Source organism: Azorhizobium sp. AG788, assembly GCF_004364705.1.
Lineage (GTDB): Bacteria > Pseudomonadota > Alphaproteobacteria > Rhizobiales > Xanthobacteraceae > Azorhizobium > Azorhizobium caulinodans.
Genome location: NZ_SOBM01000011.1, coordinates 1 through 57,493 on the forward strand (window position 1 = coordinate 1; position 57,493 = coordinate 57,493).

The window sequence follows — 57,493 nt, forward strand, 5'->3', positions numbered from 1 at the left end:
GCCGCTACGACCGGCGCCCAGAAAACTTCCTCGCAGCCCTCAAGCTCGCAGCCGTCCGCATCTGGATCAATGCGTTATGAGTCCGCTGCCTAGGCGCGGTCAGTCATTCGGCCCGTCGATAGTGCATGGCGACCACACCGCTCCGGAGCGGCGTGGCTGACATAAGCTCCAGCCGTCGCGTGCCGGGAAGCCCGCTCTGGTAGAGGGTCGGGCCGTGGCCGGCGATCCGGGGATGGACGAGGAAGACATAGGCGTCGATCAGATCGAGCCAGTCCAGCGCGGTCGCCAGCATGCCACTCCCCAGCAGCACGCCGTCTGGGGTTGCATCCTTCAGCCGCGTCACGCCCGTGCGCAGGTCATCCGCGATGTGATGACTGTTGGTCCACGGGAAGGCCGTTCGTGTCGAAGACACCACGTACTTCGGCTTGGCCTCCAGCTTGACCGCCCATTCGCGTATCGCGGGCGGTGCGTCGACGGTGCCGCGTGCGACCGCCGGCCAGTAGCTCTCCATCATTTCGTAGGTGACGCGCCCCCAGAGCATCGCCCCGGCCTCGTCCATGAGACGCGTGAAGAAGGCGTGCGTCTCGTCATCGGCAATACCCTCCCGGTGGTCGATGCAGCCGTCCAAGGTGACGTTGATGCTGAAGGTCAAGAGTCCCATCGCGCGAGTCTAAGCGATAATTGCTTGGGATCGATGCGGATCTTCAGCGACCGGTCGCGGGCCGCTGTGGTGCCGGAAACGGAGACGTCCGCTTTCGGATCACCAACCACAGGCAGCCTCTGGCGTCCCGTCCGTTCCTCCGCCTAAAGCCGCTCCGTGCCGCCGGAGACCACGTCGCGCAGGCGGCTGGTGGCCGCACGGCCCAGCACCAGGGGCTCACCGACGCCATCCAGCGTCACCCGCGAGCGGTTGCGAGAAGGGGTCTCGAAACTGCGCAGGCGGTCGCGGTTGAGGATCAGCGAGCGGCTGAGGCGCACGAAGGGTGGGGCGGGCAGCACGCTCTCGAAGTGGCTGAGGGTGCGCCAGATCAGCAAGGAGGGTTGGTCCGCCAGCACCACGCGGGTGAAATCGCCCTCCGCGCACAAAGCGGCGATCTCGGCGGCGCTGGCGAGAACCGTGCGGTTGGGGGTGCGCAGCTCCAGGATGTCGTGCGCGCCCCCGCTCTCGCCGCCGGCTGCCGGGGGCGGGCGGTTGCGGCGCAGGCGCGCGATGGCCTCCGCCAGGCGCTCGGGTATCACCGGCTTCAGCAGATAGTCGACCGCTGCGGCGGCGAACGCATCCACCGCATATTGCGGATGGGCGGTGACGAACACCACATGCGGCGCCGGATCGAGCCGAGCGATCAACTGGAAGCCGTCGCTGCTTCCGAGGTCGATGTCGAGGAAGACCGCATCCGGCTTTTCCGCCGAAATGAGCTGAACCGCCCCGGACAGGTTGTCGGCTTCACCGAGAATGGCCACGTCGCCGTGGGCGGCCAACAGCCGACGCATGGCGCGGATGGCCAGGGGCTCGTCATCGACGATCACGACCCGGAGCACGGCTCGCCCTCCAGCAGAAGTTCGGCCACGACCACGTCGCCATGGGTGCAATCGGGGGCCTGCGGGCCGGTTTTTTCCTGGCGCAGGCTGAAGGAGTGGCGGCCGGGATAATGCAGTGCCAGCCGGCGGCGCACATTCTCCAGCCCGATGCCGGTGCGGGTGAGGCTCGCCTGGGCCGGCTCCGCCAGCGTGCCGCTGTTCTGGATCCGCACCCTCAGGTCGGCGCCCTCGGCGCGGATCAGTACGCGCAAGTCCAGATGCTGTGCCCGGTCACCATATTTGACGGCGTTCTCTACCAGAGGCTGCAGCAGGAAGCTGACGATACTGCGTCCGGAGGCATCGGGATCGAGCGCAATCTGCGCGTGGAGGCGCGGCCCGAAGCGAGCCTCTTGCACGCGCAGATAGGCGGCGAGCGCCTCGGCCTCGGCGGCGACGCTGACCACAGTCTTGTCCACTCCGGCGAACGAATGGCGCAGATAGGCGGAGAGGTCGCGCAGCATGGCGAGAGCGGCGGTGGGATGTTCGGGGATTTCCTCGGCCACGCCGTTGAGGGCGTTGAACAGGAAATGCGGGTTGAGCTGGAGACGCAATTGCTGGAGCTCCGCCCGCAGCGCCTCGGCCTCGGCCACCGCCGCGCGCTGGCGGTCGGTGCGCCCGCCCAGCTCCGCCTTCACCCAGAAATAGGCAAGGCTCCATCCGACGAAGACCAGCATGTAATATGCGAAAGGCGTCAGCACTTCCTGGCGGGAATTCCAGTCCGGAATGTTCCATCCCATGGGCGCACGCACCAGGGTGATGGCCGCGACCACCGCCGCGGCGCTCGCGGCGCTGAGCAGCAGGATGCAGGCCAGCGCCATGCCGGACAACCGGCCCTCGAAACCCAGCCGCCCGAACGCCGCACGCAGTGTGGCAGCCACCAGCATCAGCAGCGGCTCGACGATGAGGGTGATGGTCAGGGCAAGGGCGAAATTCTGGTAGACGATGCTGCGGGTGGCCAGATCCACCAGGGAAAACACCCCCCAGACCACCAGCTGCACCCGCCAGAACACCGGCACGCGATACCACGAAGTGCGGAGGGGGCCCTGCGTGGTGCTGACCTCATCGGCGAATATCGACACATCCCACTCCGGCGGAACCCCATTCGTACAACTCCGCACCGAGGTAACGGCATTTGCCGGCGCTGGGCAAGGCGGGTGGCGTGCCACCTGTTCGGGCCGCTGGGGCAGGCCGCTGCGGCAGGTTCGTCGTTTTTCCGGGCTGCTTCACCGAGTAGCGCGGGTGCAGCCATGAACTTGACCCGCGCTTTGTGAGACCAAGGGGCAGAAGCACACACCAGGCGTGCAAAGGGAGCCCGATCATGGCGGACACCAGCACCTCTTCCGGCCGCATCTTCGTGGTGGACACCGCAGGCGCGGACATCATCGGCTTCGATCCGGCCAAGGACAAGCTGAACCTCGGCGACAACTCGGTTCATAATTTCATCGTTGTCGACACCCCCACCGGGGTCGGCTTCATGAATCCGTGGTCGGGGGAGACGCTGATCGTCCAGGGCGTTTCGCTGGCGCAACTGACCATCGACAGCTTCGTGCCGATCGTGAACGACCATCTGCGCCAGACCCTCTCCGGCGCGCTGGCCTGGGAACATGGCATCGTTCCGGCCCCGCACACGGTCTATGCCCGCTCGCACGAACTCGGGCAGATCGACAAGGTGGCGTTCGACCCGGCCACCGACGTGGTGGACTTCCGCTATTTCGGCACCCGCGAACAGATCTATATGAGCGACAGCTCGGAAGGCGTCATCATCTCCAATTCCGGCACCGGCCAGGCGCTGATCCTGCTGGGGGTGACCAAGGCGCAGCTCACCGTCAACAATTTCGTGTTCTACTCTGCCGAGGTGCGCGAAGACCGGGTGCATTTGCAGCTGGGCTTCACCACCGTGCCGGACAGCCAGGTCATCCCCCAGGGCGTCGAGATCGCCGGCACCAACACCTGGCCCATCGCCGCCGGCAGCGGCGAGGCGCCGAGCGGCATCACCGGCACCACCTACAAGATCGAATGGCATTACGACAGCAACACCACGCTGGCGTTCAATCCAGCCGTGGACAAGCTCGATTTCGGCTGGTTCAAGGCCTATGAGTTCGACATCTCCGAGGTGAACGGTTCGACCGTCATCTCCATCACCAACAACCACCAGACCTATACGCTCACCGGCGTGAAGATCGGTGCTCTGGCGATCAACAATATCATCGCCCTCGACACCTCCGCCCGCGCCGAATGGCAGAGCACCATCGATGCCGCGCCCAAGCCCGTGGCGCCGCCGGTCATCAATTTGTCCGACGCGCAAGTGGTGGAAGGCGATGCCGGCACGGCGCAGATGCTGTTCACCGTGTCCCTGTCCCACGCGGCGGACGGGCCGGTGAGCGTCAGCTATTCCACCCTCAACGGCACCGCCACCGCCGGCACGGATTATACGTCCGCCGTGGGCACGGTGACCTTCGCCGCCGGCGAGACGCAGAAGACCATCGCCGTCGCCGTCACCGGCGATACGCTGCACGAGCTCAACGAGGCCTTCAGCCTGCAATTGTCCGCGCCCTCCGGCGCCACCATCAATGACGGCTCGGCGGTGGGCACCATTATCGACAATGATCCCGACCCCACGCCGGGCGTGCCGCCGAAGATTTCCATCGCCGACATCTCGGTGGTGGAGGGCAATACGGACATGGCCCATTTCCGCTTCCAGGTGACGCTGGACAAGGCCTCCACTGAGACCATCACGGTGCATTACGCCTCGTCCGATCTCACCGCTACCGGCGGCACCGATTACGAGATTCTGGACGGCACGCTCACCTTCGCGCCGGGCGAGACCACCCAGACCATCCACGCCCACATGTATAGCGACACCGTGGTGGAGCCGGACGAGACCTACAAGGTCACCTTGTCCAACCCCACCAATGCCACCATCGCCGACGGCACCGCCATCGCCACCATCGTCAATGACGATCTGGCGGCGCCCCTGCCCACGATCGCCATCGCCGATGCGGCCATTTCCGAGGGAAACAGCGGCAGCAAGCTGCTGAGCTTCGTGGTCTCCCTCTCGGCCGCCAGCACCTCGGCGGTGAGCGTGAGCTATGCCACCGGCGACGGCACCGCCACCGCCGGCTCGGACTACACCGCCGGCACCGGCACGGTGACCTTCGCGCCGGGCGAGACCTCCAAGACCATCCAGGTGGCGGTGAGGGGCGACACAGTGGTGGAGGCCAACGAGACCTTCACGGTGACGCTCTCTGCCCCCTCCGGCGCCACCATCGCCGACGGCTCGGCCATCGGCACCATAACCAATGACGATGTGGCGGTGGTGGTGCCCACGGTGTCCATCGCCGACGCGTCCGTGGTGGAGGGCAATTCCGGCACCACGGCGCTGAGCTTCGTGGTGAGCCTCTCGGCCGCCAGCACGTCGGCGGTGAGCGTGAGCTATGCCACCGCCAATGGTACCGCGACCGCCGGTTCGGATTACACCGCGAAGACCGGGACGGTGACTTTCGCCCCGGGCGAGACCTCCAAGACCGTCCAGGTGGCGGTGACCGGCGACACGGCGGTAGAGGCCAACGAGACCTTCACCGTCGCGCTCTCATCCCCCTCCGGCGCCACGCTCGGCCATGGCACTGCCACTGCCACCATCACCAATGACGACGTGGCAAGCACGCCGGGCGGCGGGGCGGTGGTCGACTACAGCGTCACCAGCAACTGGGGGGCGGGCTTCACCGCCGCCATGACCGTGGAGGCCGGCGCCAGCGCGCTTTCGGGCTGGACGGTGGAATTCGACGCGGGCTTCACCATCACCAACATCTGGAATGCCACCATCGTCAGCCATGTGGGCACCCATTATGTGCTCAAGAACATGAGCTACAACGCCAGCGTGGGGGCAGGGAAGGACACGGCCTTCGGCTTCCAGGCCACCGCCGGCTCCGGCGGCACGGCGGCGAGCGGCTTCCTCATCAATGGCAAGCCCTCCGGCGGCGGCTCCACCCCGACGCTGCCCACGCTGTCGGTGTCGGATGCCACCGTTATCGAGGGCAATTCCGGCACCTCGGATCTGGCCTTCACCGTGAGCCTGTCGGCGGCCTCGGCCACGGCGGTGACCGTGGCCTATGGCACCGCCAACGGCACCGCCACGGCGGGCTCGGATTTCACCGGCGCCTCGGGCACCCTGACCTTCGCGCCGGGGGAAACCTCCAAGGTGGTGCATGTGGCCGTCACCGGCGACCGCACGGTGGAAGCCAACGAAACCCTCGCCTTGAAGCTCTCCGCGCCCACCGGGGCGACGCTGGTGCGCGCCACCGCCACCGGCACCATCACCAATGACGATGCGGCGGTGGTGGTGCCCACCGTGTCCGTCTCCGATGCCAGCGTCACCGAGGGCAATTCCGGCACCAAGGATTTGGTGTTCAATGTCACCCTGTCGCAAGCCGCCACCGGGCCGGTGACCTTGCGCTATGCCACGGCGGACGGCACCGCCACCGCCGGCTCCGACTATGGGGCCACCTCGGGCACGCTCACCTTCGCGGCGGGGGAGACCTCCAAGCAGGTGCATGTGCAGGTGAACGGCGACACGCTGGTGGAGGGCAACGAGACCCTCACCCTCACGCTCTCCTCGCCCACGGGCGCCACCATCGCCGATGGCTCCGGCGCCGGCCTCATCACCAATGACGACGTGGCCCCGGTGGTGCCCAGCGTGTCGGTGGCCGATGCCAGCGTCACCGAAGGGGCGTCGGGCATCACGGACCTGGCTTTCACCGTGTCGCTGTCCAAGGCCACCACCGCGCCAGTGTCCTTGCACTATGCCACGGCGGACGGCACCGCCACCGCCGGCTCCGATTATGTGGCGGGCTCGGGCACGATCACCTTCGCGGCGGGCGAGACATCGAAGGTGGTGCATGTGCAGGTCAACGGCGACACGGCGGTGGAAGCCAATGAGACGCTGAAGCTGATCCTCTCCCAGCCCGCCGGCGCCACCATCGCCACAGGCACGGCCACCGGCACCATCGTCAATGACGACGTGACGCCGGGCGGGGGAACGCCCGCCGTGTCCATCGGCGACGTCACCGTGACCGAAGGCAATCCGGCGGTCGCCACCGCCACCGGCTGGTTCAGCACCTCTGGCAACCAGATCATCGATGCCGATGGCAACAGCGTGCAGATCGCCGGGGTGAACTGGTTCGGGTTCGAATCCAACACCGGCTCGCCGCACGGCTTGTGGACCCGAGGCTATAAGGAGATGATGCAGCAGATGCTGGACGAAGGGTTCAACACCATTCGTCTGCCCTTCTCCAGCGACATGCTGCACTCAACCGGCCAGGCCGGCAGCATCGACTATTCCAAGAACCCCGATCTCAAGGGCCTGACCTCGCTGCAGGTGATGGACAAGATCGTCCAATATGCAGACGAGATCGGCATCAAGATCATCCTCGACCACCACCGCAGCAGCGCCGGCGACGGCACCTCGGCCAACGGCCTGTGGTACGACTCAAGCCATTCGGAAGCCTCCTGGATCGCCGACTGGCAAATGCTGGCCACCCGCTATGCCAGCGACACTTCCGTCATCGGCGCCGACCTCCACAACGAGCCCTATAACGGCACCTGGGGCGACGGCGGCGCCAATGACTGGGCCCGCGCCGCCACTGCCGCCGGCAATGCCATCGGTGCCGTTAATGACAACTGGCTCATCTTCGTCGAGGGCATCGCCACCTATAAGGGCCAGAACTATTGGTGGGGCGGCAATCTGATGGGCGTGCGCGACCATCCCATCGAGCTGAACGTGGACAACAAGCTGGTCTATTCAGCCCACGATTATCCCAACTCGGTCTATGCCCAGCCCTGGTTCCAGGGGGCGAACTTCGCCGCCGATCTGCCGGCCAAGTTCGATCAGATGTGGGGCTTCATCTACAAGGAGCAGATCGCCCCGGTCTATATCGGCGAGTTCGGCACCAAGCTCACCGACCCCAAGGACGTGGCCTGGTTCAAGGCCATCACCGCCTATCTCGGCGGCGACTTCAACAATGACGGCGTGAAAGACATCTCCGCCGGCGAGCACGGGCCGAGCTGGACCTTCTGGTCGTGGAACCCCAACTCCTCCGACACCGGCGGCATCCTCCAGAACGACTGGTCGACGGTGAACGAGAACAAGATGGTCTATCTCACGCCGATCGAGGCGCCGTTCCCGGCGCTGGACGGCAGCGGGGGAGGGGTGCCCGGCGTCCATGCGGATTTCCAGGTGACATTGTCGCAAGCCGCGTCCACCGCGGTCAGCGTCGAGTATCATACCGTGGCCGCGGACGCGGCCTCCGCGGCCGACTTCACCGCGTCGAGCGGCACGGTGGTGTTCCAGCCGGGTGAGACGACCAAGGTGATCTCCATCGCCATCACCGCCGACAAGGCGGCCGAGGCGACCGAGCATTTCGCCGTCGTGCTCAGTAATCCCGTGGGCGTTTCCGTCGTCAAGGGGACGGGGACCGGCACCATCCTCGATAATGACGGTACGCCGTCCTCCCCCACGACTCCCACAACCCCGACCACGCCGACCCACGCGGATCTGCACGGAACACTCACGGTGGTCGATGCCTGGAACAGTGGGTTCAACGCGAACATCTCCCTCCACAATGACGGAACGATCCCGACGTCCGGCTGGCAGGTGAAAGTGGAGATGCCGAACGAGATTTCCAGCATCTGGAACGCGCAGATCCTGTCCCACGACGCGGACGGCTACGTCATCGGCAACGCCGCGTGGAACGGCACCGTGGGCGCCGATGCGGAGATCAGCTTCGGCTTCACCGCTACCGGCCATCTGGATCCCACCCATGTGGGGCTGCTCTTCTGAGCAGCCAATGGCGCCGCGCCGGGCCGGGTGCCCGGCGCTGTCAGTTCGTCTGCCGACCGCCGCAAGGCGGCCAGTGTGGGCCGATCTCCTCGTCGCGACGAGGGCTTGGGAACCTTCTCGATATCAGGTGCGCCGACGTTTGAGCCCTTCGAGGTCGAGAATACTCAGCGTCCTGTAGCTTCGCTTGATGAGGCTGCAGGCCTCGAAGGAATCCAGGACACGACCGGCCGTCGAACGGGACAGGTTCGCCATGGAAGCGAGATCATCCTGACTGATTTCGACGACGGTTCCCCCCGTGCAGTTGCTGCCTTTTTCCCCGGCATCCGCGCCCATGGCCAGAACGGCGAGTATCGCAGCGAGCCGGCCCTCGGCCCCCCCAGCACGGCGCGCGACATCCTCAACCGCCTCAACGAGGTTTCCTTCAACGCTGTGCTGCTGAAGGAACTGCGGATGATCGCCATGCTCCGGCGGGTGGCAGACCCCGGCAACACCGAGCGCCCTCCTGGCATTGGCAGCAGTGATCGTCCTCTGCAGCACGATCGGCTCGTTCTGAACGGGGCGGTCTTCTATCCCGCGCGCACACTCAGTTGCCGGCGCCCCCGGTGAAGATCAGGATCGGGGCGGCAGCAACCGAGCCAACCGTCGCCCCCACCATTTGCGCGGCCTCCGCGCCGCTGGTTGGCTGGGCGCCCTCGATCTCCTGGCCGGCGCGGAGCCGGTCGCCCAGCAACTGCACCACGTCTGGGCTGGTCGCGAACTTGCTGTGATTGAGCGCGTCGCCATTCTGAAGCGCGGACAGGTCCACTGCCACGATGCCCTGCGCCACTTCCAACTGGGCGAGATTCTCTGGCAGGGTCAGGTCCACGGCGCCCACCCGCGTCACGCCGCCGGCGATGAAGCGGGAGACTTCCAACGCCTTGTCGGTACGCGAAACGAAGATGGTGATGCGCGGACGATCCTTGCCCATCTCCGTCACCTGGCGGCGGAACACGTCGAGATCGAGATCGGGCGAGGCGAGGATCACGTTCGAGATCTTGGCCGGTACCCGTCCGTCCTGCAGGGCCAGTTGGCGCAGGGATTCCACCGTGAGCCAAGCGCCCATGGAATGGGCCATCACCACGACCTCGCTCACGTAGGGGCTGCGGGCCGCCGTGCGCATCACGGAGGCCAGATCGTCGCGTGAATAATTGGTGCTCTCGCGGTCATAGACATAATCGAACACTTGGCCCCGCGAGGGCCAGGAGAACAGCACCGGCGCCATGTCCGCATGGGTGTCGTGGACGATCTGGGCGAAGCGGAACACCGCAGAGTCGAAGCGGGTGTTGAAGCCGTGGACGAAGATCAGGACGCGCCGCCGCGCCTTGCCGTCGGTCACGTTCTTGAACCAGTCCAGCACGCCGGAGCGCGGCACGGGGGTGAGGGTGGTCACGGCGAAATCCCGCCCCGGATCGGCCCGTCCCTGCTGCGGCCACTGGATGGTGCCGGGCGCGCGCTCGGGCGGGATCGACACGATGATATTGGCAAAGGAGAGGCCCGCGCCGCGCTCGCCATTGAAAATCACGCCGGGCCGGTCTGAGGGCGCGCGGGTGGTGGCAACCAGCATGTCGACCGTGTCGGTGCCGGCTGCGCCGGCCGCCACAGGCGTCAGAGCGCCGTCCGTACGGGCGCAGCCGCACACCGCCAGCATCAGGGCGCATGCCGCTGCGCGCCACGCCACAATCCAAGCCGCCACAGCCGCCCACGCCCCCGCTGCCACAGCCCCGCAGGCTCCGAGGGAGCGCGCGTCGCTTACCGTATGACCCTAATACACTTTCGCGATAAGCTGAATGTCACGCCCGCGCGCGTTCGTAATCGCGCCCGCCGCCGGGCCGGTCAACGCGAGCCCGCCCCAGGCGCTGATGTTCACGCCGGGGCCGCCCCTCAGGCGTATCATCGCGGCGTAGGTGCCCCGCGCGGGGCGGCGATCTCCGCGCCGATCCGCTCCAGCAGATAGGGCATGAAGGGGTTGGCGGTCATGCGGACCAGCACGTCCAATCCCATGATCAGCGAGCCGCGCTCCCCGCGCCCCGCGAAGGAGCCGAGATGGATGCCGAAATCCTCGGTCGGCAGGTCCGAGGGCTCCATCCCGTAGAGCCCGTCATCCATCGGGAAGGGGATGGCAATGTGGGAGAGGGAAAAGACGTCGCGGGGATAGAACAGGCCCAGTGATCGCACCTGCGGCACGACCGCCCGTGGGGCGTAGGTGCGCTCCTCCACTGCCGCATCGTTGGGGCTGGCGTTGGTGAGGATGGTCACGCGGAAATCCCGCGGCTCGGCTGGCATGAGCCGCGCCATTTCGGCACGCACCGTAGGCCGCAGCGGGGCGTCCAGCTTGGCATTGTGGTTGAGATCGAACAGCACCAGTTCGCTGCGTCCCTCGGGCAGGACGCTGTGCAGGCTGCTCAAGACAGCGGACGTGCGGACGGTCTCATCCAGCAGCGACTGGAAGGTGAGCACCGGCGGGAAGGCTTGCAGCGCTCCTCTCTGGGCGTGGTCGCGGAGGGCGCCTTGCAGCGCCTGGGTCAATTCGTAGGACTGGCGCGCGGCGTTCACCGGGAAGGAATTGTACTTGAAGGGATTATACTCGGGCAGGATGCCGAGCCAGGCCGTCTTGGCGAAGGCCGGCAGGATCGCAGGGAGCCCGGCCAACCCCGCAAACCGCGCGAATACGGTGATCCCGATCATGGGGGAGAGCAGCACGATGCGATCCGCCCGCGGCTGTGCCGGATTGTCGAGAGCGTCGAGCGCACACATCAGCGCCAGCGCCGCCCCGTTGGAATAGCCCACGAGATGGATCGGCCCGTCCGCCCCCGCGCGGCGGCGCGCCTCGCGCATGGCGAGGCGGGTCGCGGCAAGCCAGCGCTCCCATCGGGACGAGGTCAGCGCGCCGGGCACGGTGCCATGTTCGGGCAGGCGCAACCCGATGCTCACGAAGCCACGCTCCGCATAGAGTTTCGCCACGTGGCGCAGGCTATAGGGCGAGTCCGTGAGACCGTGGAGGAGGACCACTGCCCCACGGACCGGTCCGTCCGGCTCCAGCACGAAGGAGCGGTTCCAGTCCTGCTGGAAGTGGCCGGGGTAGATGGGGCTGCCCTCGAAATAGCGGTTGGTGGGAATGCGCTCCTCTGCATCGAGCTTGCCGGTTACTTCGGCGCGCACCTCCGCGAAGGCGCGCTTCTCGGCCGCGAGATAGTCGGACCAGCCCGCGCGATCCAGTTCGGCGAGGCTCAATTCATGCGGCACAAGGGTGTGCCAAGGCTCCAGCGGTGGCCCCTGCAAACTGGCATAGATGCGCACGCCGAGCAGCGTGAGGGCGATCAGCCCGGCAGTGCCCACAACACAGATGAAGGGGAAGAGGAGGCGTCTGCGCATGGCGTGGGCGACCCTGGGCCTTCCTGGCTCTGATATGTCTGCGGGCGCAGGGCGTCGATTGTCGGCAGGTGCCCGTCCGCGCTCTCTGTTTACCAGAAGAAGCCGTTGTCTCGCGCACCGACCTCGGTCGTTGCTCCTGGGGGGGCATGCGAGACCCGGCTCATATGGCTGACCGGTCACGGTGCAGCCGGGGGCCGCACCAGCGTCAGTCATCTCCCGATGTGCCCGTGGGTTGAAGGAGAAGCTTGACCAGGGGATTGGGGAACCGTCGCGACATGGTGACCGCGTGGAACGTCTCCACGATGTCTGACAACTGATCGCCTTCCACCAGCACGCCTGCGGCAATCTCGTCCTTCACGACGATGGATGGGAGAACGGCCAGCCCGATGTCCTCCCGGGCGAGAAGACGCATCATCGCCATGTCCTCGACTTCCGCCACGATCTGTGGCCGGACGCCGAGGCGATCGGCGAGCGCGTCGAACCCGATGCGCACGCTGCTGTCCGCCGTCGGCAGGATTATGGGGTGGCTTCGAAGCCGATCCGCGAAGCTCGCGGCATGGCGCAGCCGCTCGGGAGTTCCCACCAGGCTGACGGGACGCTCCGCAAGCCGATGCGTGACGAAGGGGGTCAGGGCGTCGCCGGGCGGTGCCCGGTTCAGCAGAACGACGTCGAGGTTGAGCGCCTCAAGCGCCCGCAGCAGCTCTCCGACGCTGCCCGATCGCAGAACGAGGTCGATATCCGTGCGGCCAAGCACCGGACGCAGGAACTCCATCTGGAAGTTGCGCGACAGCGTGGCGAGCGAACCGACGCGCAGCGCCTGCCGGGCCGCTCCCGTCTGCCGAAGCGTACCCAGCAACTCATCGCCCGTGGCGAAGATCGCATCGGCATGATCGAGAACGATCTTTCCAGCCTCAGTCAGATGAAGCTGCCGGCCCCGGCGTTCAAACAGTGCATGGCCCAGTCGTTCTTCGAGTTTGCGGATCTGCACCGACAGGGCCGACTGCGTGAGGTTCAGCCGCTCCGCGGTGCGGGTCAGGTTGCCGTCATGCGCCACCGCCCAGAAATAGCGCAGATGGTTGTAATTCAGCGAGGACATAACGTTCGATATTAGCGAACGATTTTGCGCCGACAATGAATTTTAATTCGCTTCCTGCGATCGATATCCAAGGCTTCCCGACTGTCACGACTACAGGGGAACCGCCTTGTCACCTTACCTGCTTCCACTTTGCGCACCGCTCCTGCTGCTGGGGGCGGCCGGGCTCGGCTTCATGCGGAAGGGGCGGCGCCCACCCCTGGTGCCCGTCTGCGCAGAAGCGGCCGCGCTCGGCGGACTGCTGGTCGCCCTGGCATCGCTGGCGGTTCTGATCCTTCGCGGTCCCGGCGCCAGCGGGCTGATCGGATGGGCGGGCATCGGCCTGTCGGTGAGGCTCGATGCGGTCAGCGTAACGATGCTCCTCCTCGTCACGTTCATCGGCTGGATCGTGGTGAGATACGCCCGCACCTATCTCGATGGCGAGGCGCGGCAGGGCTATTTCATCGGCTGGCTTTGCACGGCGCTCGCGGCGGTCCTTCTCCTCGTCCAGGCGGGCAACGTCGTCCAACTGGTCGCGGCGTGGGTCGCAACCAGTGCGGCGCTGCATCGCCTGTTGCTGTTCTATCCCGATCGTGCGGCGGCGCAGCGCGCCGCCCGCAAGAAGCGTCTGTTCTCGTCGATCAGCGCCGCTGCACTCGTCACAGCCGTCGGTCTCATCTGGGTGAGCTTCGGGACGACCGATATCGCGACGATCAATGCACAAGCCCGCACGGGCGAGGGCTCCTGGCTCATCGTAACGGCCGCCGCCATGCTCGCGCTCGCCGCCATCCTGAGATCGGCGCAGTTCCCGACCCATGGCTGGCTCACCGAGGTGATGGAGGCGCCGACGCCGGTCTCGGCCCTGCTTCATGCCGGCGTGATCAATGCCGGCGGCTTCCTGCTGATCCGTTTCGCCGATCTTGTGGTTTCAGCCCCCGGCGTGCTCGCCGTGCTGGCGATGCTCGGCGGGTTCACAGCGTTGTTCGGCGCGCTCGTGATGTTGACGCAGCCTGCGGTCAAGACCTCGCTCGCCTGGTCGACGGTCGCGCAAATGGGGTTCATGACGCTCCAGTGTGGTCTGGCTCTGTTTCCGCTGGCGCTGCTCCACATCGTCGCTCACTCGCTCTACAAGGCGCACGCGTTCCTCGCCTCGGGCGGGGCCGTGGAGCAGGTCGCGTCCATTCGCCGGCCTGGGCCTGTCGCGGTTCCGAACGGGTTGGCGGTCGTCCGCGCCTTCCTGATCGCACTCGCGATCTACGCGGGGATTGGCGCAGCCTTCGGGTTCACCTTCGGTTTCGAACATAAATCACCGCAAGCGCTCGCGCTCGGTACCATCCTGATCTTCGGTGTCGCCTACCTGTTGGCCCAGGGCCTTGCCGATGCGGCGCCCCATCCCCTGACGCGCAGGACGGCGATCTACGCCAGCGCCGCTGCGATCGGCTACTTCGCGCTCCAGACCGCCGCCGAATGGCTGACCGCAGGGGTTCTCCCCGCGACGCCGGCACCGGGACGGCTGGAGTGGACGCTGATGGCGCTGGCGGTGCTGAGCTTCGGGGCCGCCGCAGTGGCGCAGGCGCTGTTCCCGCTCTGGGCATCGCACCCCGCCGCCGCCGGGCTTCGCGTCCATCTCTCCAACGGCCTTTACGTCAACGCCACGATCGATCGCGTCCTCGGCGGCTGGTCTGTCCCCAAGGCGTCGTGAACCCACAGGAACAAGGACAAGACCCATGTTGATGACCACTCCCGGCTCGCCGCTGCCGTCTCCCGATGTGCTTCTCGAGGCGGCCAATCGGGCGGCGCGCGCCATTCCCCCCCTTTGGCCCCTAGCCTCGAGCGTCGCGGTCAATCCCTTCCTCGGCCAGACGGGCGAGCCGCTCGCGACTGCGGCGAGCCGTCTGCGGCGGGTGGCGGGCATTCCGCTGACCATGCCGCGGTCCTGGTACGCGGACCGTTTGCGGTCCGGTGAGATCGCTGAAGAAGATCTGCACGCTGCCTTTGAAAGCGCTCCCGCAGCGCTTCGGCCGAAGACGTTCGCCTCATTGAAGCGGGCCGTCCAGTCTGAACGTCCGGAACCGCACGCGATCCCGACGCTCGCCGATCTGGCACGCGATGTCGCCGGGATCGACTGGCCGGCCATCGTCAATGACCGCATCAGTCACTGGGCCTCCAGCTACTTCGATGAGGGGCAGGCGCTCTGGGCCAAAGGACAACAGGGGGCCGCTTACAGCGCATGGCGCATCATCGCGACCCACGATCTCACGCCTGAGATCGCCGGCCTGGAAGGTTTCGCACAGAGCGTTGCGGATGCGCCGGGAAATGCTGAAGACGCAATCATCGCATGCGTCGCCCGTCTTGGGCTCTGCGGGCCGGCGCTGGAAAGCTATTTCCATCGGCTTCTGACGACGCTCGGCGGCTGGAGCCAACTCGCCCGCTATCGCCTCTGGCAGGCCGAACTCACCGGCAACACCGATGCGTCCGTGACCGACCTCCTCGCCATCCGCTTGATTTGGGAGGCGGCTCTGCTGCGCAAATTCGGTCCCGTGGTCGAGGCTCAATGGAAGGCTGCCATCGCTGCCTATGCCGAACCTGTCTTTGCGACTCCTGAGGATGTCGTGGACGCGATTCTGCAGGAGGCCGCCGAGCGCGCGGCGCAACGGCGGCTCGGCGCCTGTCTCACGGGAACGTCTCCGGCCCGGGTGGCAGATGGTCGCCCCACGTTGCAGATGGCATTCTGCATCGACGTGCGCTCGGAAGTGTTTCGGCGGGCGATGGAAAGCCTCGATCCCGGCATCCAGACGCTGGGCTTCGCAGGGTTCTTCGGGCTGGGCATCGGCCATCGCCGGTTCGCCTCGGACGTCGTGGAGGCGCGTCTGCCGGTGCTGCTGAAGCCGGGCATCTTCACATGCTCGGGAGAGGCCACGGCGACAGTGGCAAGCTCGGATCTGGCCGCGCGGATCACCGCCCGCGTCGAGCGGGCATGGGGACGCTTCAAGCTGGCCGCCATCTCCTCGTTCGCCTTCGTTGAGGCCGCAGGCCCGATCTATGTCGCCAAGCTTCTGCGCGATGGGCTGGGGCTGAAGCGGCATGCCGCGCCAAACGATCCAGCCCCGCGGCCGACCAGTGCTCTCGACCTCAACACGCGGCTGACAATGGCCGTGAGCATACTCAAGGCGATGTCGCTCACGAGAGGCTTCGCAAAGCTCGTTCTGCTCGCCGGTCACGGGGCCAATGTGGTCAACAATCCCCATGCAAGCGCCCTGCATTGCGGCGCGTGCGGCGGGTATTCGGGCGAAGTGAATGCGCGGCTGCTTGCGTCTGTGCTCAACGACCGCGAGGTGCGCGCCGGTCTTGCGGAGCGGGGCATCATCGTACCCGAAGATACGCTGTTCCTGGCGGCGCTGCACGACACGACAACCGATGACGTCAACATCTACGCCAGCGACCATGCCTTTGCGGCCCATGCCGAGGATGTCGATCAGGCAGAGCGGTGGCTGAAATCGGCTGGCATTCTCGCGCGGGGGGAACGGGCGCTGCGCCTCCCTCGCGCAAAGCACGGTCAGGACATCCCGCACCGCGCGCGCGATTGGGCCGAGCTTCGTCCCGAATGGGCGCTCGCGGGCTGCCAAGCCTTCATCGCGGCGCCGCGGGCACGCACTGCGGGGCGCGATCTGGCGGGACGGGCCTTTCTCCATGACTATGACTGGCGGCGCGACGACGGCTTCGGCGTGCTGGAGTTGATCCTGACGGCGCCGGTTGTCGTCGCCAGCTGGATCAGCCTCCAATATTACGGATCGACGGTTGCGCCCGACGTCTTCGGGGCAGGCAACAAACTCCTTCACAACGTCACCGGCGGTATCGGTGTGGTCGAGGGCAATGGCGGCCTCTTGCGGGCAGGACTGCCATGGCAATCAGTGCATGACGGCGAACGGCCGACGCATGAGCCCCTTCGGCTTTCCGTGCTGATCGAGGCGCCGCGCGAGGCGATCGCAAGGGTACTCCAACGTCACCCGGAGGTCCGGGCGCTGTTCGACAATCTCTGGCTGCATCTCTTCGCCCTCGACGACAAGGGCCGCATGGCCTGGCGCTATACCGGCGATCTTCAGTGGGAGACGTGTATCGGCGATGAGCACGCAGATGAGCATTCCGTGCGGGAGGTCGCGTAAAGGGCGGTCCCGCGCATCCAGCGGCCCGCAAGCGCCCGAAGAAGGAGGTGCTTCGTGCGCATTGGCGAGGGAACGCCGGACGTCACGGCCGCAGCGCGCCTAGGCCCTTATGCCGGGCAGGCTGCGTGCTGGCGACCATGCATGGCAAGGAGACTGCGATCGCGCCGGTTCTGTTCGGCAGGCTCGGCCTCGTCGTCACCACGGCGCCGAATATCGACACCGATGCCCTTGGCACGTTTACGGGAGAGATTCCCCGCGCTGGCACCATTCGCGAGGCTGCGGTCGCCAAGGCGAGGCTTGGGATGAACGAGTCGATCACGGCTCCCAAACTGGCGGGCTCCCGATTGTTTTCCGCAGCCCTTCAATGAAGGCTTTGACCTTGGCGCTCGGCTGCGGCAGGGCCCGCAGGGCATAAACGCCCGATGGCCCTTGGTTCCAGGGCTCGTCGTCTGACAGCAGGCGGATCAATTTTCCGGCCTTCACGTCCGGTCCGACGACCCAACTCGACAGGAACGCGATTCCGAGCCCGGCCTCTGCCGCCGCGCGCTGCGCTTCGAAATCATCGGAACGGAGCGCCACAGTGCCGTTTCCGCCATAGCCGGCGGGGCAGCCAAGCACATCGCGCCATCCCAGGAGATCGGCGCCGTGAAGCTTGTCGATCAGCCGATGCGATGAGAGATCCGCCGCGCTTGTGGGCGTGCCTGCCCGTGCCAGATACGCGGGGCTGGCGACCAGCAGGCGCGCGAGCGGTGCAAGCTTGGTTGCGATCAGCGTGCTGTCGGTCAGTGCGCCCATTCGGATGACGACGTCGAGACGTTCCGCCACCGGGTCGGCCAGCCGCTCCGTCAGGTCCAGTTCGACCAGCAGGGCGGGATGTCTGGCCTGCAGGCCCACCACGACGGGAAGCACGTAGCGTCTTCCGAAGGTGGGGAAGCAGGCGATGCGCAGAGTGCCTGTGACCGAGCCCTCGAAGGCTGCGATCTCCGCGTGCGTGTCCGCGAGGTCATCGAGATGGCGCACGGCCCGCTCGTGCAGCCTCTGGCCGGCGTCAGTGAGCGTGAGCGCGCGCGTCGACCGGATGAACAGGGAAACGCCAAGGTCCCGCTCCAGGGCGTCGATCTGGCGGACGATGGCCGACGGCGTCACCGCGCGTCGGCGCGCGGCACCGGAGAAGCTTCCCGCGCGCACCACATCGACAAAGGTAGCAAGATACTCGGCAAAATGGGGTTTCATCTTTGCGATCCAGGCAAAGCCATTTGCCGAACCCTATGACTTATCGCCGGTTCTGGACACCCGCATATTTGCTGTGCCGACACCGCGCGCCCCACGGCAACCGAGCCGCAGAGGGCCCGCGGGCCGCGTTCCAACTGGCAAGCGACGAGGGGGGTCACGGGCATCTCGAAATAATGCCGTCTCCACCTCGCGTACCAGAGTTATCGGCGAGGACTTCAATGCACCTCGTTCTGGCCTGCTGGAGCGCAAAAAAACTGCGCTATTTAAACTTAAAAGGATGAAATCATGAAGGTCCTCACCGACAAAATTCTATCGGAATCGGCGTACTCAGCTGAGATCAACGTTCCCTTCGAGAAGGTCGATATCGCCGATTGGCTGTTCACCCTGCCCGAGGCGGAGTATCTGCGCTGCTGTCCCCCCGATCACATCGGCTCCGGCGTCACCACGACGGACGATGGCCGTCGCATGGTGATCAATGTGGAGATGATCGGCACCGGCCTCGTCATCCAGCACTACGTCGCCGAAGAAGCGACGCCTGCGTACTGCCGGATGAACTCGATCTCCGACGTGTTCACGCCGGTCGGGCGCACGCAGGTCAACGTGATCTGGGAACTCATCGCCGAGGCGATGGAGGGCGGGCGCACCCGCTACACCAACCGCGTCACCTCGCATCCGACCGACGTGTTCATGGACTTCCTCGCAGCCCACCAGCAGAGCTTCGAGCAGGCGGCGATTGCCCGCCAGGAAGCAGGCGGCGATCACAACCGGCGTGAAACGCCGCTTTTCGCCGCGAGCATCGGCCGACGCGCCATGGCAAAGGCAGCCGCCAAGTGAAGGCTGTTATCTATGATGCCTTCGGTCCGGCGGATGTTCTCCGCCTGGCCGAGGTGCCGATGCCCGAGGTGCGCCCGCGCGATCTTCTGGTCAAGGTGCACGCGGCCGGCGTCAATCGCGCCGATCTGCTGCAGCGGCAGGGCTATTACGGACGTCAGAGCTATGGCGAGAGCGATCTGCTCGGATTGGAGGTGGCCGGCGAAGTCGTGGCGGTGGGCCATGAGGTCACCGACATCGAGCCGGGTGAGCCTGTGATGGCGATCGTCGGTGGAGGCGCCTACGCCGAATTCGCCCGCGTGGACCGGGGATTGGCGGTGCGCATTCCGCCTGCGCTCGACTTTACGGGTGCCGCGGCGGTGATGGAATCCTTCGTCACTGCCTGGGAGGCCGCCGTGCATCTGGGCGGGACAGGCGCCGGGACGACGGTGCTCGTCCACGCAGCCTCCGGCGGTGTCGGTTCCGCCGGCGTCGAGATCGCTCATTCTCTCGGCGCCCGTGTCTTCGCGACGGCCAATGCCCAGCGCCGCACGGACATTCTGAACCTCGGCGCGGAACTCGTGTTCGACTACCGGTCCGAGGATTTTGAAGAGGGCGTGCGGGCGGCGACCCAAGGACAAGGGGTGGATGTGATCATCGACTTCGTAGGCGGCGATTATCTCGCCCGCAACCTCCGCAGTCTCGCACCTGGCGGCCGTCTTGTTCAGGTTGGGCTGCTGGGCGGGAAGGACACGGCGGAGCTTCCGCTCTCCGTCCTGCTGCATAACCATCTGCGCATTATCGGCACCGTCATGAAATCGCGTGACGCGGAGGAAAAGCGAGCCATGGTCCGGCGCTTCGCGGAAAACGCGCTGCCGATGTTTACGGATGGCCGGCTGAAGCCTTTGGTCGGCGAGGTATTTCCGCTGTCCGAAGCCGCCAACGCACATCGCTGCATGGAAGCGGGCGGTGGCTTCGGAAAGATCGTATTGAAGGTCTCACCTTAAGCCGCCCGCATCGCAGCGTCCGGCGACGCGCGACCCGCTCGGGCAGACGGGCAGATAGGTCATCACCGCTTTCCGGGGTGAGCGCCTGCGTCCGGCGCGCGGGCGGGCTTCGTCGTTCCCCAGTCGTGGCCGCGGTGATCTCGCACCCTGCGGCTGTCCGCGGTGCGCCCGACCCGCCTCAGTTTCCGCAGGCTGGCGTTAATGAGCAATCAGAAATTGCCTTCGCCGGATCTCACGCCGGCTGGCGTTGCGAGGTGCCTTGGAAGCATCTTTCTCGCCCACGTCCGTGGAGGCGTGCCCACCTCCCTTGAGAAAATGCGGGTGAGGTGACTCTGGTCCGCGAAGCCACAGGAGAGCGCGACTTCCACGAGTGAAAGCCTGCCCTCAGAAATCAGCTGCTTCGCCGCCTCCACGCGCATCTTGAGAAGCCAGCGATGAGGTGTCATGCCGGTGGATGCTGCGAATTGCCGAGTGAAATAGCTCGGTGTCAGGCCGCAGTCGGCCGCGATCTCCGCGATGGTCAGGTTCCCGCTCAGGCGGCTCGCGATCAGGTCCTTGGCGCGTTTCAGGCGCCATGGCACCAGGCCTTGCGGGCCGGGTCTTGTCTCCAGAGCAACGCCATAGGTGTTCGCGAGATATGTGCAGAGCGCAACCATCATTTGGTCGAGAAACAGATGACTGGATTCCGCGGGGCGCTCCAATGCAGGAATCATCGCCATTCCCAGATGCATCAGCGTCTGGTCGAAGAAGCCGTGGCCACTGACGAAATTGAGATCGCTAATAGCCGGACGGCCTGACGCCACACAGAGCGCATCGAAATAGCGGTGGGGGATGTGGAAATGGATGGTGTCGAACGGGTCCTCCAGTCGAGCTTCGACCTTGTGGCGCAGGTCGAAAAGCACGCTGTTATTGCGCTTGAGATCGATCTGCGGCGTGTTGCGACCATCGAGCCAGAGGTCGCCACGCTGATAATCGATCAGCTCGAGCGAAAGCGCATAGCCATCCTGTGCCGGCACCGGATCCACGAAGCCGAAATTCGGTCCTCCTGTTATCCGCGCAACCGACAGGCCGACGTCGGAATGGCCAGGAGCCGAGATCTGGGAGGCTGAGCAGATCCCCCTCCAGTGGTCATCCAGCCGCTTCCCATAGTTGGCCAGTTCCATTTCGATCCTTGGTGTTCAAAACGTACATGGCTCAATGTCGATGGTATCATTTGACTGCATGTACTGCCCAACTTTACACGAGCGCCTCTATGCCCAAAAGGGCAAACAGGTAAGAACGAGGGGCGGCTCTTGGTACGCACCGTGTTGTGATTGGCGGAACTACGTCTGTTCTGCATCGGGTTGCTCGAGGGCTGCCATCTCCATCCGGGGGCCGCTCACGCCGGCGATATGAACGCGAGCGATGTCATCACGATGGGCAGGAAGCGCAGTTCGCAGGCCTCCAAGACATCGCGAATGATCCTCATCATGGGTGACTCTGGAGTGCTGTCCTTGCGTTCAGCACATGCCGCCGTTGGCGCGCACGATCTGGCCGTTGATCCAGCCACTTTCCGAACCGGCGAGGAAGGCGACGACCCGCGCAATGTCTTCCGGTTGGCCCAGGCGTTCGAGCGGGTTCATCTTGGCCATCCGGTCGATCAGCTCCTGGGTCTTGCCCTCGAGAAACAGATCGGTGGCGACAGGCCCCGGCGCCACGGCATTCACCGTGACCCCGCGCCCCCGCATTTCCTGCGCGAGAACCTGGGTCAGGCCTTCGACGGCCGCTTTCGTTGCGATGTAAGGCCCGTAAGACGGCAAGCGCATGCCGATGACGCTCGAGGAGACGTTGACGATCCGCCCACCGTCTCGCACGCGCTTGGCGGCCTCCCGGCAGACGTTGAACGTGCCCTTGAGATTGATGGCGACCAACTGGCCGAAGTCCTGGTCGCTGAATTGGGCGATGGGTGCCAGCTTCATGATGCCGGCGTTGTTGACGACCACGTCAATCCCGCCAAATGCCTTGTCGGCTGCGTCGAACATGGCCTCAACAGCACCGCTGTCCGTCACGTCGGCCTGCGCGGCGATCGCCTTCCCGCCCGCCTGGGCGATCTGGTTCACGACGTCCTGCGCGGCGACCGCGTTGCCGGCATAATTGACCACGGTCCTGAAGCCGTCTGCCGCAAGCCGCAGGGCCAGAAGGGCTCCGATGCCGCGAGATGCGCCTGTGACCAGAGCGTTTTTACCGTGACTGCTCATGTGAGTGCCCTTTCCAACGAATGGCTCGATGGCAGGAGTACCCCTCTTGTCACCCGCATAAAAATGCATACTGATCAGGGAAAGAATGACTGAAAGTATGGCTCGTGGCCTTCGATAGTCGCTTGTTGAATGGGATCGGCGTGGTTTCGGCCGTTGTTGAAGCTGGCAGCTTTGCGCGCGCGGGCGAAGCGCTGGGGCTGACGCAACCCGCCGTCAGCCGCGCCGTAGCCCGTCTGGAACAGCGGATCGGCATTCGGATCTTCAATCGGACGGCGCGGTCCATTTCGCTGACCGACGAAGGCCGGCGGTATTACGAAGCGGTCGCGCCTCTCATTGCAGGCATTGAAGATGCCACCCTGAGCGCCGGCCGCGCCAAGGCGCTGGTTCGCGGTCGGCTGAGGGTGAATGTGGACGGCGCCTTTGGGCATTTCGTGCTCACGCAACGGCTCGGGGCGTTCCTGGATCAGTATCCGGATCTGGCCGTCGACGTGGCGGTGCGCGACGCTATGGGCGATCTCGTCGGGGATGGTTTCGATGTCGCCGTCCGTTTCGGATATCCGGAGCCCTCCAACCTCAGAGCGGAGCTGTTGCTGGAGACGCGCGTGCTGACGTGCGCGTCCGCAAGCTATATCGCCCGTTACGGAGCGCCGTCTCACCCGCGAGATCTGGTGAATGGCCACCAGTGCGTTCTTCTGCGCGATCCCTCGACGGGACGTCCATACGAATGGGAGTTCAGCCGGGGAGGCGAGACCATCCCGTTCCAGGCAAGCGGGCGCCTCATGGTCCATGACACCGGCTCGCTGATCGGAGGGTGCCTCGGCGGCATCGGGATGGCGCAACTGCTCGAGCTCTATGCAGAGAACTTGCTCGAGGATGGAAAACTCGTGCAGATGCTGCCCGAGTGGTCGGACGAAACCTTTCCCCTCTACGCCTATCATCGTGCGTCCAACCTCGTATCTGCCAAGGTCAGCGCGTTTCTCTCCTTCGTGCGGCAGATTACGAGGTAATCCGCCAACGTGCGCAACGCGAGCAGGGCGGCGGCGCGGAACGTTTGCCCATGCGCCGCCCTGGACGGCCCGCAGGCGCCGAGGCGATAGCCGGCCGCGGGCGTGAGTGATTGCTGCGGCCGGCCCTCGCGGGCAATCCGGCAGGGGATCGGCCGTGGGGCGTGCGGGGTCAGGCGGCCCGGATCGTGCCGAGGAAGCGTCGCATCTGGGTCTCCAGCTGCGATGCCTGTTCGGAGAGGGTGGCTGACGCGGACAGCACCTCGGAGGCCGCCGTGCCCGTCTGGTCGGCGGTGCGGGCGACGTCCGCGATATGGCTGGTCACCGTGTTGGTGCCCGTGGCGGCCTGATCGACGTTACGGACGATCTCCTTGGTCGCGACGCCCTGCTGCTCCACGGCGGCGGAAATTCCTGTCGCCACGTCGCTCATCTGGCGGATCTGGTTGCTGACGTTCTCGATCACCTGCACCGCATGTTCGGTTGTGCGCTGGATGGCGCCGATCTGGGCCTCGATCTCCTCCGTGGCCTTGCCGGTCTGGCTGGCAAGGTCCTTCACCTCGGAGGCCACGACCGCGAAGCCCTTGCCAGCGTCGCCCGCCCGCGCGGCCTCGATGGTGGCGTTGAGGGCGAGGAGGTTGGTCTTGGAGGCGATGTTGGAGATGAGGCCGATGAAGTCGCCGATGCGTGAGGCCGCCTGGGCGAGTTCGCGGATCACCTCCCCGGTGCGGGCGGCCTCGGCGACGGCGCTGGCCGAGAGGCTGGCGGACTGCTCCACCTGGCGGGAGATTTCATCGACGGACGCTCCCAGTTCCTCCGCCGAGGAGGCCACCATCACTACATTGGTGGACGCCTGTTCGGCCGCCGCAGCCACGGCGGTCGAGCGCGATGAGGTCTCCTGCGCCGTGGTCGACATGCTGCGCGCAGTCTGGTGGAGCGCGTCCGACGAGGTGGAGACGTTGCGGATGATGCCGCCGACCGCCTGCTCGAACTCGTCCGCGAGCGCCTGCATCGCCTGATGCCGCTCGGCCTCCGCGCGCTCGCGGGTCTCGGCATTCTCGCGTTCCAGGTCTGCGTTGCGGGCCATCTCCTCCCGGAACACCAGCACCGCTTGGGCCATGGCGCCGACCTCGTCGGAACGATCGGTGTCGCTTACCGTCACCGCAAGATCGCCGGCGGCGAGGCTCTTCATGACCGTGGTCATGCGCTCCAGCGGTCGGGTCACCCGCCGGGTGACGACGACGATCATCGCGATTCCGAACACGGCGGAGAGGAGAAGCAGCCCGCTCTGGATCAGCAGGGAGCGGAAGGCGTCCGCCTGCCGGTTCTCCGCATGTTGCTCGGCAAGGTCGAGGGCGGTCTGCGCCACGGCCTGGAAATAGGCAAGCTTGGACACGGCCAGCGGCGTCCATTCCTCAGCGGTGATGCCGGGCGGCGTCCCCCCCATGAGCGCCTTGAGGGTGTTGAGGCGCAGGTCCATGAAGGTGGGGTTGAAGAACTCCCGCTTGGCCGCCTCGATCCGGCTGCTCAACTGTTCCGGCAGCGGCATGCTGGCTGCGAACTCGACGAGGACGGCCCAGGTGCTGTCGATCTGGCTGGTGAGCGTGGCATAGCGTTGCAGGGGCTCCTTCACCAGCGGCTGCCCGGCCAGCGGATTGGACACCAGCAGCGCCGTGTCGCCCGCCGCGTTCCGCGTGGTCCAGGCCAGCTGCTTGATCTGGAACAACTGGTCCACATAGGGATCCTGGAGCTTCACCGACTTGACGAGCTGCGCCGAGATGCGGTCGAGCAGCTCCAGCAGTGCTGCGGTTTCCCGGTTGTAGTCAGTCAACAGGGAGGGGCGGCGCTCGGCCTTCGGGCGGGAGAGCGCGGCGGTAGATTCCGTGTGAAGGTCCGCCAGACGGCTGATCGCCCCCTGGAGACTTGTCGCCAAATCCTCGTGTCCGGCGAAATCAAGGGTCCGAAGCCCCGCGAGGGTTGCGTTGAGCGCCGGCATTTCTGCCTTGCGGGAGGTTTCTAGCTGCGGTGTCAGGGTCGTGAAAACCCGATCCGCCGGCAGGTCGCGCAGTGCCGACGCCCGATCAAGGCGCAAGTTGTGGAGGGATGTGAAGACATCCTGAGACACGCGGGTTACTGCGGAAATGCGGGCCGCCGTTGCATAGGAGCGGGCGGATTCCCACGCTCCACTGGCCAGAACGGTCACCAGACCGAGCGCCAGGAGGGCGATGACCCAGGTGAGCAGAGCCTTGACGGAGAAGCGCTTGAACATGCCGATGATCCAATCAAAAAGATGGCGGCGGAGGGCGAGGCGCGCTGCCGCATGAGGTGGCGCTTTGAGCGAATGTCCGAACGGTGACAGCCGCTCCGCTAATGATCAGCTTGACGGATTATCATTGCGGCAAGCTGGAAAGCCGAAGAACGTTGTGGGGTTTTCAACCAGTAGCCTCTGCTCGAGCGCGGGCGTGAGAGCGATGCGATCGACGAAATCCAGCAGAACACCGTCGTCGGGCATGGGGCCGGACAGGTTCACATGCGGCCAGTCGCTTCCCCACAGCGCCCGCTCCGGCGCGTGGTCCAGCAGGCTGCGCGCGTAGGGGACAACGTCCTGATAGGGGGCCCCGGCATGCGAGAGGCGGTCGGCACCGCTGAGCTTCACCCAGACGCGACCGGTGTCCAGCAGCCGGAACAGGGCCTCTCGGACCGGCGCGAGATCCTGCCGGATATCCGGGCGGGCCATGTGATCAATTACCACGCGTGTCGGCAGTCCGGAGATGAAGTCCCGGTAACGCACGATGTCGGCGCCGGTCACATGGATGGCGACGTGCCAGCCGAGCCCAGCCACGCGCCGGGCAGCTGCGGCCACAGCCTCAAGGTCGGGCGCCCCGCCGAGGTGGGACAGGAAGCTGAAGCGCACCCCGCAAATGCCTGCCCTATCGTAGGTTCTGATCTCGGCATCGCTCGTGTCGGACCTGATCAGCGCGACGCCGCGATAGCGGACCGGCTCGCGTTCCAGCGCGTCGAGGAGAGGGCGGTGATCGAAGCCGTGGCCCTGGCTCTGGACGAGGATGGCACGGGAAATGCCCATCCGCTCGTGCAGCGCGCGCAGGGCCGTTTCCGGGGCCTCGGATGGCGTGAAACTGCGGTCATCGGGCAGGGGGAAGCGGGCGAACGGGCCGTAGATGTGGCAATGGGCGTCGCAGGCGCCATTGGGCGGCCGTCGCGCCGGAAGGCTTGGGTCAGGATTGGGCGGCGGGCAGGGTGTGAGGGGAGCGCTCATGTCAGTCACACCGGGCGCTCATGCCGCCATCGACGACGATCTCCGTGCCGGTCACGAAGCGGGCCTCGTCCGAGGCGAGGAACAGAGCCGCGGCGGCCGTGTCGCGGCCGTCGCCCATGAAGCCGAGCGGAATGCGGGCAAGGCGGGACTGGAGCAGGGCATCCACGTCGCCGCCGGCTCTTTGTCCCGCAAGACGGGCCTCCACCATGGGCGTGTGCATCTGGCCCGGCACCACGGTGTTCACCCGGATGTTGCGCTTGGCATATTGCACGGCGACCACGCGAGAGAACTGGATCACGCCGGCCTTGGAGGAGGCGTAGCCCACCTGCGCGGCGCCGGTCCATCGGATGCCGGAGGTCGAGGCCGTGTTGACGATCGCGCCGCCGCCCTGCGCCTCCATCACAGGGAGCACATGCTTGCAGGTGAGATAGACGCTCTTGAGATTGAAATCGATCTGCCGGTCCCACTGCTCCTCGGAGAGTTCCACCGGGCCGCCGGGCGCCGAACCACCCACGTTGTTCACCAGAATGTCGGCTCGCCCGAAGGCTGTGACGCAGGCGGACACCATGTCGGCGACCGCCGCGCTATCCGTGACGTCGCAGGCATAGGGCGCGATGGTGCCACCCTCGGCGCGGGCGCGGTCCAGCGTCTCTTCCATGCTGTCGCGGTTCTTGTCCACCGCGAACACGCTGGCGCCCTCGCGGGCGAACAGCACGGCAGCGGCGCGCCCGTTGCCCCAGCCGGGGCCGACGCAGCCGGCGCCGGTGATGATGGCAACCTTGTTAGCGAGCCGTCCGCTCATGGTCTTGCCTCACGCTTCCAGGGCAGACGTCTCGCCCTCGGGCAGGCCGATGTCGAAGACGTTGAGGGTGAAGGCCACCAGCGTGTAGTAGCCAAGCAGGCCAACCAGATCGACCACGCCCTTCTCGCCAAGGGCGGCGGTGGCGCGGGCGTAGAGGGCGTCGGTTGCCCGTCCGCTTTCCACCACGGAGCGGCTGAAATCGTGCACCACCCGCGCCGCCTCGCGGTCGAGCATCGGCGTCTCGCGATTGGCGATGGCGGTGATGACCTGCTGCGACAGGCCCGCCTTCAGCCCCTCGCGGGCGTGGGCATACCATTCGAAGTGCGAGGTCCAGCGGCGGGCCACGACAAGGATGGCCAGCTCCGACAGGTCCGGCGGCAGGCTGGTGTCGTAACGCACGAAGGCTCCGAGATGCTGCGCGCGCCGGCCCAGCTCCGGGCTGTGCAGCCAGGCGCGCAGGGGCGCGGGAACACGGCCGCGCTTGCCCGAGATGGCCTCTTCCGCCACCGCCCGCTGCTCGGGCGTCATCTCGTCCAGGGGGAGATCCTTGATCCTCATGCCTCGCCTCGTTTCAGAAAGGTGTCCAGCGACGCGTTGAAAGCCACCGGCTGCTCGATGTTCGGCAGATGGCCCGCATCGGGGATCTCGACGAAGCGGCCATCCGGCACGGCCTCGGCGAGGCCGGCCAGCGTTTTCGGCAGCGCGCCGTCGGCCGCGCCGGCAAGCATGAGTGCGGGGCAGGCCAAGGCCGGAAGGCCCGGCCGGAAATCGAAGCGTTGGAGCGCGCGCACCGCGCGCAGGAAGCCGTCGAGGGGCGTCGCCACAATCATGCCCGCCACGCGGCGGACACCCTCTCCGTTCGCCTCGACGCTGGCGGGCTGGAACCAGCGTGCGATGGTGGGGCCCGCGAGCCCGTCCATGCCTTGGGTGCGGGCGAGGACGATCCGCTCCTCCCACGCCTGCGCGCCACCGGCCGGTGTGGCTGCCTGACCGTCCGCCATCACGAGGCTGGCCACGCGCCGGGGCTGCGCGAGCGCCGCACCGAGACACGTCGCGGCGCCCATGGAGATGCCGACGAGATGGGCGCGCGCGATGCCGAGCGCATCCATGAGGCCGATCAGATCGGCGGCAAGACGCTCCATGGTGCAGTCTTCGGCCGGGATGCCCGTCCGTCCGTGACCCCGCTGGTCATAGCGCAGGATGCGGAAGCTTTCCCCGAACGCGGCCGCCTGATCGTCCCATAGGGACAGGTCGGTCATAAGGGAATTGCTGAACACCAGCCAGGGCGCGCCCTCGGGGCCGTCCACCCGGTAATGGAAGGTCAGTCCGTCGATCTCGATGCTGTTGGGGTTGGCTCGGGGCATCGGCTCAACCCCGGAAATAGGGGGCATAGAGATTGAACATCTGCGCCCCGATGCCGGTCACTGACGCGAGTGCGCTCCGCAGGGGCTCAAAGCCCTGCGGAGCTGCAAATTCAGCGATCAGCCAGAGGCTGGCCTTTTCGCTCTCCGACTGGCGGAAGATGCGGGCATGCAGCACATCAGGCAGAGCCTGCGCTGCCGCGTGCAAGGCTTCAGCGAAGGGCTTTTCCTCGCCAGAGGGATGATAGCGGGCCAAGAGCAGGCCGGCCGCCTGACCGAGCGGCAGGGTCAGCGCGCTGCCCGGCAGGATCTGCCGCGCCACCACGCGCTGCCGCCCCATGGTTCGCGGCAGGACGCGCTTGCTCCAAGGCGTGGAATTGGCAGCGGAAACAGCGTGATACTCGGGCGTGGCGAGCGCCGCCGTGGAGGCTAGATCGTATATGGCGAGCCAGCGGGGCCAGCCGGCAAGGCAGACCCAGCGCGAGGCGGTTTCGAAGCCCGGCAGCGCCCGGCGTTGCGGAAAGTGCTCGGTGTCGTACCAGTCGTTGAACTCTTCTTCCAGGCTGGCCGGAGGCTCCATGGTGACGAGGAGGAGTCCCTTGGGGTCGGTCATCATCGCCTCCTGATCAGGCTCGCATCAGCGCGTCGCGGGTCACGCTGGCGAAGAAGTGCCGCAGATGCGTGGCCATCGCCTCTGGGGCCTGAACCGGCATGATGTGGCCGCTGTCGATCTCCGCATAAATGGCACGCGGCAGTTGCGCCGAGAGGGCACGGACGGCCTCTGGCGTACGCAGCAGATCGTGCGTTCCGGCGAGCACAAGACATGGCAGGTCGAGCCCCCGGAGCTGCCCGTCCAGCCGCACATCGGCCAGCGCCATGTTGGCGTAGGCGTATCCCACCGGATCGCTGGCAAGGAACCGCGCGCGGTAGGCGGCATAAGCCGCCGGGTCCCGCCGCACCACGGACGGGAACGAGCGGGCGAGGCTCGCGTCCACGATCGCGGCCATGCCCTCGCGCATGGCACGCTCCGACCGGCCCACCAGATAGCGGACGCGGTCTTCCGCCACCGTCAGCGCTGGCGAGCAGAGAGCGAGCCCATGCACGGCGGCCGGATCGTTGAGCGCGTGCACGACGGCAATGGCCGCGCCGGCTGCGACGCCGGCGAGGCAAACCGGGCCGGCGAGACCGAGCGCGTCGAGCAACTGGCGCAGATCCCGCGCATGATCTGCGATCGTGAACGGCTTGCGGGGCTTCTCGGACCAGCCGGCGCCGCGCTGGTCATAGCGCAGCACCCGAAAGTCACGCTCCAGGCATGGCATGAGCGCATCGAAGCTTTCGAGGCTGCCGCCCAGCTCATGGATCAGCACCAGCGGCACCGGGCCGCTGCCGGACAGCGTGTAGCGCAGGGTAACCTGCTCGAGGTCGATCCAGTTCATGGCGAAACAGTCCCGAAAGGGGATTTGACGTCGGGAAAGGTGGCTGCCACAACGGCGTCCATCACGAGCGTCCGTGCGGCGGCAACCGCCGATGGAGGTGCGCCATCGACATCCGTGGACTTCGCTATTTCGTCCAGGTGGCGCGGGCTGGAAGCGTCAGCCGCGCCTCGGTCATCCTGAACGTCGCGCAACCCGCCCTCAGCCGCCAGCTGATGAAGCTGGAGGAGGAGCTCGGAGTCAGCCTTTTCGTGCGTCACGGGCGCGGCGTGCGGCTGACCCGCGCCGGCAGCTCGCTGCTGGAACACGCCAACGCCGTGCTGCGGCAGGTGGACCAGATCTCGGAACTCGTGCGGGCGCCGGAGACGAGCTTCGCCGGCCATGTGGTGCTCGGCGTGCCGCCGGCGGCAGGCCTCATCATCGCTCCGGTGGTGGTGGAAATCCTGCGCGAACGCTGGCCGCATGCCTCGCTCCACGTGCGCGAGGGCATCAGTTCCTCTCTGGAGGAATGGCTGCTCGACCGACGCCTCGATCTCGCGATCCTCTATAATCCGCCGCCGCTGGACGGCATCGTCCTGACGCCGATCCTGCACGAGCGCATGGTGGCCGCAGGTCCCATGACCGAGAGCCAGATGAGCGCGCGTACCATCAAATGGCGAGACCTTTCCGGCCTGCCACTGATCCTGCCGTCTCTGCCCCACAGCAACCGCCGCCTGATCGAACAGGCGGCCATCCAGCGTGGCGCCCGCCTCGACGTGGTGTTCGAGGTGGACAGCGTCACCATGACCAAGGCCATGATCAAGCGGGGCCTTGGCTGGACCATCCTGGCCCATGCGGCGGTGGCGGGGGAGGCGGAGCGGGGAGAATTGCAGGTGCGGGTCATCGACCGGCCCCCGCTCATCTCCACGGTCTCCATCGGCATCCCGATGGAAACCCAGTCCACGCCGCTTGCCCATGAGCTCTTCGATGTGGTGCGCGGCGTCATCGTGGAGCGTGTGGCCGCGGGCGCGTGGTATGGCGCCAAGGTGGTAGATGACTATGTCCGCTGACATGCGGGTTTCACTCACCGGCCTTGGCGGATGCGGGGGCAGCCACGGCGGGCGCCTGCGGGCCGGCGCCGGCCGACGCGGCGAGCTCGGCCATGTAGCTGTCGAACTTGGCCCGGTTGAACGCATTCTCCCACCGGGCGATGACAAACACGGCGACGGTGTTCCCCACCACATTGGTGAGTGCGGTGCAGGTGGCCATCAGCCGGTCCACGCCAAACAGAAGGCCCAGCCCGTTGAGCGGCAGCGCACGCACCGTCTGCAACGTGGCGGCGAGCTTGATGAAGGCGCCTCCGGCGACGGTGGTGCCGCCCTTCGAGGTGAGCAGCATGATGGCGAGCACGCCGATCTGCTGGCCAAGCGAGAAGGGTGTATCGGTGGCCTGGGCGATGAAGCCCACCGCGATCGCCATGTAGATGGCGGTGCCGTCCAGATTGAAGCTGTAGCCGGCGGGCAGTACAAACCCCACCACCGCCTCGTCGCAGCCGGCCTTTTCCAGCTTCTGCATCAGCCGGGGCAGGGCCACCTCGCCAGACGCGGTGCCCAGCACCAGCAGTAGTTCCTCGCGCACCAGGCGGATGAGCTTCAGGATGGACAGCCCGGCCATGCCGGCCACTGAGCCGAGGACCAGGAAGACGAAGGCGAGGGACGTGACATAGTAAAGGCCGACGAGCTTGGCGAGATAGATCAGCGTGCCCGAACCGTGAGCGCCGACGGCCGCCGCGATGGCGCCAAACGCACCGATGGGGGCCACGCGCATGATGAAGCCGAGGATACGGAACAGGACATCCTGCCCTTCCTCGATGCCGCGCAGGATGGGCGAATCCTTCTTGCCACCGATGCTGAGAGCCGCGCCGGTGAGCACGGAGATGAAGAGCACCTGCAGGATCTCGCCCTTGGCGAACGCGTCCACCAGCGTGTTGGGAATGATGGAAAGGAAGAAGCCGACGGCGGTGAAGTGGCTGGCGGTGTTCGAGATCCTGGCTACGCTCTCGTTGACGGCGAGGCTGGTGGCGTGGAGGCCCGCGCCGGGCTCGAACACGTTCACCACCACGAATCCGAGCGCCATGCCGACGGTGGTTAGGATCTCGAAATAGAGCAGCGCCTTGAAGGCGAGGCGGCCGAGCTGGCCCATATCCCGCACGTGGGTGAGCCCCAGAACCACGGAGCAGAAGATGATCGGCCCCAGCATCATCCGTAGCAGCCCGATAAAGGCATCGCCGAGCGGCTTCATCTCGACGGCGGTCGCCGGCGCCAGAATCCCCAGGGCGATGCCGAGCACGATGGCGATGATCACCTGAACATAGAGCTGGCGTAAGCGGGCCATAACGAACTTCACTCCCGTGCTGCCGCCTCTGCTTCCGGCGGCTTTGCTATTGGGCCGCATTACAAACGTCAGGAACGGGCTATGTCCAAGTCCGTCGATGGATACATATCCATGCCGTTTCGGCATGGTTCATCCCAGCGTGCCGACCGGGCGGTGTAATCAAACCGCCCGGATGGTCGCTGGGCGTGGCCGTGCAGGGAAGACGAATGATTTCTCCGCCAGCGCGCCCGAGGCCTACCGGATGCTGAACCGCTTCGGGTCGATGCGCTGCCGCACGCCGCTTTGTGGCTTCGACCGCCAGCGGGATGTCATCGCGTTCGGTGACGCGCATTGCCGCCCGCAGGCATCCCGCCGAAAATCATGGCTTCCGCGGCTTCAAAATTCCCCTTGTTCTCTTTTTGTTCCTATGGAATCCATAGGGCCGACACGCCTCGGAGAGCACCATGCCGAACGACGTCTTTCGTGCGGACGACACTACGTTTCCCACGGTCCTGCTGAGCTCCGAGCTTGGAAAGGGCCAGTCCTCGACCTGCCCCGCATCGAGCCATCCGCCTGAACAGCGGGAAGCGGTTTGGCTGCAATGGGAGGAGCTTTGGTTGACGGAGATGGCCCTGCGTGTCGACGACGTATCCGACGGGGGCTGGCATTGAAGTGGCGCGTACGCTCGCGCGTCGCGCGAGTAGGCGTCTCAGGTCGTCCTCGAAGCCCTTCGGCGTTGGGCGTAGAGCATCAAGGAGACGAAGCTGGGCGAGGCAGGTCCCGCCGTTCGGCATGGCCGCGAGGAACGAGAGTTTGCCGGAGGGGGCTGGTGTGCCCGCCTCCGGCCCGAGCAACCCCTGGACCTCGACACACGGGCACGCGCGAGATCCAGATCTCCTGAACCGATGGGCCCTGGCGGCGCAGGGATCGGCTCACGGGGCCGACGCGACGGCTACAAAGCTCTTCTTCCGGCGATCCGCAGAATGCCATATCCGAGAACGCCGGCCAGTAGCGAGCCCGCCAGGATGCCGTACTTGACGCGGTCCTGCATGTGCGGGTCCTCGAAGGCGAGCAGACCGATGAACAGGCTCATCGTGAAGCCGATGCCGCAGAGGAAGGCGACTCCGAGAATCTGAAGCCACGTCGCGTGTGTGGGGAGTTCGGCGAGCCGCAGCCGGACCATCAGCGCGACCGCGCCGAAGATCCCGACGACCTTCCCGATCAGAAGCCCGGCCGCAACGCCGACGGCGAGCGTGTCCGTCATGATCGCAGGTGTTATCGAGGCAAAGGACACGCCGGCATTCGCGAAGCCGAAGATCGGCAGGATGGCGAAGGCGACAGGCGCATGGAGCAAGCTCTCCAGGCGGTGCAGCGGCGCCGTCTGGCGGGAGGGATCCGGCGTCGCGGAGGCCGTGGTGATGGGAATCGTCAGGGCCAGCAAGACGCCGGCGAGAGTCGCGTGGACGCCGGACACCAGGAGCAGGACCCACAGCACGGCGCCGAGCGCGAGGTAGATCCGCAGATCCTGGAAATTGGCGGCGCACAGGCTTCTGAGAATACCGAAGACGAAAACGGCGCCAAGCAGGGCGGCAACGTTGATATTGGCCGTATAGAAAATCGCGATGATGATGACGGCGCCCAAGTCGTCGATGATGGCCAGGGCCGCCAGGAAGATCTTGAGAGAAGACGGCACGCGCGAGCCGAGGAGCGACATCACTCCCAGCGCGAAAGCGATATCGGTCGCGGCGGGGATGGCCCAGCCGCGCAAGGCGCCCGGATTGTTCAGGTTCAACATCACATAAACGATGCCGGGGATGGCCATTCCCCCCACCGCGGCCACGCCCGGCAGTGTGCGCTTTCCCCAGGTGGCAAGCTGACCGGTCAGAATTTCGCGCTTGATCTCCAGGCCGACGAGCAGAAAGAACACCGCCATCAGTCCGTCGTTCACCCAGTGTTGGACGCTCAACGGTCCGGCGTATGCGTGCAGGGTCGCGAAGTAGCCGGGGGCCAAGGGCGAGTTTGCGACAGCGATGGCGGCCAATGCGCAGGCCATCAGAACGAGTCCGGCGGAGGTCTCGTGATGAAAGAATGCGCGCAGCGGGGACATCGGCCGCTGGGTCCGGGACGGCCCGCTCATGGGCGTCCTCCCGCATGGGAGGAAGAAATCCGCTTATGAAGCAAAGGACGAGCGACGGCGCTCATATCCGCGCGATGATACATGCAGGTCTCCAACGCTGGCGGCCCGACCAGCGCAACAACCTGCCGATCCAATAGGGGATCGCGCACCCATGCCCTTATGATCTGCCAAAAATGGCAAAGGCATGACCGGGTGAAGCTGCAGTCCACGGCCCCGGTCGACGAGCGTTGCGACGAAAAAAGTCGGCGCCTCGCAGGTTGAAGTTGAGGTTGGCGTGACGCACCCCAAACCACCTCCGGCGATGCGGAAAGGCTCACCGCGGCAGAATGGCGTCTGTCCACACATCAAGTGAACGTCGGCTTGTTTGGCGGAAACGCCCTTCGCACCGCAGGCGCGATCAGACAGTTTCTGGCTGGCACAGCCGTTCGGACAAGGGAGAGGCGGTTACTTCGGCCTGTCGCGTTTGGAGACGTGGGACGGCGGTGCGCCGTAGCGGGCCCGGAAGGTGCGCACGAAATAGGAGAGGTCGCCGAAACCCGCCTCCAGCGCGACTGTCGCGATGCGCGCGCGAGGCCCCTCCTCGCTGGTCAGGAGGGCATGGGCAGCGGCGAGCCGCTGCTCGAGCAGATAGCGGGAGAAGGTGGTGCCCTCCTGCGCGAACAGCTTCTGCACATAGCGGCCCGTGACACCGTGCAGCCGGGCGACGCTCTCCACGGACAGGTCCCGCCGGGCATAGTCCCGATCCACCTGATAGCGGATCGCGGCGAGCCGGACGGCCGGGCTCAGGGCTCCTTGCGCCGGGTCATCCAGCCCGAAGAGCGTTCCCGCCAGATCGCGCAGGTGATTGCCCGCGAGCCGCGCATGCCGCTCGGAATCAAGGGGGATCATCCCCTGGAGCACGGCGCCGGCATAATGGGTCAGGAGCATGAGCCGGTTGTCCGAAGCCGGCGCCGGCTTGGCGATCCGCCCATGCAGGGCTTCCGCATGGGCGGTGACGGGCGCCGCCATGCGGAGGAAGTCGAACCGTTCGGCCCGCGTGGCATCGAGTTCAAAGGGGTGTCCGAGCGCCACGAGGGCCGCACTGCGCTCCTCCAGCCATATCTCCCGTCCGGCTTGGCGCAGGCCGATCCGGCCGCCGACGGGACGGACGAGGATGATATCGGAAGGCACCATCCCCCGCTCCGACCGGATGACGGCGCGCACGTCCACGCATGTGGTGATGAGGATGTCCGGCAGGGCGCAATGGACGATGCGCGCCGGTCTGCCGTTCGCCGCGCCGAAATGCAGGCTCACGTCTCCCAGAAGATCTGCGAACAGCTTGACGGCCGCGTCCTGCCCCCGCCGTGGCGGCAGGCCGGCGGTGGTGAACCATGCGGGATCATAACGGCCGGCCATGCTCGCTTCCGTTGAATAATTCCAAGTTGTTGCGCCTCGGAGACAGGCGAAATGAAAGAGGTCGAGTTCGCTTTAGACCATGTTCGGTTTCGCTTTCAACCAAGCGCTGCGATCGGGATGAATTTATCACCTTTCATCCAGGGTTCATTCTCCGCTTCCTCTCCGGGAGAGGCGGACCAGATCAGAATAGTTCCAGAAAATGACGCATGATCGCCGCGCCAGTTTGTTGACGATGACCAGTGTCCTCTCCCTGGCTGTCGCTCTCGCCTCTCCGGTCCTCGCCCAGACGGCAACGCCGGCCCGGCCCGTGACGAGCGGCGGGGAGACGATCGACCTCGATACGGTCACGGTGACCGCGACGCGCGCGGACCGGCCGATCAGCGATGTGCCCCAGACCGTGCGGGTGATCGAGCGCTCCGAGATCGAGCAGCAGTTACAGCTCACCAACAATCCTGCGGCCGTGCTGGCCAAGCTCGTTCCCGGCTACAGTGTGTCCACACAGACCATCTCGGGCGCCTCGGAGACCTTCCGCGGTCGCGATCTGCTGGTCATGATCGACGGCGTGCCCATGAACACGCCCCTGCGCAACGTCTCGCGCCTTCTGGCGCTGATCGATCTGAATTCGGTGGAGCGCATCGAGGTGGTAGCAGGCGCTTCCAGCACCTATGGCGCGGGTGCGACCGGCGGCACCGTGAACTTCATCACCAAGCGGCCCACGGAGGGCGCACCGAAGGCATCGGTCAATGCGGCCGTGCGGACCTTCACCGCCAATCCCGGCGCGTCGCTTGCGCCGGAGGTTTCGGGGACGGTCTCCGGCGGCGTGAAGGGTGGCGTCGATTATCTGGTCACCGCCACCGGCTCCTTCGCCAACAACACCTATGATGGCGACGGCCGCCTGCTGCCCTCGGACGGCATGCTGGGACAGGGCGGCGGCGGCGAATATGGCCGCGGCAATTTCCTAGGCAAGATCGGCTACAACATCGATCCCACCAAGCGGATCGAGGCGCAGGCTAGCTGGATCTACATGCAGCAGGATCCCAAATGGGCGACCAGCTATGCGGGCGCCTATGCCGCCCCGGCCATCGGCACGCCTTACACCGGTCAGTCCGTGCTGGAGGATTCCAAGTCCGTGTCGCTGCGCTATACGGACAGCGCTTTCGCCCTCGGTTCGCTCTCGATGCTGGGTTATTACAACGACATCAAGAAGCGCTTCAATTACAGCAACTTCGATATCCGGAACAATTATCTGGTCTATTATTCGGGTAATCTCAGCAGCCCGACGTCGCCCTACAACCAGACCATCCTTAATTCCGAGCGCGGCGGCGTGAACATCACGGTGGATACGCCCCTGCCCATCCTGAACGGCGCCACACTGACCTGGGGGGCTGACGTGGTGCATGACGACACGTGGCAGACCCTGACCAACGGCCAGGACGTCTTCACGCCGCTTTCCCAGATGACCTATGCGGGGTTTGCCCAGTTGCAGGTGCCCATCGGGGAACGGCTGGTGGTGCGAGGTGGCGTCCGCTATGAATATCTCGACGTCACGGTCAACGACTTCACCCGTCCGGCCGCTTTCCTCGGCTTCTCCGGCCTCGGCTATGCGGTGCTCCCCGCCATGGCCGTGACGGGCGGAACCTATGACTACTCCGCCCCCACCTTCAATCTCGGCGCCACCTACAAGCTGACCGAGACCGTCGATCTCTATGGCGGCTTCAGCCAGGGCTTTGCCCTGCCGGACATCGGCGCCTTTACGAGGCGCGCCGGGGCTTCGGGAACCACTCAGATCCTGCAATACGGCTGCTTCCTCGGCACCCGCCTGCCGGCCGGGCCCTACAGCTGCAACAAGCGCAACACCATCAGCTATGACGATCTGGGTGTCGAAGCGCAGATCGTGAACAATTACGAGATCGGCGTACGGGGCAGCATCGGTGCCTTCAAGGGCAGCCTCGCCGGCTTCTATTCCACTTCCAACGAGGGCGTGAACTTCATCGCCTCCACCAACGCCATCGGTCAGTCCAAGGAAATCATCTACGGTGCCGAATTCACCGGCGAATATGCCTTCACCCCGAATTTCGCGCTCGGCACCAATCTCGCTTTGCGTGAGGGGCGGTGGGATTCCAATGGCGACGGCACCATCGATGCCTGGCTGCCGAACAACCGCATCTCCACGCCATTCCGAGGCACGGTCTACGGCAATTACCGCTTCGACCAGGGCACCACGGTGCGGGCCGAGGTCGAGTTCTGGAGCGGACGCGGCAAGTTTGATGGCACGCAGCTGTTCGAGATCCAGTCGGGCGCCACGCTCAACCTGGCCGTCGCCCATCCTCTGGCAGGCGGCACCGTCTATGTCTCCGCCGACAATCTGCTCGACAGCGCATATGTGAATCCGTCCGCCACCGCGACCCGCAATTATGACGTGTACGGCTGGGGGCGCACGCTCACCGTCGGCTTCAGCAAGACCTTCTGACGCCATGGTGAGCCTCGACATGGAGGACGGCGACATGGCCGTCCTGCGCTTCCTCCCGCCCTATGGGCCGCAGGATGAAGCCCACTATCTGGCGGCGCTGGAGCGGATTGCGGAACTCGACCGCCCCTTCGTCCTGCTGGCCCTCTTCGGCGGCGGGCCCGCCCTCTCGCCCTCGGGCGACCGGGCGCAAGCCCTCTGGTTCAAGCGCACGCGGCTGCGCATGGAGGAGACGTGCCGCGGCTGCGCCATGGTGCGGCCCGGCGCGTCCGAGACCACCGCCACACCCTTTCGCCGGCTGTGGTCCTTTCCCTTCATGGCCACCAGCGACGAGCAGGCGGCCCGCACCTTCCTTGCCGGCCATCGGCAAAAGCCCGCGGAGGACCTGCCATGAGCACGGACGTCGTGAGGAACTCGCCGGCCTCGTCGGCGGGCATCAGCCGACCGCGGCTCTTCATCGTTCTCGCCGGCCTCTATCTGGCGCAGTCGATCCCCAGCTATCTGCTGGTGGCGGCCATTCCGCCGATCATGCGCGAGCAGGGCGTCTCCCGCACCGCCATCGGCCTGTTGTCCGTCCTCATGCTGCCGCTGGTGCTGAAGTTTCTCTGGGCCTCGTGGGTTGACCGTCTGCGCCCCATCGCGCGGGCGCACCGGGCCGGGTGGATCGCGATCACCCAGATCGGCACGGTTCTCGCCATCGGGCTCCTCGCCTTCATCGAGCCCACCGACACGACGGCCTTCCTCGCCATTGGCATGCTGATCGCGCTGCTCGTCTCTACGCAGGACATCGCCACAGATGGCTATGCGACGCGGGAACTGGCGGTGAAGGACCGCCCGTTCGGCAATGCCATCCAGGGCGGGGCGGTGGCCTTCGGCGTGGTCATCGCCGGCACGCTGAGCCTTGTCATCTACCATCACTTCGGCTGGCGGCCCATGATCTGGACCGTCGCCGCGCTCTCGGTGCTCCCGCTCGCGGCCGCCTTCGCCATGCGCGAACAGGATGATCCGCCCTCTCATGGCGCCCCGTATCGGCCCTCGCTGCGCGCCTTCTGGGCGCGGCCGGAGGCGCGGGAGGCTCTCCTCATCGCGCTGATCTATCGGTCGAGCGAGGGGCTCGTGAAGGCGATGGAGGGGCCATATCTCGTCGATCGCGGGGTGCCCCTCGACATTCTCGGCTATCTGTCGGGCGGCGCGGCGGCCACGGCCGGCCTCATCGGCTCGGGCCTTGCGGCCGTCCTCATGGTGCGGATGGGAACCGGCGGCGTCCTGACATTGCTGGGCGGCCTGCGGACCCTTTGCTTTGCTCTGTTCGCCCTCCATGCCTTCGATCTCGTCCACGGATGGCCCGCCCTCATGGGCGCCGCCGCCTTTCAGACGCTGATCCGCTACATGGAGATCGTCGCGCTCTACAGCCTCTTCATGGCGGTGGCCTCGAAGGATCAGCCGGGCACCGATTTCACGGTGCTCGCCTGCGCCCAGCTCGTGGTCTATCTCGCCGGCTCCAGCCTCGCGGGCATCGTCGCCGACCGCATCGGCTACGGCTTCCTGTTCGCGCTTTCCGCAGCCTTGTCTCTGGCCGCCGTGCTTTACGTGAGGATGGTGGGCAGGCGGATCTATGGACCGATGCAGCGCTGAATGTCGCCGGCTTGGGAAGAGGCGGACAGCCGGGACAGGCTTCTCCGCGCTCCGGCTGTCACCACTTCTAGAGGGCGATTCAAGAAAGAGAACGCGTGCTCCAGGCCATGGCGGAGGTCAGGCTCCGCCAATTGGTGCGAGAATCGTCGTCCTCATTCGTCTACCTGTTAGGGGCCCTGTCTCGGCTCCAAAGAGCAGGAGCCCCGCGAGTGCCTGACGACCGTCTCCCACGTGCCGCCGATGGATCGCCGTTACCTCCCTTGACCCCGTGCCCAGAAATGATGCCGGGGAGACGCTGATGTCGGGTGGAGCGATCAGGATCTGGGCCCTCATCCACAAATGGAGCAGCCTGATATGCACGGCGTTTCTTTTGCTCATATGTCTCACGGGCCTGCCGCTGACCTTCCACGAGGAGATCGACCACTGGATCGATCCGCCTCCCGCTTATGCGGAGATGCCGCCAGAGACGCCGCATCAGAGCCTCGATGGCCTGATCGGCCGGGCGCAAGCCCTGTATCCGGGCGAGACCATCGTCTCCCTGTTCAAGGACGATGACGCGCCGCAGGTGCTCGTGTGGATGGCACCATCCTTCGCTGCGATGGAGAAGGACCCCAAGCTTGAGCATTTCATCCGCTTCGATGCACGCACCGGGCAGGTGATCGAGCAATCGAAGCCGCCGGAACAGCAGCGCACGAGCTTCATGACGCTCATGCTCCGGCTTCACGTGGATCTGTTCGCGGATCTGGCGGGGAGCCTGTTCATGGGGGCGATGGGCCTGCTTTTCGTTGCAGCGCTCGTGTCCGGGGTCGTGCTCTACGGCCCCTTCACACGCAAGCTCGACTTCGGTGTCGTACGGGGCGGGCGCTCGCGGCGCACCCGCTGGCTCGATCTGCACAATCTTCTCGGCATCGTCACCGCTCTCTGGGTGCTGGTCGTCGGCGCGACAGGTGTCCTCAATGAACTGGCGACGCCTCTTTTCACCCTATGGCAGCGCACCGACGTGCAGGCGATGCTGGCGTCGCGGGAGAGCGACATGCCGCCGGCGCCGGGCGAGCTCACATCGGTGCAGGCCGCCTATGACAAGGCGATCCGGGCGTTGCCGGACATGCATGTGGCCGCCGTCATCTATCCCGGAAACCCGTTCGGCAGCCCGCACCATTATCTGCTCTGGGGGCACGGCAAGACCCCGCTGGCCGAGCGCCTTTTCAGTCCCGTCCTGGTCGATGCGCGGACCGGCGAACTGACGGCGGTGGTGGAGATGCCCTGGTACCTGCGTGCGCTCGAGATTTCGCGCCCCCTGCATTTTGGCGACTATGGCGGCTTGCCGCTCAAGATCATCTGGGCGCTGCTCGACCTTGTGACGATCGTCGTGCTGGCGAGCGGCCTCTATCTCTGGCTTGCCAAGCACAGCCGGGTCCGGTCTCCCCGGCCTAAGCGCATGCCAGCTCCCGCGGCTGCGGACCTGCCGGAGGCGGCGGAATGAAGGCGCGTCCTGCGGCCTTCTGGCGTCAATGGGGCTGGCCCATCGGCCTCGCGCTTCTCACATTGTTCGGCTTGGTGTCCGCCCTGCTGGGACAGGGCGGCATATGGTGGGTCCTTTCATGGATCGCCCTTGGCGTCCCCCTGCTCGTGGCGCTCCGGCATGTCCTGCGATCCGGGCGTTCGCCGGCGTAGAGCCCGTTTCGGTTTCAGAGCTCCGGACAACCATCTGATGTCTCGGATATTTTCCCGACTTTCCTTGTGAACTCCGCCGGAGAAAGAAGTTGCTGCTTAGAATCTGTATAAATCATTGTTCTTGCGTAAGAATTTTGATTTGGGCTAAGCCCCTCCGTGTTGTCGGACGCTTTCGTGTCACGTCCGCCAGCGCTGCAATCGCCGACAAGGGCCGGTTCCGCCTTGGCGGACGGCGCTGGCGCGGCCGGAGGGTGGTGTTCAGTGGGCTGGGATCTTGCCGCATTGTTCAAGCAGCACGCGAAGGATATCGCGCAGGCGCTGCGCAGGCGCGGCCTGACGGCGGACATGGCCGCCGACCTCACCCAGGACACGTTCGTCCGGGTTCTTGTGTCCCCGCCCGCCGAAAGCGCCCCCGTGAACAATCCTGCCGCTTATCTCTTCCGGGTGGCCCGCAATCTTTCCATCGACCATCTGCGGCGGGAGCGGCTGCTGAACCGCGTGGATCTTTGCCCCGATGGCTTCGCGGCAATCCTTGATCCATCGCCCTCGCAGGAGGTCGTCGTCTACGACCGGCAGAAGCTTGCCCTGACCGCTGCTGCCCTGGCCGAGCTGCCGGAAAAGACGCGGCGGGCCTTCGAGCTGCACCGGATGGAGGAGATGACCGTCGCGGAGGTGGCGGCAGAGCTCGGCCTCTCCCGGTCGCGGGTCTGGGCGCTTGTGCGGGATGCCTACGAGCACATCGACCTGCGGCTGAACGGCCTCTGAGCGGCCGGCATCACGGCCGCTGAACAGTCGCGCGTGCCGTTCGTATGGTGATAGGAAGCTCGCGATCCTGCCGCGTCGGCAGCCCGCCCGCACGAGGAATGCCCATGAGCGAAGCACCGGAAGAGCGCCTGCTGTTTCGGGAAGCCGCCGATCTGGCCATCCGCCTGCAGAATGACCCCGCCAACCCGGTCGCGCTCGACATGGTTCGCGCCTGGTCCGCCCGCAGCCCCAGGCATGCCGCGGCCTGGGCGCGCGTCGCGCAGATCCACGGCATGACCGGCAAGATCCTCGACGACCAGCGGAAGACCGCCGCTGGCCACGGCGGGCTGACACGGCGCATGGTGATCCTGGGTGGCATGATCGGCATTGGCGCTGCGGGCGCGGGCACATGGCTGGGTCCGCAGGCCCTCCGCCATGCCCGTGCGGACGCATCGACATCTACGGCCGAAATCCGGCGGGTGGTGCTGGCCGATGGCAGCGTGATCACCCTCGGCCCGGACAGCACGGTGGCAGTCCATTTCTCGGAAGCCCGGCGGGAGATCGTACTCCTCGATGGAATGGCCTTCTTCGAGGTCTCGCGGGACCCGGCACGGCCTTTCTCCGTCCTGTCGGGATCGGTGTCCGTGACGGCGATCGGCACGGCGTTCGACGTGTCCAGCGACGGGGGCTACATCTCCGTCTCCGTCGACCGGGGGATCGTGGAGGTACACACGCCGAACGCGACGCTCAGCTCCGCAGAGCGCCTGAATGTCGGCGATTGGATCACGCTCGATCCGTCCTTGCACACGGTGGCCCGCGGTGTGCGCGAGGCGTCCCAGATCGCCGCCTGGCGCGAGGGCATGCTCATCGCGGAGCAGGAGACCGTCTCGGCGATGGTCGCCAAGATCGCCCGCTGGCAGGCCGGTCCCGTCATGCTCGCGGACCCCTTCCTTGGATCGCGCGTCGTGAGTGGGGTGTTCGACCTGAGCAACCCCCTCCGCGCCCTTGAGGCGGTGGTCCGTCCGTTCGGCGCCAAGGTGCGCCAGCTGGGGTCGTTTGCGACGGTGATTTCTCCCGTCTGACAAAAAAAACGACGAGAACGCAGGAGATTCCGGAGCCCCGTTCGTAAGCCCTAATAGGGGCTCAAGCGACCAGCGATGTGCAGACGCCAGCCCTCCTGTGAAAGCGACGGAGAGGCTTGGACATGCAGCCGGGGTCTGGGACAAGGGGTTTCGCCAGCGTTGGCCGGAAGGTGATGATCGCCACGCTGCTCGCGACCACCGCGCTTCTGGTGGAGGGAGCGCGCAGCGGAAGCGGCGCCCGCGCGCAGGCCGGTGTCCAAACCACCTTCAACATTCCCGCCGGCCCATTGAGCCGAGCCCTTGCGGCCTTCGGGCGGCAATCGGGCACGCAGGTTTCCTACGAAGCCGCGATCGCGAACGGCAAGACCTCGCCCGGGTTCCAGGGAACCGCGACGCGCGAGCAGGTGATCGCACAGCTTCTCCAAGGGTCGGGGCTCGTCTACTCCTTTTCCGACGCGACGAACGTCCTGATCACCCGGCCGCGCCCCGTCAGCGCGACCACGGCGAGCGATGGCTCGCTTCTCCTCGATACGATCAATGTGGAAGGGCAGGGGATCAACGATTGGGATGCCCCGCCGTCCTATGCCGGGGGGCAGGTCGCAACGGGCGCGCGGCTCGGAATCCTCGGAAATGTCAGCATCATGGACGCGCCCTTCAGCGTCACCAGCTACACGTCCAAGCTGATCCAGGAGCAGCAGGCCGTGACGGTGGCCGACGTGGTGGCGAATGATCCGTCCGTGCGGGTCTTCACCAACGGCATCAGTTCCTCTGCCGGCGCGGGTGAAGTCTTCTTCATCCGCGGCTTCAGCGTCACCAACCAGAGCATCCTGATTGACGGCTACGGTGGGATTTCTCCCGATCGCCTCATCCCGGTGGAAACCATGGAGCGTGTGGAGGTGCTGAAGGGGCCGAACGCGCTTCTGACCGGCTACACCCAATATGGTTCCCTTGGCGGGTCGATCAATGTGGTTCCCAAGCGCGCAACGGACGAGCCGATCACGCGCTTGACCGGCAGCTATATTTCCGATGGCCAGCTCGGCACCCAGATCGATTGGGGAAGGCGTTTCGGTCCCAACAAGGAATGGGGGCTGCGGGTCAACGGCATCTTCACGGACGGGGACACGTCCGTGGACGGCCAGTCCGCCCGCCTCGGGACCGGTACCCTTGCGCTGGACTACCGCGGAGCGGACCTGCGTGCGAGCCTTGATGCCGGATATATCAGCCAGAAGACCTATGCCCCGACCGGCGCAGCCGGCTTCGGCTTTGTCTCCGACATCGCCATCCCGCGCGCGCCGGACGTCAGCAAGCAGATCTACCAAAGCTGGGAGTATTCCGGCACGAACACGGCCTACGCGCTCGGCAAGTTCGAGTATGACATCAACTCAGCCTGGACGGTCTATGGCGGCATCGGCGGCAGCACCTACAGGCAATCGATGCTGTCCACGGACATCCTTGTGGTCGATCCGGCAGGGAATGCAACGGCCACGGCTTATTACAGCCCCATCAACGGGAATTCGGCCTCCACTCAGGCGGGCATTCGCGGGGAGTTTGCGACCGGCCCCATCGGACACAAGATCAATCTCAACACCTCATACTTGTACCAGTCCCTGAATCAGGAAAGCAACTATTACGGCTTCTATGCCTTCGACACGAATATCTACAATGCTCCGACCGTCGCTCGCCCCTCGACCTTCGGATTTAGCGACGATCCGCCGAGATACTGGAATATCAACGCACCTGCCGTCACCCTGACGGACACGCTCTCGATCCTTGACGAGCGCGTCCTCTTTACAGCCGGGGTACGCTATCAGCAGATCAAGGTGGATGTGTTCAATCCCGATGGCAGCATCTCGCAGGCCTATGATGAACAGGCGGTCACTCCCGCCTTCGGCCTCGTGCTGAAGCCCTTCGACCGGATGTCGCTGTACGCCAACTACATCCAGGGCCTCCAGCAGGGACCGATCGCCTATCAGGGCACGGTGAATGCCGGCGAGGTGTTCCCGCCGATGATGACGGAGCAGGTGGAGGCCGGCATCAAGTATGATTTCGGCGCCTTCACCGCCACCGCGAGCATTTTCCAGATCACCAAGCCCAGCAGCATCATCTCGACCAATGCAGCGGGCGAGTCCGTCTTCAGCGTCAATGGCGAACAACGCAACCGGGGCGTGGAGGTCAACGTCTTCGGTGAGCTTTCGAGGGGGCTGCGTCTCCTCGGCGGCGTCGCCTACACGCAAGGCACACTGACCCAGACCGCGGACCGGCTCTATGACGGCAACGCTGCGGTCGGCGTACCCAACTGGCAGACCAATATCGGCATCGAATGGGATCCGGAACCGGTTGCCGGCCTCACGTTATGGGGCCGGATGCTGGCCACCAGTTCCCAATATGTGAACCAGGCGAACACCCAGCAGATCCCGAGCTGGATCCGCTTCGATCTCGGGACTCAGTACAAGACCCACGCATTCGGTAATCCGCTCGCCTTGCGTTTCGCGGTGGAGAACGTCTTCGACAAGAGCTACTGGGCGGCCGTGAACGATGGATGGGTCTCGACCGGGCTTCCGAGAACCTTCAAGTTCTCGGCCGTGATGGATTTCTGAGGCTGGAGCCGGCCATGCGCCACGCCGGCGCATGGCTTGGCCGCGGGGACGGCATGGACGCCCCAAGCTCATCCATGCCGAACGGGCGGCGACGACGCCCGATCGGCCGCCCGTTGCGCCCGCTGACCGCAGCATCGTTCGGAGCCACAAGGCCATATCCGGGCGAGGCGTGCCGCGCCCTTCCGGGTGACGTGCCATTCAGCAGGTTTTCTCAAGCCTGCGGATCGCCCTCGTGCTGCCCGTTCGCGTTGGCCGCGTGGCGCAATCGCTCGTTCTCGCGCCGCAAAGCGTCCATTTCGTCCCTTATAGGGGCGAGTGCCGCTTCCAGTTCGGATGCGGTGAAGCGCGGCGTGATATGCTGCGGGCAGTTCCAGTCGAACGCTTCGACGGTGATCAGGACGGCACGCTCGATACGCCCGGCATAGCCCTGAACCGCCAGTTGTTCTGCCAGCGCCGGGTCGTCCGCTGCATCGATGATGCGGGCGTGGCCGAAGATCTTCAGCCGCTGCCGGTGGGCATAATCCATCAGGAACAGCGAGACCCGGTCATTGGCCTCGACGTTTCCGGTGGTGATGTACTGTCGGTTCCCGCGGAAATCGGCAAAGCCGAGGGTGTGCTCGTCCATCGCCTTCAGGAAGCCGGGCGGCCCGCCGCGATATTGCACATAGGGCCAGCCGGTCTCGGAGACGCTCGCCAGATAAAACCCGTCGCGGGCGGCGATGAACGCCTGCTCGGCCGCGCCGAGCCCACCGATCGGGTCTGCCTCATCCAAAGAGTGGCGCGCGCGGGCGCGGGCCCATTGGGCCGCGCTGCCGAAGCGCGCCTGCGCGGCTGCGACGGATGGGGTGGAGGCGATGTTCAGGTATCTCTCATGCATGAGATCCTCCGCGCCTTCTTGCCGCTCGACGGCGGCTGAGCTCTCGGGGAATTGTCAGGACTGCCAGGCCCAGTCCGCCACCTGCCAGCGCATCTGGCCCCGGTCGGATACGATGCGGCCGAGCCCGGGGAAAGGCATGTGGGTCGCGGCGATCAGAGCACCTTCGGACGCGGCGCGGGAGAAGAAGCGATCGCGCATGGACTGGGCGGCTGCGCGGTCCTGCTCGAACACGAAGCCGACGTCCGTCGCCTGCGGGTGCACCACCGGGAACAGCATGTCCGACACCATGATGAGGCTCTGGCCGGCATCGGCGATCCGGACGCCGATATGGCCGGGGGTATGCCCGGTCAGGTCGACGATCGAGATCCCCGGCGCCACCTCGCGCTCGCCATCGATGGCCTGGAGCCGGGGATAGAGCTTCGCCACGGCGGCCGACATCCGAAAGCTGTTCTGGAGATACTCCGGCGCACCCGCCTGCCTGGCCGGATCGGTCCAGTGCGTGACGTCCCGCCGGTCGATGAAGAGCTCGGCGTCGGGATAATTGTTCTGGCCGCCGACCACGAGACCGCCCAGGTGGTCTTCGTGCATATGGGTGACGATCACCGCATCGATCTGGTCCCGGCGCAGTCCGATCGCCGCGAGCGCCTGCGGCAGCGCACCTGTCTGCCCGATGGAGCCGGCCGGGCCGGTGTCGAGCAGGATCCTGCGCGTGCCGTCCTCGATGAGATACTGGTTGAAGACGAAGCGCACGCCGCTCGGCCGCGCGACGAACTGTGCCACGGCGGCCTGCTCCACCTGGGCAGCCGTGCGGCCGGGGAAAAAGGTGTAGGGCATGTCCGCATAGCCGTCCGTGAGCGCCGTCACGGTGAAGCGGCCGATCCTGATCTGCGCCAGCGGCGTCACGCTGGCTGCCGGAGCGGTCGGGGCAGGAGCAGAGGTCTGCGCCGCCGCAGGTGCGGCCGTAGCGCTTCCGGCCGACGTGACGAGCGGGAGGACACCGCCGCCGAGAATGCCGAGGGAGAGGCCGGAGGCAAAAGCGCGGCGGGAGAGATCGGGCATGGCTGGATCCGTCTGGTGAGAGGGCATCGGGACAGGCCGTCCCGACCTCGGCCCCGGTTGACGGTGACGTTAGGATATCCACTTATCGCTCGGTATTCTGGTTTTTCGGGAGCTATCCTCCCAGATTTCGGAAGGGTGAGATGGACCGCTTCGATGCCATGTCCGTGCTCCTGGCCGTCGTCGAGGCGGGCAGCCTTTCGGCCGGCGCCAGGCTCCTGCGCGCGCCGCTTGCGACCGTCAGCCGGAAGATTGCTGAGCTGGAGCTTCATCTGGGAACGCCGCTGTTCGTCCGCAGCCGGCGGGGGCTCGCCCTCACCGAGCCCGGCCGCGCGTTCGTTGCCGCCTCCCGGCGCATCCTGAGCCAGCTGGAGGAGGCGGAACGGGAGGCGGCCGGAGAATTTAGCACACCGCGAGGGACGCTGCATGTCACCGCGCCCATCTCCTTCGGTGAGCGTCATCTCCTGCCCATCGCCCTCGAATTTCTCGCGGAACACCCTGAGATCAGCCTGCGCCTGACGTTGACCGACCGGCAGATCAGCCTCGGAGACGAACACATCGACGTGGCGCTTCGGATCGGACATCTGGAGGACAGTGCCCTTATCGCGACCCGCGTCGGCGCGGTCCACCGGGTGATCTGCGCCAGCCCCGCTTATCTCGCGCGACGCGGCGTTCCCCGCCGGCCGGAGGATCTCGCCACCCATGAGGGGATAAGCTTCCAGGGCTTTGCGGTCGCGCCAGAGTGGCGCTACCGGCGGGACAGTGCGGCCTTTACCATCGAGCCGAGCCCGAAGCTCGCCGTAAACACCACGGAAGCCGCCATCCAGGCGGCCCGTGCCGGTCTCGGCATCATCCGTGTGCTCTCCTATCAGGTGGCGGACGAACTGCGGTCCGGCGAATTGCAGGTCCTTCTGCCGGAGTTCGCACCCGAGCCGTTGCCGGTGAGCCTCATCTATCCGCAGGCGGATATGCTCCCGCTGAAGGTGCGCAGCTTCCTCGACTGGACCGTCCCGCGCCTGCGCGCTCGCATGGCATCGCTCGATGCGGGCGAGCCCTACAGTGGCGGCCGGTAAGCCGGGCGTTCGCCCCGTCGGGCGCCTTGTTATCGCGCGCAACGGTGGCTGAGGCGGTCACTTAGCTCTGTCAGCACATTGGCCTCCGGGGGGAGGTGCCCCATCTCTCGATGAATGCCCGTGGCGCGGAGACGGCGGGGGCGTCCATTTCGAGCGCGTGGTCGATCCGTCCCTGGTTCGGCGGCATCGGGCAATATGTCCAAGTGCTCCCGCCGACGCGGACTGGCTTCATGTAGATTGACCGATCATTTGCGTGGCCGCTGTCAGGCCGGCATGCTGCGGATATGCGCGCCCATGACGGCGGCGCTTTCCGCCACATCGCCGGATTGTCCGGCGGGCGCTATGACACGGCGATCATCGGACAGGCAGCAACGCATGCGTACCCGCGCCGCCACATGGAGAGCCGTCGTCGCCTGTCTGGCGGCGTACGTCCTGCTGTGGCAAGGGCTTCTCGGCGCCATGGCGCTGGGTGCCCATGCGATGCCGGATCTCACCCCGGATTTCGGGGTGATCTGCACCAGCGCTCCGGACGGGGACGAGGGCGGCAAGGGACCGGACGGCAGTTCCCATGCCCCCGATTGCTGCTGGCAGGGCTGCCCCATGTTCGGGACGGCGGCGCTCGCGCCCCCGGAAGCCGAGGCCTCGCCTCCGGCTGTTCCCCCTCGGAGCATCGGTCGCCGCGCGCCTGAGGTCCTTTCCCAATCCATAAGCGCGGCAGAGCGTCCGTCGCGGGCCCGCGCGCCTCCACGGATGGCCTGACCGCGCGAAAGCGCCCCCTCCGCCATTCCGCTCCCATTCCCCGTGCCTCGCGCGCGGCCGACGTCCCGTGGAGGACGCCCATGACTCCTGTTCCCAACACTCCGAGGAAAGATGGCGCACGCCGCCTGCTGCGGCGGCTCAAGGTGGAAGAGATGATCGCGATCGCGGCGATCGTGCTGGCCATCATCGCACTCACCGCCCAGGCCCTGATGGCCCACGAGTCGCAGATAGCCCATGAGACCCCGCAGGGCGCCACGATCGCATCCGCTCCCGCGCGCGTCGCGCCCCCGACCGCCGGCACGGTGACGCCATGACGGTGACCAGCCAGTCCAGCGGCAAGAGGCGCCTGCCTCTCCTCTTGCTGCTCATCGCACTCGCCATCGCGGGTGCCATTGCCCTGTCCGTCTATGTCTCGAACTTCCTCCTCGGCCGGGAACCGTCGGTGCGAACCAGCGTCGGCGGTCCTTTCCGGCTGGCCTCGTCCAAGGGCGAGGTGCTGTCCAGCGACGATCTCAAGGGCAAGCCGTTCGCCATCTTCTTCGGCTTCACCCATTGTCCAGATGTCTGCCCGACCACGCTCTGGGACATGTCCCAGTCCCTGGAACGTCTGAGGACCGGGGGGCTCGGCCTGCCTGTGCTGTTCGTCTCGCTCGACCCGGAACGCGACACGCCACAGGTGCTCGCGAGCTATATCGACGCCTTCGATCCCCAGATCGTCGGCCTGTCCGGTTCGTCCGAGGAGATCGCCGGACTGGCGCGCGCCTACCGGGTCTATTGGAAGCGCGTGCCGGGGAAGGACGGCGATTACACGCTCGACCACACCGCGACGGTCTATCTGATGGACGCGCGCGGGCAGTTCGCGGGAACCATCGGCTATGGCGAGGAGGCCTCCTCGCGGGACGCCAAGCTGAGGCGCCTCATCGCTGGCGAGCCCTCCGCAGTGGGGCACTCCGGCTCCTGAGGTCTTCGCCGCCGCACAGGGCCGCCTCATCCCACAAAGGGGGAGGCGGTCCACCTGCCACGTCTCGACGGATCACGTTCCAATGCCGATGACCTTGCCGCGCCGTGTCGCGCGCCCGCGCGTGCTCGCGCCAGGGGCCGCCTTATGCCTCCTGATCGCGGCCCTTTGCCTGATTGCACCACGCCCCCTCCCTGCCGCGGACGGGGATGCCCGGCTTGTCCGCCTCGGCGAGGCCTTGTTCTTCGACGTCAACCTCTCGAAGAACCGGACGCAGTCGTGCGCCACATGCCACGATCCGGCCCGCGCCTTCACCGATCCGCGACCCGGCCCCAAGGGTGGCGCGGTCTCGTTGGGCGACGACGGGCATTCCTATGGCGGTCGCAATGTTCCGAGCGTTGCCTATGCCGCCTTCAGTCCCCCCTTCGGTCGCACGACGGCCGGGGACTATGTGGGAGGGCAGTTCTGGGACGGGCGCGCCGACACGCTGGAGGCACAGGCCGGCCAGCCCATTCTCAATCCAGTGGAAATGGCAATGCCGGACAAGGCAAGCATCGCCGCCCGGCTGCGTGAGAAGCCGGAGTATGTGGCCGCCTTCCAGGAGGTGTTCGGCCCCGATGTCTTCAGAACGCCTGCGACGGCCTTTGCCGCGCTTGGCAAGGCATTGGCTGCCTATGAGCGCAGTCCGGCGGTCTCGCCCTTTGATTCCAAATACGATCGGTTTCTGAAGGGCGAATACCAGATGACGCCCCAGGAGGAGCTGGGGCGGGTTCTGTTCTTCTCAAACCAGTTCACCAATTGCCGTCAGTGCCACCAGTCGGGCGGCCCGGATGCCGCGACCGAGACCTTTTCCAACTACCACTTCCATAATATCGGCGTGCCGCGAAACCCGGTCGTCGGCAACACAGAGCAGGACCATGGCCTGCGCGACAGGAAGGGCATTCGTGATGCCCGACAGGACGGGCGATTCCGCGTGCCGGGGCTGCGCAATGTCGCGGTCACGGCACCCTACATGCACAATGGCGTCTTCTCCGACCTGCGCACGGTCATCCTGTTCTACAACAAGTACAATTCCCACGCGGAGGCGCGTCAGATCAACCCTGAGACCAGCCGGCCCTGGGCTCCGCCAGAGGTGCGGGGGACACTGTCGCTAACGGAATTGCACGCCAGCCCGGCCCTCGATGATCGCCGGATCGATGCTCTCGTGGCGTTCCTGAAGACACTGACCGACAAGCGTTACGAGCCGCTGCTGGTGTCCGGCCCAAATGATGGCCCCAAATGACCGGTCGCGATCAACAATCGTTTCTGGATCAATATTTCCGATCTGATTCCGGGCATGTTATTCGGTTGAGCACCGGGGGATTCTGAAATGCTGCGGACCGTGGGATCCGCAAATCGCCGCGCGCAATGGCTCATCGGCTGGACCGCTGCCTATGCGCTGCTGCTGCAACTCGTCCTGATCGGCGCATTGATGCCGGTCAACGCCCATGCCTTGCCCGGTGCCGAAATCCCCATCTGCGGCACGTTTTCTATTTCCGATGCCGACGGGGCTGTACCCGACGACCAGCGCGTCACGGTGCATTGTCCGTTTTGCCTCGCACGCGCCGATGCGGTGATCCTGCCGTCCCCCCCGTCCGTGGCGCAGGTCGCGCGGCGCACGCAGGCGCCGGATTATCAGTCGGTCTCGAAGCCCCGGCGGTTCGCGCGTCGGGCGCGCAGGCCCTCTCAACCCCGCGCGCCCCCACTCCAGGCCTGAGCTTTGCCGCGCCTGCCGCGCGGCCCCATCACCCATTCCTGCCGCGGCACCGATGCCGTCCCGCGCCCGCGCGCCGTCATGGTCGCGCGTCGTCGGGTCATGCTCAAATTCCTGGATTTCTTCCCATGAACGCTCATTCCCTCCAGCGTTTTCGTGATCAATTGCGTCACAGCAGTGCCATCACATCCCCCGCGCTCATTGCGCTCTTCGGCGGGCTGATGATGGCGTCGGCCAGCGCCCAATCCGCCGGCAAGCCGGTGAGCAACAGCCTGCCCACGGTCGTCGTGACCGCCTCGCAACCGGACTGGGGCGCCAATGAGGGCGCGGGCGAAAACCTCTTCCTGCCGCTCGACACCTCGACGATCACCAGCATCATGGCCCGAACGGCCGCGCTTTCCACGAGCGACAGCGGTGCCTTGCTGACCGGCGTGCCCGGCGGCGCGGCCTGGGGCGCGGGTGGGGTCTCCAGCCTTCCGGCCATCAACGGCATGGGCGCCGACCGGGTGCAGATCGACATCAACGGCATGACCTATGGTGTCGCCTGTCCGAACGAGATGAACCCGCCGCTGTCCTTCGTGAACCCGGCGATGATCTCCAACATGACCGTCTTCACGGCCACATCTCCGGTGAGTGCCGGCGGCGACTATACCGGAGCCAAGGTGAAGGTCGAGGTCGCGCAGCCCAAGTTCACGCCGGGCCAGCAGATCACCACCAGCGGCAGTGTGTCGGGCTTCTATCGCAGCAACGGCAATGGCTATGGCACGGACGTGACCGCCACCATGTCCAACGAGGACACGAACGTGACCTATACGGGCGGATGGGCGCGGGCGAGCGACTATACCTCGGGCAACGGCACCACCATCAAGTCCACCATGTACGAGACGCAGAACCATGCGGTGAGCATCTCGAAGCGGGACGCCAGCAACCTGTTCACGCTGCAGCTCGGAGGCCAGTTCATTCCCTATGAGGGCTACGTCAACCAGTACATGGATCTGGTCGACAACCGCTCCTTCTTCATCAACGGGAATTACGAAGGCCGGTTCGAGTGGGGCAAGCTGGAGGCCAGCGCCTTCTTCAGCCGGGTTCGGCACACCATGGGCTTCATCCAGCCGGACAAGACTGGCGACATGCCCATGGACACGCGCACCAGCAATCTCGGCTACAATATCCGCGCAACCATGGACGTCTCGCCGCACGATCTCGTCCGGGTCGGCAACGAGCTCGTCTACAACACGCTGGATGACTGGTGGCCGCCCGTTGCCGGCTCCAGCATGATGGGACCCGACACCTTCATCAACATCAACAACGGCCAGCGCACGCGTGTTGGAACCTATGCCGAGTGGGAGCGGCACTTCAACGATCAGTGGACCGGCATCATCGGGATGCGGAACGACATCGTCTGGATGAACACCGGCGACGTGCAGGGCTACAATGCGATGATGTACGGGGCGAACGCGGCGGCGTTCAATGCCCTCGACCACGCCCGCACCGACATCAATTTCGATGGCTCGGCGATCCTGCGCTACACGCCGAACGCCATGAGCTCTTACGAGCTGGGCTTCGCCCGCAAGACGCGCTCGCCGAATTTCTACGAGCGCTATGCCTGGTCCACCAACGCCATGGCCATGCAGATGATCGGCTGGTTCGGCGACGGCAACGGCTATCTGGGCAATATCGACCTCGTGCCGGAGAAGGCCCATACGGTGAGCTTCACCGCCAGCTGGCATGATGCGGCCCAGAAGGTCTGGGAAGTGCGCGTGTCGCCTTACTACAGCTATGTGCAGGACTACATCGACGTGGATCGCTGCGCGCTCGCCGGCTGCCTGTCGAACCTCGCCAGCAATCTCATTACCACCAACAACTTCGTCTTTCTGCAGTTCGCCAACCATGATGCCTGGCTCTACGGCATCAACATCGACGGCAAGCTCGCGCTTTGGGATGGCCCGGTCTACGGCCGGGGCGTTCTGCGCGGGAACGTGAACTTCGTGCGCGGCCAGAGAACGGATGGCGTCGATCTCTACCACATCATGCCCGTCAACGGCACGGTGGGGCTGGACCACACCATCGGCAACTGGACCAACAGCCTCGAAGTGCAGATGGTCGGCGCCAAGACGCAGGTCAGCGAGGTCCACAACGAAACCGAGACGTCCGCCTATGCGCTGATCAACTTCCGGACCGCCTATGAATGGAATGCGGTCCGCATCCAGTTCGGCATCGATAACATCCTCGACACCGAATACGACCTCCCGCTGGGCGGGGCCAATCTGGTGAATTACCAGCAGGTATCGATGATGGGGTCGTCGTTCGTCTGGGGTTATGGCGTTGCCGGCCCCGGCCGCTCGGTGAATACCCGCGTCACCGTCAAATTCTGATCGAACGGCGGGCGCGGTCCCTCGCGCCCGCACCTCGATGGCGCCGCCCGGCGGCGCCTGGCCGCGCTGTCACGCGCCTGCTGACTTGCCTTTCCAGTGACACCCGCGGCGGTCGTCATCAAGGCCGCAGCGGGCCGGCCATACGATGGTTCAATCGGGCGACCGCAATGTAGAATGTCGCCCTTCATGCCCGCGTGAAACTCTTGCCCATGGCCGCACCCGGACAAGCCGGCGCGCGGCGGCTGATGGGGCGATGAGCCATGCTCGCATATGGATATGTGGCGCTCGGGGGCGCGCTCGGTTCCATCCTGCGCTTCGGGATGAACCGCTGGCTGACACTGCTGCTGGGCGATGGCCTTCCATGGGGCACCATCCTCATCAACATCGGCGGTTCCTTCGTCATCGGCCTGTGCGCGGCCCTCTTCGAGAACGGGCCGGGTGCTTCCACCCCGCTGGAAGTCCGCCAGTTTGTGCTGGTCGGCCTCTGCGGCGGCTTCACCACTTTTTCGTCCTTCAGCCTCCAGACCCTGACCCTGCTGCATGCGGGAGAACCCGGGCGGGCACTGCTCAATGTCATGCTGTCCCTTGCGCTGTGCCTCGCCGCAGTGGCTGTCGGCTACATGCTGCCCGGTTCCATCGCCACTTGGTCCAGAAGCGTCGGGGCTTGAACTCTCCCACCTGAAACTGCCGGGACGCATCCCATGAGCCCTCGCATTCTTATCGTCGGCGGGTCGATGGGCGGCCTGTTCGCCGCCGTTCTTCTGAGCCGCGCCGGCTTCGACGTCACCGTTACCGAACGCTCCGAACACGGGCTGGAGGGGCGGGGCGCCGGCCTCGTGGCCCAGCGCGAGGTGTTCGACATCCTGCGGGAGGTTGGCATCGAGCATGTGGCGCGGGTCGGCGTGACCGCGCATGAGCGGATCTATCTCGACCGCAGCGACAGGATCATCCAGACCCAGCGCACGCCCCAGACGCAACTGTCGTGGGACGTTCTGTTCCGCACCTTCCGCGATCTGGTCCCGGATGCGCGCTACCGCATCAAGGCCCGTGCACTGGCGGTGCACGAAGATCCCGTGGGCGCGCGGGTCCAATATACGGATGGGCACGAAGAGACGGCGGATCTCGTCATCGGGGCGGACGGCATCGGCTCCATCGTGCGCGAGGCGGTGTCCGGCGCCCAGTCGAAGCCGAGCTATGTCGGCTATGCCACCTGGCGCGGTCTCGTGCCGGAGACGCAGGTGCCGCATCTGGCGCAGCGCCAGCTTTTCGAACGCTTCGCCTTCTACGAAGCGCCGGGCTCGCACATTCTGGGCTATCTCGTGCCCGGCGCCGACGGCTCCACCGAATTGGGACGGCGGCGCTACAACTGGGTCTGGTACCGCCGCTATACGCCCGAGGAACTGCACGGCATCCTTCTGGACATCGACGGCACACACCGGCCCTTCTCGCTCGCGCCCGGTCATCTGCGCCCCGAGTTGGCGCAGACGCTGCGCGAGGAGGCGGCCGAACGGCTGCCGGCTTCCTTCGCGGCCGCGGTGGCGGCCGAACCCCGGCCTTTCATCCATGCGATCTTCGATTATGCCCCCGCTCACATGGTCAGGGGTCGTGTGGCCCTGATGGGCGACGCGGCCTTCGTGGCGCGACCACACACGGCCATGGGCGTTGCGAAGGCGGCGGGCGATGCCTTCGCCCTGCGCGAGGCGCTGCTCCGCCATCCCGACCTCGACAGAGCCCTTGCCGCCTATCAGGCCGAGCGTGTCCCGGTCGGTCAGGCCATCGTCGCCTATGGCCAGCGGCTCGGACGAGGGCTCCTACTCGACCGGGCCTGAGGCGCCCATGCTTCCCCTTCGCGCCCGCCTGTCTTACGGCGAGGCGAGGGGAAGGCGGACGAAGAACGTGCTGCCCTTGCCCTCGATGGAACGGGCCTCCAGCGTGCCCCCGTGCCGTTCCATGATGGAGCGGCAGATGGCGAGCCCCACCCCCATGCCGGTGGTCTTGGTGGTGAAGAAGGGCTGGAAGATGCGGGCGATGACCTCCTGCGACATGCCGCAGCCGGTGTCCTCGATGGTCACCTCCACGTTGTCCTGAACAGTGGCGGTGCTGATGCGCAGGTGCCGCTCGGGCGTCGCCGCATTCGCCATCGCCTGAACGGCATTGGTGATCAGATTGAACAGCACCTGCTGGAGCTGGATGTTGTTCACCAGGATCGCATGGCGGTCGGTGCTGAGGGCAAGGCTTAGCTGGATGCCGTTCGTCTTCAGGTCCGCGCAGACGATCTTCAGCACCTCGTCCACAACGTCCTCGATGGTCACGAGTGTCAGCGGCGCCGGGGCCTGCTT

The 57,493-nt window shown here is 65.9% G+C and carries 46 protein-coding genes and 2 pseudogenes (1 of these 48 cut by a window edge); 25 read left to right on the forward strand and 23 right to left on the reverse strand.

Annotated features, from left to right (window positions below):
- Positions 1-103 precede the first annotated feature (103 nt).
- The 3 genes from DFO45_RS23170 to DFO45_RS23180 form a co-directional block, all read right to left on the reverse strand.
- Entirely contained in the window at positions 104-661 is a 558-nt protein-coding gene (locus DFO45_RS23170) for a dihydrofolate reductase family protein (RefSeq protein ID WP_133866702.1), read from the reverse strand.
- Positions 662-804: 143 nt separating this feature from the next.
- A complete protein-coding gene (locus tag DFO45_RS23175) occupies positions 805-1,539 on the reverse strand; it encodes a LytTR family DNA-binding domain-containing protein (protein ID WP_133866703.1) in 735 nt (244 codons plus the stop codon).
- A complete protein-coding gene (locus DFO45_RS23180; RefSeq protein ID WP_245518237.1) occupies positions 1,524-2,657 on the reverse strand; it encodes a histidine kinase in 1,134 nt (377 codons plus the stop codon). Before DFO45_RS23180 ends, DFO45_RS23175 begins: the two co-directional genes overlap by 16 nt.
- A 239-nt stretch (positions 2,658-2,896) precedes the next feature.
- Here DFO45_RS23180 and DFO45_RS23185 point away from each other — a divergent pair, with 239 nt between their 5' ends.
- The gene (locus tag DFO45_RS23185; protein WP_133866704.1) at positions 2,897-8,413 is read left to right on the forward strand and encodes a Calx-beta domain-containing protein; all 5,517 of its coding nucleotides are present in this window, start codon (positions 2,897-2,899) and stop codon (positions 8,411-8,413) included.
- 123 nt (positions 8,414-8,536) lie between these two features.
- Here the strand turns inward: DFO45_RS23185 and DFO45_RS25345 are convergent.
- A pseudogene (locus tag DFO45_RS25345) lies at positions 8,537-8,767 on the reverse strand (helix-turn-helix domain-containing protein); the annotation flags it as partial.
- Positions 8,768-8,785: 18 nt separating this feature from the next.
- Here DFO45_RS25345 and DFO45_RS25350 point away from each other — a divergent pair.
- Positions 8,786-8,908: pseudogene (locus tag DFO45_RS25350) on the forward strand (patatin-like phospholipase family protein); the annotation flags it as partial.
- An 88-nt stretch (positions 8,909-8,996) separates the two neighbouring features.
- On the opposite strand, the gene DFO45_RS23195 reads toward DFO45_RS25350, so the two are convergent.
- The 3 genes from DFO45_RS23195 to DFO45_RS23205 form a co-directional block, all read right to left on the reverse strand.
- A complete protein-coding gene (locus DFO45_RS23195; protein WP_133866706.1) occupies positions 8,997-10,100 on the reverse strand; it encodes an alpha/beta hydrolase in 1,104 nt (367 codons plus the stop codon).
- A 242-nt stretch (positions 10,101-10,342) separates the two neighbouring features.
- Positions 10,343-11,824, reverse strand: a complete 1,482-nt coding sequence (locus tag DFO45_RS23200) for an alpha/beta hydrolase (RefSeq protein WP_133866707.1) — start codon at positions 11,822-11,824, stop codon at positions 10,343-10,345.
- Between the two features lie 205 nt (positions 11,825-12,029).
- Positions 12,030-12,920 (reverse strand): LysR family transcriptional regulator, encoded by an 891-nt coding sequence (locus DFO45_RS23205; protein WP_133866708.1) that lies wholly within the window; start codon positions 12,918-12,920, stop codon positions 12,030-12,032.
- Between the two features lie 106 nt (positions 12,921-13,026).
- Here DFO45_RS23205 and DFO45_RS23210 point away from each other — a divergent pair, with 106 nt between their 5' ends.
- The 3 genes from DFO45_RS23210 (at position 13,027) to DFO45_RS23220 (ending at position 17,427) form a co-directional block, all read left to right on the forward strand.
- Positions 13,027-14,598: a proton-conducting transporter membrane subunit gene (locus DFO45_RS23210; protein WP_133866709.1), complete on the forward strand. Its 1,572-nt coding sequence runs from the start codon at positions 13,027-13,029 to the stop codon at positions 14,596-14,598.
- A 25-nt stretch (positions 14,599-14,623) separates the two neighbouring features.
- Positions 14,624-17,059 carry a DUF2309 domain-containing protein gene (locus DFO45_RS23215; RefSeq protein ID WP_133866710.1) on the forward strand — a complete coding sequence of 812 codons (2,436 nt, stop codon included), beginning with the start codon at positions 14,624-14,626 and terminating at the stop codon, positions 17,057-17,059.
- Between the two features lie 125 nt (positions 17,060-17,184).
- Positions 17,185-17,427: a hypothetical protein gene (locus tag DFO45_RS23220; RefSeq protein ID WP_245518238.1), complete on the forward strand. Its 243-nt coding sequence runs from the start codon at positions 17,185-17,187 to the stop codon at positions 17,425-17,427.
- Here DFO45_RS23220 and DFO45_RS23225 read toward each other — a convergent pair.
- Entirely contained in the window at positions 17,375-18,292 is a 918-nt protein-coding gene (locus DFO45_RS23225) for a LysR family transcriptional regulator (protein WP_133866711.1), read from the reverse strand. The genes DFO45_RS23220 and DFO45_RS23225 overlap by 53 nt on opposite strands.
- Before the next feature lie 285 nt (positions 18,293-18,577).
- On the opposite strand from DFO45_RS23225, the gene DFO45_RS23230 reads away from it, so the two are divergent.
- Together DFO45_RS23230 and DFO45_RS23235 are read left to right on the forward strand one after the other, a co-directional pair.
- On the forward strand, positions 18,578-19,126 hold the full coding sequence (locus tag DFO45_RS23230; RefSeq protein WP_133866712.1) for a hypothetical protein: 549 nt from the start codon (positions 18,578-18,580) through the stop codon (positions 19,124-19,126).
- Positions 19,123-20,109 (forward strand): NAD(P)H-quinone oxidoreductase, encoded by a 987-nt coding sequence (locus DFO45_RS23235; RefSeq protein WP_133866713.1) that lies wholly within the window; start codon positions 19,123-19,125, stop codon positions 20,107-20,109. Before DFO45_RS23230 ends, DFO45_RS23235 begins: the two co-directional genes overlap by 4 nt.
- A gap of 209 nt (positions 20,110-20,318) precedes the next feature.
- Here the strand turns inward: DFO45_RS23235 and DFO45_RS23240 are convergent, their stop codons facing one another.
- Both DFO45_RS23240 and DFO45_RS23245 read right to left on the reverse strand, forming a co-directional pair.
- Positions 20,319-21,272 carry an AraC family transcriptional regulator gene (locus tag DFO45_RS23240; protein WP_133866714.1) on the reverse strand — a complete coding sequence of 318 codons (954 nt, stop codon included), beginning with the start codon at positions 21,270-21,272 and terminating at the stop codon, positions 20,319-20,321.
- Between the two features lie 336 nt (positions 21,273-21,608).
- A complete protein-coding gene (locus DFO45_RS23245) occupies positions 21,609-22,346 on the reverse strand; it encodes an SDR family oxidoreductase (protein ID WP_133866715.1) in 738 nt (245 codons plus the stop codon).
- Positions 22,347-22,450: 104 nt separating this feature from the next.
- Between DFO45_RS23245 and DFO45_RS23250 the strand changes: the two genes are divergently transcribed.
- Complete coding sequence (locus tag DFO45_RS23250; RefSeq protein ID WP_133866716.1) at positions 22,451-23,353, forward strand: LysR family transcriptional regulator; 903 nt, start codon at positions 22,451-22,453, stop codon at positions 23,351-23,353.
- A 169-nt stretch (positions 23,354-23,522) separates the two neighbouring features.
- Here the strand turns inward: DFO45_RS23250 and DFO45_RS23255 are convergent, their stop codons facing one another.
- From DFO45_RS23255 to DFO45_RS23285, 7 genes are all read right to left on the reverse strand, one after another.
- Positions 23,523-25,616 (reverse strand): methyl-accepting chemotaxis protein, encoded by a 2,094-nt coding sequence (locus tag DFO45_RS23255; protein ID WP_133866717.1) that lies wholly within the window; start codon positions 25,614-25,616, stop codon positions 23,523-23,525.
- Positions 25,617-25,721: 105 nt separating this feature from the next.
- Positions 25,722-26,624: an amidohydrolase family protein gene (locus tag DFO45_RS23260; protein ID WP_133866718.1), complete on the reverse strand. Its 903-nt coding sequence runs from the start codon at positions 26,622-26,624 to the stop codon at positions 25,722-25,724.
- 1 nt (position 26,625) lies between these two features.
- Positions 26,626-27,426 carry an SDR family oxidoreductase gene (locus DFO45_RS23265; RefSeq protein ID WP_133866719.1) on the reverse strand — a complete coding sequence of 267 codons (801 nt, stop codon included), beginning with the start codon at positions 27,424-27,426 and terminating at the stop codon, positions 26,626-26,628.
- A gap of 9 nt (positions 27,427-27,435) precedes the next feature.
- A complete protein-coding gene (locus DFO45_RS23270; RefSeq protein ID WP_133866720.1) occupies positions 27,436-27,984 on the reverse strand; it encodes a carboxymuconolactone decarboxylase family protein in 549 nt (182 codons plus the stop codon).
- On the reverse strand, positions 27,981-28,790 hold the full coding sequence (locus tag DFO45_RS23275) for an alpha/beta fold hydrolase (RefSeq protein ID WP_166657235.1): 810 nt from the start codon (positions 28,788-28,790) through the stop codon (positions 27,981-27,983). Before DFO45_RS23275 ends, DFO45_RS23270 begins: the two co-directional genes overlap by 4 nt.
- Before the next feature lie 4 nt (positions 28,791-28,794).
- The gene (locus DFO45_RS23280) at positions 28,795-29,400 is read right to left on the reverse strand and encodes a DUF4286 family protein (RefSeq protein WP_133866722.1); all 606 of its coding nucleotides are present in this window, start codon (positions 29,398-29,400) and stop codon (positions 28,795-28,797) included.
- Positions 29,401-29,413: 13 nt separating this feature from the next.
- Positions 29,414-30,223: an alpha/beta hydrolase gene (locus tag DFO45_RS23285; RefSeq protein ID WP_133866723.1), complete on the reverse strand. Its 810-nt coding sequence runs from the start codon at positions 30,221-30,223 to the stop codon at positions 29,414-29,416.
- Positions 30,224-30,333: 110 nt separating this feature from the next.
- Between DFO45_RS23285 and DFO45_RS23290 the strand changes: the two genes are divergently transcribed.
- Complete coding sequence (locus DFO45_RS23290) at positions 30,334-31,269, forward strand: LysR substrate-binding domain-containing protein (protein WP_280960294.1); 936 nt, start codon at positions 30,334-30,336, stop codon at positions 31,267-31,269.
- A gap of 10 nt (positions 31,270-31,279) precedes the next feature.
- Here DFO45_RS23290 and DFO45_RS23295 read toward each other — a convergent pair whose 3' ends face one another.
- Positions 31,280-32,593, reverse strand: coding sequence for a cation:dicarboxylase symporter family transporter (locus DFO45_RS23295; RefSeq protein ID WP_133866725.1), 1,314 nt, complete (start codon positions 32,591-32,593; stop codon positions 31,280-31,282).
- Positions 32,594-33,036: 443 nt separating this feature from the next.
- Between DFO45_RS23295 and DFO45_RS23300 the strand changes: the two genes are divergently transcribed.
- Positions 33,037-33,243 carry a hypothetical protein gene (locus DFO45_RS23300; protein WP_133866726.1) on the forward strand — a complete coding sequence of 69 codons (207 nt, stop codon included), beginning with the start codon at positions 33,037-33,039 and terminating at the stop codon, positions 33,241-33,243.
- Between the two features lie 281 nt (positions 33,244-33,524).
- Here the strand turns inward: DFO45_RS23300 and nhaA are convergent, their stop codons facing one another.
- Together nhaA and DFO45_RS23310 are read right to left on the reverse strand one after the other, a co-directional pair.
- Positions 33,525-34,709, reverse strand: a complete 1,185-nt coding sequence (nhaA, locus tag DFO45_RS23305; RefSeq protein WP_133866727.1) for a Na+/H+ antiporter NhaA — start codon at positions 34,707-34,709, stop codon at positions 33,525-33,527.
- Positions 34,710-35,153: 444 nt separating this feature from the next.
- The gene (locus tag DFO45_RS23310) at positions 35,154-36,104 is read right to left on the reverse strand and encodes a helix-turn-helix transcriptional regulator (RefSeq protein WP_133866728.1); all 951 of its coding nucleotides are present in this window, start codon (positions 36,102-36,104) and stop codon (positions 35,154-35,156) included.
- Positions 36,105-36,336: 232 nt separating this feature from the next.
- Here DFO45_RS23310 and DFO45_RS23315 point away from each other — a divergent pair, with 232 nt between their 5' ends.
- The 7 genes from DFO45_RS23315 to DFO45_RS23350 all read left to right on the forward strand — a co-directional run bounded on the left by DFO45_RS23315 (position 36,337) and on the right by DFO45_RS23350 (position 46,303).
- Positions 36,337-38,574, forward strand: coding sequence for a TonB-dependent receptor (locus tag DFO45_RS23315; protein ID WP_166657236.1), 2,238 nt, complete (start codon positions 36,337-36,339; stop codon positions 38,572-38,574).
- Positions 38,575-38,578: 4 nt separating this feature from the next.
- A complete protein-coding gene (locus DFO45_RS23320) occupies positions 38,579-38,965 on the forward strand; it encodes a hypothetical protein (RefSeq protein WP_133866730.1) in 387 nt (128 codons plus the stop codon).
- A complete protein-coding gene (locus DFO45_RS23325; RefSeq protein WP_133866731.1) occupies positions 38,962-40,206 on the forward strand; it encodes an MFS transporter in 1,245 nt (414 codons plus the stop codon). Before DFO45_RS23320 ends, DFO45_RS23325 begins: the two co-directional genes overlap by 4 nt.
- A 298-nt stretch (positions 40,207-40,504) precedes the next feature.
- A complete protein-coding gene (locus DFO45_RS23330; RefSeq protein WP_133866732.1) occupies positions 40,505-41,689 on the forward strand; it encodes a PepSY-associated TM helix domain-containing protein in 1,185 nt (394 codons plus the stop codon).
- 452 nt (positions 41,690-42,141) lie between these two features.
- On the forward strand, positions 42,142-42,645 hold the full coding sequence (locus DFO45_RS23340; protein WP_133866733.1) for a sigma-70 family RNA polymerase sigma factor: 504 nt from the start codon (positions 42,142-42,144) through the stop codon (positions 42,643-42,645).
- Positions 42,646-42,749: 104 nt separating this feature from the next.
- Positions 42,750-43,706 (forward strand): FecR domain-containing protein, encoded by a 957-nt coding sequence (locus DFO45_RS23345; RefSeq protein ID WP_133866734.1) that lies wholly within the window; start codon positions 42,750-42,752, stop codon positions 43,704-43,706.
- A gap of 173 nt (positions 43,707-43,879) precedes the next feature.
- A complete protein-coding gene (locus DFO45_RS23350; protein WP_245518240.1) occupies positions 43,880-46,303 on the forward strand; it encodes a TonB-dependent receptor in 2,424 nt (807 codons plus the stop codon).
- A 211-nt stretch (positions 46,304-46,514) separates the two neighbouring features.
- Here the strand turns inward: DFO45_RS23350 and DFO45_RS23355 are convergent, their stop codons facing one another.
- On the reverse strand, positions 46,515-47,180 hold the full coding sequence (locus tag DFO45_RS23355) for a pyridoxamine 5'-phosphate oxidase family protein (RefSeq protein ID WP_133866736.1): 666 nt from the start codon (positions 47,178-47,180) through the stop codon (positions 46,515-46,517).
- Positions 47,181-47,234: 54 nt separating this feature from the next.
- Complete coding sequence (locus DFO45_RS23360) at positions 47,235-48,239, reverse strand: MBL fold metallo-hydrolase (RefSeq protein WP_133866737.1); 1,005 nt, start codon at positions 48,237-48,239, stop codon at positions 47,235-47,237.
- Between the two features lie 140 nt (positions 48,240-48,379).
- On the opposite strand from DFO45_RS23360, the gene DFO45_RS23365 reads away from it, so the two are divergent.
- The 8 genes from DFO45_RS23365 (at position 48,380) to DFO45_RS23400 (ending at position 56,983) form a co-directional block, all read left to right on the forward strand.
- Positions 48,380-49,309, forward strand: coding sequence for a LysR family transcriptional regulator (locus tag DFO45_RS23365; RefSeq protein WP_133866738.1), 930 nt, complete (start codon positions 48,380-48,382; stop codon positions 49,307-49,309).
- Positions 49,310-50,148: 839 nt separating this feature from the next.
- Positions 50,149-50,382 (forward strand): hypothetical protein, encoded by a 234-nt coding sequence (locus tag DFO45_RS23370; RefSeq protein WP_133866739.1) that lies wholly within the window; start codon positions 50,149-50,151, stop codon positions 50,380-50,382.
- Entirely contained in the window at positions 50,379-51,029 is a 651-nt protein-coding gene (locus tag DFO45_RS23375; protein WP_133866740.1) for an SCO family protein, read from the forward strand. The genes DFO45_RS23370 and DFO45_RS23375 overlap by 4 nt, the downstream gene beginning before the upstream one ends.
- Before the next feature lie 88 nt (positions 51,030-51,117).
- Positions 51,118-52,308: a cytochrome c peroxidase gene (locus DFO45_RS23380; RefSeq protein ID WP_133866741.1), complete on the forward strand. Its 1,191-nt coding sequence runs from the start codon at positions 51,118-51,120 to the stop codon at positions 52,306-52,308.
- 87 nt (positions 52,309-52,395) lie between these two features.
- Positions 52,396-52,782, forward strand: a complete 387-nt coding sequence (locus DFO45_RS23385) for a DUF2946 family protein (protein WP_133866742.1) — start codon at positions 52,396-52,398, stop codon at positions 52,780-52,782.
- A 125-nt stretch (positions 52,783-52,907) separates the two neighbouring features.
- Positions 52,908-55,154: a TonB-dependent receptor gene (locus tag DFO45_RS23390; protein WP_133866743.1), complete on the forward strand. Its 2,247-nt coding sequence runs from the start codon at positions 52,908-52,910 to the stop codon at positions 55,152-55,154.
- A 260-nt stretch (positions 55,155-55,414) separates the two neighbouring features.
- A complete protein-coding gene (crcB, locus tag DFO45_RS23395; protein WP_012169870.1) occupies positions 55,415-55,822 on the forward strand; it encodes a fluoride efflux transporter CrcB in 408 nt (135 codons plus the stop codon).
- Positions 55,823-55,855: 33 nt separating this feature from the next.
- A complete protein-coding gene (locus tag DFO45_RS23400) occupies positions 55,856-56,983 on the forward strand; it encodes an FAD binding domain-containing protein (protein WP_133866744.1) in 1,128 nt (375 codons plus the stop codon).
- A 33-nt stretch (positions 56,984-57,016) separates the two neighbouring features.
- Here DFO45_RS23400 and DFO45_RS23405 read toward each other — a convergent pair whose 3' ends face one another.
- Positions 57,017-57,493: the 3' end of an ATP-binding sensor histidine kinase gene (locus DFO45_RS23405; RefSeq protein ID WP_133866745.1), read on the reverse strand. It continues 4,677 nt past the right edge of the window; 477 of the gene's 5,154 nt are visible here — the last part of the coding sequence; its start codon lies off the right edge, out of view; its stop codon occupies positions 57,017-57,019.

What these genes read in the sequence shown, in the direction of transcription:
- DFO45_RS23295 (WP_133866725.1), bottom strand. Translation starts at nt 32,593, where the DNA reads ATGGCCCGCTTACGCCAGCTCTATGTTCAGGTGATCATCGCCATCGTG.
- DFO45_RS23200 (WP_133866707.1), bottom strand. Translation starts at nt 11,824, where the DNA reads ATGCGCAGACGCCTCCTCTTCCCCTTCATCTGTGTTGTGGGCACTGCC.
- DFO45_RS23390 (WP_133866743.1), top strand. Translation starts at nt 52,908, where the DNA reads ATGAACGCTCATTCCCTCCAGCGTTTTCGTGATCAATTGCGTCACAGC.
- DFO45_RS23355 (WP_133866736.1), bottom strand. Translation starts at nt 47,180, where the DNA reads ATGCATGAGAGATACCTGAACATCGCCTCCACCCCATCCGTCGCAGCC.
- DFO45_RS23350 (WP_245518240.1), top strand. Translation starts at nt 43,880, where the DNA reads ATGATCGCCACGCTGCTCGCGACCACCGCGCTTCTGGTGGAGGGAGCG.
- DFO45_RS23280 (WP_133866722.1), bottom strand. Translation starts at nt 29,400, where the DNA reads ATGACCGACCCCAAGGGACTCCTCCTCGTCACCATGGAGCCTCCGGCC.
- DFO45_RS23300 (WP_133866726.1), top strand. Translation starts at nt 33,037, where the DNA reads ATGCCGAACGACGTCTTTCGTGCGGACGACACTACGTTTCCCACGGTC.
- DFO45_RS23260 (WP_133866718.1), bottom strand. Translation starts at nt 26,624, where the DNA reads ATGAGCGCTCCCCTCACACCCTGCCCGCCGCCCAATCCTGACCCAAGC.
- DFO45_RS23195 (WP_133866706.1), bottom strand. Translation starts at nt 10,100, where the DNA reads ATGCTGGCGGTGTGCGGCTGCGCCCGTACGGACGGCGCTCTGACGCCT.
- DFO45_RS23215 (WP_133866710.1), top strand. Translation starts at nt 14,624, where the DNA reads ATGTTGATGACCACTCCCGGCTCGCCGCTGCCGTCTCCCGATGTGCTT.
- crcB (WP_012169870.1), top strand. Translation starts at nt 55,415, where the DNA reads ATGCTCGCATATGGATATGTGGCGCTCGGGGGCGCGCTCGGTTCCATC.
- DFO45_RS23375 (WP_133866740.1), top strand. Translation starts at nt 50,379, where the DNA reads ATGACGGTGACCAGCCAGTCCAGCGGCAAGAGGCGCCTGCCTCTCCTC.
- DFO45_RS23270 (WP_133866720.1), bottom strand. Translation starts at nt 27,984, where the DNA reads ATGAGGATCAAGGATCTCCCCCTGGACGAGATGACGCCCGAGCAGCGG.
- DFO45_RS23385 (WP_133866742.1), top strand. Translation starts at nt 52,396, where the DNA reads ATGCTGCGGACCGTGGGATCCGCAAATCGCCGCGCGCAATGGCTCATC.
- DFO45_RS23185 (WP_133866704.1), top strand. Translation starts at nt 2,897, where the DNA reads ATGGCGGACACCAGCACCTCTTCCGGCCGCATCTTCGTGGTGGACACC.
- DFO45_RS23330 (WP_133866732.1), top strand. Translation starts at nt 40,505, where the DNA reads ATGTCGGGTGGAGCGATCAGGATCTGGGCCCTCATCCACAAATGGAGC.
- nhaA (WP_133866727.1), bottom strand. Translation starts at nt 34,709, where the DNA reads ATGAGCGGGCCGTCCCGGACCCAGCGGCCGATGTCCCCGCTGCGCGCA.
- DFO45_RS23370 (WP_133866739.1), top strand. Translation starts at nt 50,149, where the DNA reads ATGACTCCTGTTCCCAACACTCCGAGGAAAGATGGCGCACGCCGCCTG.
- DFO45_RS23380 (WP_133866741.1), top strand. Translation starts at nt 51,118, where the DNA reads ATGACCTTGCCGCGCCGTGTCGCGCGCCCGCGCGTGCTCGCGCCAGGG.
- DFO45_RS23285 (WP_133866723.1), bottom strand. Translation starts at nt 30,223, where the DNA reads ATGAACTGGATCGACCTCGAGCAGGTTACCCTGCGCTACACGCTGTCC.
- DFO45_RS23275 (WP_166657235.1), bottom strand. Translation starts at nt 28,790, where the DNA reads ATGCCCCGAGCCAACCCCAACAGCATCGAGATCGACGGACTGACCTTC.
- DFO45_RS23360 (WP_133866737.1), bottom strand. Translation starts at nt 48,239, where the DNA reads ATGCCCGATCTCTCCCGCCGCGCTTTTGCCTCCGGCCTCTCCCTCGGC.
- DFO45_RS23320 (WP_133866730.1), top strand. Translation starts at nt 38,579, where the DNA reads ATGGTGAGCCTCGACATGGAGGACGGCGACATGGCCGTCCTGCGCTTC.
- DFO45_RS23225 (WP_133866711.1), bottom strand. Translation starts at nt 18,292, where the DNA reads ATGAAACCCCATTTTGCCGAGTATCTTGCTACCTTTGTCGATGTGGTG.
- DFO45_RS23365 (WP_133866738.1), top strand. Translation starts at nt 48,380, where the DNA reads ATGGACCGCTTCGATGCCATGTCCGTGCTCCTGGCCGTCGTCGAGGCG.
- DFO45_RS23325 (WP_133866731.1), top strand. Translation starts at nt 38,962, where the DNA reads ATGAGCACGGACGTCGTGAGGAACTCGCCGGCCTCGTCGGCGGGCATC.
- DFO45_RS23170 (WP_133866702.1), bottom strand. Translation starts at nt 661, where the DNA reads ATGGGACTCTTGACCTTCAGCATCAACGTCACCTTGGACGGCTGCATC.
- DFO45_RS23205 (WP_133866708.1), bottom strand. Translation starts at nt 12,920, where the DNA reads ATGTCCTCGCTGAATTACAACCATCTGCGCTATTTCTGGGCGGTGGCG.
- DFO45_RS23245 (WP_133866715.1), bottom strand. Translation starts at nt 22,346, where the DNA reads ATGAGCAGTCACGGTAAAAACGCTCTGGTCACAGGCGCATCTCGCGGC.
- DFO45_RS23265 (WP_133866719.1), bottom strand. Translation starts at nt 27,426, where the DNA reads ATGAGCGGACGGCTCGCTAACAAGGTTGCCATCATCACCGGCGCCGGC.
- DFO45_RS23310 (WP_133866728.1), bottom strand. Translation starts at nt 36,104, where the DNA reads ATGGCCGGCCGTTATGATCCCGCATGGTTCACCACCGCCGGCCTGCCG.
- DFO45_RS23240 (WP_133866714.1), bottom strand. Translation starts at nt 21,272, where the DNA reads ATGGAACTGGCCAACTATGGGAAGCGGCTGGATGACCACTGGAGGGGG.
- DFO45_RS23315 (WP_166657236.1), top strand. Translation starts at nt 36,337, where the DNA reads ATGACCAGTGTCCTCTCCCTGGCTGTCGCTCTCGCCTCTCCGGTCCTC.
- DFO45_RS23400 (WP_133866744.1), top strand. Translation starts at nt 55,856, where the DNA reads ATGAGCCCTCGCATTCTTATCGTCGGCGGGTCGATGGGCGGCCTGTTC.
- DFO45_RS23345 (WP_133866734.1), top strand. Translation starts at nt 42,750, where the DNA reads ATGAGCGAAGCACCGGAAGAGCGCCTGCTGTTTCGGGAAGCCGCCGAT.
- DFO45_RS23255 (WP_133866717.1), bottom strand. Translation starts at nt 25,616, where the DNA reads ATGTTCAAGCGCTTCTCCGTCAAGGCTCTGCTCACCTGGGTCATCGCC.
- DFO45_RS23230 (WP_133866712.1), top strand. Translation starts at nt 18,578, where the DNA reads ATGAAGGTCCTCACCGACAAAATTCTATCGGAATCGGCGTACTCAGCT.